The organism is Moorena sp. SIO3E8, assembly GCF_010692445.1.
In the GTDB taxonomy this organism is placed as follows: Bacteria; Cyanobacteriota; Cyanobacteriia; order Cyanobacteriales; family Coleofasciculaceae; genus Moorena; species Moorena bouillonii.
Map to the genome: position 1 here is coordinate 1 of NZ_JAAHHM010000050.1, position 48,489 is coordinate 48,489.

Annotated in this window: 40 protein-coding genes, 1 tRNA gene and 1 pseudogene; 17 read left to right on the forward strand and 25 right to left on the reverse strand. The window is 44.9% G+C overall.

Going from position 1 to position 48,489, the window contains the following annotated elements:
• Window positions 1-126: 126 nt before the first annotated feature.
• Window positions 127-1,008: pseudogene (locus F6K46_RS20600) on the forward strand (IS630 family transposase); the annotation flags it as partial.
• An 81-nt stretch (window positions 1,009-1,089) separates the two neighbouring features.
• Here the strand turns inward: F6K46_RS20600 and F6K46_RS20605 are convergent.
• From F6K46_RS20605 to trmB, 9 genes are all read right to left on the reverse strand, one after another.
• Window positions 1,090-2,037 carry an Rpn family recombination-promoting nuclease/putative transposase gene (locus F6K46_RS20605; RefSeq protein ID WP_293066431.1) on the reverse strand — a complete coding sequence of 316 codons (948 nt, stop codon included), beginning with the start codon at window positions 2,035-2,037 and terminating at the stop codon, window positions 1,090-1,092.
• A gap of 341 nt (window positions 2,038-2,378) precedes the next feature.
• Window positions 2,379-4,556 (reverse strand): serine protease, encoded by a 2,178-nt coding sequence (locus tag F6K46_RS20610; protein ID WP_293066434.1) that lies wholly within the window; start codon window positions 4,554-4,556, stop codon window positions 2,379-2,381.
• A gap of 131 nt (window positions 4,557-4,687) precedes the next feature.
• The gene (locus F6K46_RS20615; RefSeq protein ID WP_293066437.1) at window positions 4,688-6,133 is read right to left on the reverse strand and encodes an ATP-binding protein; all 1,446 of its coding nucleotides are present in this window, start codon (window positions 6,131-6,133) and stop codon (window positions 4,688-4,690) included.
• A gap of 84 nt (window positions 6,134-6,217) precedes the next feature.
• On the reverse strand, window positions 6,218-6,745 hold the full coding sequence (locus tag F6K46_RS20620; protein ID WP_075905355.1) for a tetratricopeptide repeat protein: 528 nt from the start codon (window positions 6,743-6,745) through the stop codon (window positions 6,218-6,220).
• The gene (locus tag F6K46_RS20625; RefSeq protein WP_293066439.1) at window positions 6,738-7,499 is read right to left on the reverse strand and encodes a transporter substrate-binding domain-containing protein; all 762 of its coding nucleotides are present in this window, start codon (window positions 7,497-7,499) and stop codon (window positions 6,738-6,740) included. Before F6K46_RS20625 ends, F6K46_RS20620 begins: the two co-directional genes overlap by 8 nt.
• A 416-nt stretch (window positions 7,500-7,915) precedes the next feature.
• A complete protein-coding gene (gene rplT, locus F6K46_RS20630) occupies window positions 7,916-8,269 on the reverse strand; it encodes a 50S ribosomal protein L20 (protein WP_008186586.1) in 354 nt (117 codons plus the stop codon).
• Between the two features lie 65 nt (window positions 8,270-8,334).
• Complete coding sequence (gene rpmI / locus F6K46_RS20635) at window positions 8,335-8,532, reverse strand: 50S ribosomal protein L35 (protein WP_075905359.1); 198 nt, start codon at window positions 8,530-8,532, stop codon at window positions 8,335-8,337.
• Window positions 8,533-8,598: 66 nt separating this feature from the next.
• A complete protein-coding gene (locus F6K46_RS20640) occupies window positions 8,599-9,891 on the reverse strand; it encodes a hybrid sensor histidine kinase/response regulator (RefSeq protein ID WP_293066443.1) in 1,293 nt (430 codons plus the stop codon).
• Between the two features lie 126 nt (window positions 9,892-10,017).
• Window positions 10,018-10,659, reverse strand: a complete 642-nt coding sequence (trmB, locus tag F6K46_RS20645; RefSeq protein WP_293066446.1) for a tRNA (guanosine(46)-N7)-methyltransferase TrmB — start codon at window positions 10,657-10,659, stop codon at window positions 10,018-10,020.
• A gap of 360 nt (window positions 10,660-11,019) precedes the next feature.
• Here trmB and F6K46_RS20650 point away from each other — a divergent pair, with 360 nt between their 5' ends.
• The gene (locus F6K46_RS20650; RefSeq protein WP_293066449.1) at window positions 11,020-12,129 is read left to right on the forward strand and encodes a metallophosphoesterase; all 1,110 of its coding nucleotides are present in this window, start codon (window positions 11,020-11,022) and stop codon (window positions 12,127-12,129) included.
• A gap of 55 nt (window positions 12,130-12,184) precedes the next feature.
• Here F6K46_RS20650 and F6K46_RS20655 read toward each other — a convergent pair whose 3' ends face one another.
• Window positions 12,185-14,347 carry a FecR domain-containing protein gene (locus F6K46_RS20655; RefSeq protein ID WP_293117293.1) on the reverse strand — a complete coding sequence of 721 codons (2,163 nt, stop codon included), beginning with the start codon at window positions 14,345-14,347 and terminating at the stop codon, window positions 12,185-12,187.
• 592 nt (window positions 14,348-14,939) lie between these two features.
• Between F6K46_RS20655 and F6K46_RS20660 the strand changes: the two genes are divergently transcribed.
• The 6 genes from F6K46_RS20660 (at window position 14,940) to F6K46_RS20685 (ending at window position 21,116) form a co-directional block, all read left to right on the forward strand.
• The gene (locus F6K46_RS20660) at window positions 14,940-16,118 is read left to right on the forward strand and encodes a hypothetical protein (RefSeq protein WP_293062462.1); all 1,179 of its coding nucleotides are present in this window, start codon (window positions 14,940-14,942) and stop codon (window positions 16,116-16,118) included.
• Window positions 16,119-16,161: 43 nt separating this feature from the next.
• Complete coding sequence (locus F6K46_RS20665) at window positions 16,162-16,290, forward strand: hypothetical protein (RefSeq protein ID WP_293062460.1); 129 nt, start codon at window positions 16,162-16,164, stop codon at window positions 16,288-16,290.
• Window positions 16,291-16,572: 282 nt separating this feature from the next.
• Complete coding sequence (gene trxB / locus F6K46_RS20670; RefSeq protein WP_293062458.1) at window positions 16,573-17,964, forward strand: thioredoxin-disulfide reductase; 1,392 nt, start codon at window positions 16,573-16,575, stop codon at window positions 17,962-17,964.
• Window positions 17,965-18,058: 94 nt separating this feature from the next.
• A complete protein-coding gene (locus F6K46_RS20675) occupies window positions 18,059-18,943 on the forward strand; it encodes an ABC transporter permease (RefSeq protein ID WP_293019411.1) in 885 nt (294 codons plus the stop codon).
• Between the two features lie 83 nt (window positions 18,944-19,026).
• Complete coding sequence (locus tag F6K46_RS20680; protein WP_293062456.1) at window positions 19,027-19,914, forward strand: ROK family protein; 888 nt, start codon at window positions 19,027-19,029, stop codon at window positions 19,912-19,914.
• A gap of 602 nt (window positions 19,915-20,516) precedes the next feature.
• Complete coding sequence (locus F6K46_RS20685) at window positions 20,517-21,116, forward strand: Uma2 family endonuclease (protein WP_293062454.1); 600 nt, start codon at window positions 20,517-20,519, stop codon at window positions 21,114-21,116.
• A 144-nt stretch (window positions 21,117-21,260) separates the two neighbouring features.
• Here the strand turns inward: F6K46_RS20685 and F6K46_RS20690 are convergent, their stop codons facing one another.
• Window positions 21,261-21,644, reverse strand: a complete 384-nt coding sequence (locus F6K46_RS20690; RefSeq protein WP_293062452.1) for an Mth938-like domain-containing protein — start codon at window positions 21,642-21,644, stop codon at window positions 21,261-21,263.
• Window positions 21,645-21,937: 293 nt separating this feature from the next.
• Between F6K46_RS20690 and F6K46_RS20695 the strand changes: the two genes are divergently transcribed.
• The gene (locus F6K46_RS20695) at window positions 21,938-22,105 is read left to right on the forward strand and encodes a hypothetical protein (protein WP_293062450.1); all 168 of its coding nucleotides are present in this window, start codon (window positions 21,938-21,940) and stop codon (window positions 22,103-22,105) included.
• 386 nt (window positions 22,106-22,491) lie between these two features.
• On the opposite strand, the gene F6K46_RS20700 is transcribed toward F6K46_RS20695, so the two are convergent.
• Complete coding sequence (locus F6K46_RS20700) at window positions 22,492-26,409, reverse strand: hypothetical protein (RefSeq protein ID WP_293062448.1); 3,918 nt, start codon at window positions 26,407-26,409, stop codon at window positions 22,492-22,494.
• A 16-nt stretch (window positions 26,410-26,425) separates the two neighbouring features.
• On the opposite strand from F6K46_RS20700, the gene F6K46_RS20705 reads away from it, so the two are divergent.
• Window positions 26,426-26,683 carry a hypothetical protein gene (locus F6K46_RS20705; protein ID WP_293062446.1) on the forward strand — a complete coding sequence of 86 codons (258 nt, stop codon included), beginning with the start codon at window positions 26,426-26,428 and terminating at the stop codon, window positions 26,681-26,683.
• Here the strand turns inward: F6K46_RS20705 and F6K46_RS20710 are convergent.
• On the reverse strand, window positions 26,629-27,978 hold the full coding sequence (locus tag F6K46_RS20710; protein ID WP_293062444.1) for an AAA family ATPase: 1,350 nt from the start codon (window positions 27,976-27,978) through the stop codon (window positions 26,629-26,631). The genes F6K46_RS20705 and F6K46_RS20710 overlap by 55 nt on opposite strands.
• A gap of 161 nt (window positions 27,979-28,139) precedes the next feature.
• Here F6K46_RS20710 and F6K46_RS20715 point away from each other — a divergent pair, with 161 nt between their 5' ends.
• On the forward strand, window positions 28,140-28,622 hold the full coding sequence (locus F6K46_RS20715) for a hypothetical protein (RefSeq protein WP_293062442.1): 483 nt from the start codon (window positions 28,140-28,142) through the stop codon (window positions 28,620-28,622).
• Entirely contained in the window at window positions 28,619-28,957 is a 339-nt protein-coding gene (locus F6K46_RS20720; RefSeq protein WP_293062440.1) for a hypothetical protein, read from the forward strand. The genes F6K46_RS20715 and F6K46_RS20720 overlap by 4 nt, the downstream gene beginning before the upstream one ends.
• Window positions 28,958-29,315: 358 nt before the next feature.
• Here F6K46_RS20720 and F6K46_RS20725 read toward each other — a convergent pair whose 3' ends face one another.
• A complete protein-coding gene (locus F6K46_RS20725) occupies window positions 29,316-33,410 on the reverse strand; it encodes a hypothetical protein (protein ID WP_293062438.1) in 4,095 nt (1,364 codons plus the stop codon).
• A 625-nt stretch (window positions 33,411-34,035) separates the two neighbouring features.
• Between F6K46_RS20725 and F6K46_RS20735 the strand changes: the two genes are divergently transcribed.
• Window positions 34,036-34,845 carry a creatininase family protein gene (locus F6K46_RS20735; RefSeq protein WP_293062436.1) on the forward strand — a complete coding sequence of 270 codons (810 nt, stop codon included), beginning with the start codon at window positions 34,036-34,038 and terminating at the stop codon, window positions 34,843-34,845.
• Here the strand turns inward: F6K46_RS20735 and F6K46_RS20740 are convergent.
• Together F6K46_RS20740 and F6K46_RS20745 are read right to left on the reverse strand one after the other, a co-directional pair.
• The gene (locus F6K46_RS20740; RefSeq protein ID WP_158069879.1) at window positions 34,818-34,970 is read right to left on the reverse strand and encodes a hypothetical protein; all 153 of its coding nucleotides are present in this window, start codon (window positions 34,968-34,970) and stop codon (window positions 34,818-34,820) included. The genes F6K46_RS20735 and F6K46_RS20740 overlap by 28 nt on opposite strands.
• 97 nt (window positions 34,971-35,067) lie before the next feature.
• Window positions 35,068-35,148, reverse strand: a tRNA-Leu gene (locus F6K46_RS20745).
• A 352-nt stretch (window positions 35,149-35,500) separates the two neighbouring features.
• Between F6K46_RS20745 and accC the strand changes: the two genes are divergently transcribed.
• Complete coding sequence (gene accC, locus F6K46_RS20750) at window positions 35,501-36,847, forward strand: acetyl-CoA carboxylase biotin carboxylase subunit (protein ID WP_070396206.1); 1,347 nt, start codon at window positions 35,501-35,503, stop codon at window positions 36,845-36,847.
• 218 nt (window positions 36,848-37,065) lie between these two features.
• Here the strand turns inward: accC and F6K46_RS20755 are convergent, their stop codons facing one another.
• Window positions 37,066-37,350 (reverse strand): YggT family protein, encoded by a 285-nt coding sequence (locus tag F6K46_RS20755; protein ID WP_008186608.1) that lies wholly within the window; start codon window positions 37,348-37,350, stop codon window positions 37,066-37,068.
• 466 nt (window positions 37,351-37,816) lie between these two features.
• On the opposite strand from F6K46_RS20755, the gene F6K46_RS20760 reads away from it, so the two are divergent.
• Together F6K46_RS20760 and F6K46_RS20765 are read left to right on the forward strand one after the other, a co-directional pair.
• A complete protein-coding gene (locus F6K46_RS20760) occupies window positions 37,817-37,936 on the forward strand; it encodes a photosystem II reaction center X protein (RefSeq protein WP_083305494.1) in 120 nt (39 codons plus the stop codon).
• A gap of 195 nt (window positions 37,937-38,131) precedes the next feature.
• Window positions 38,132-39,100 carry a Ycf66 family protein gene (locus F6K46_RS20765; protein ID WP_293062431.1) on the forward strand — a complete coding sequence of 323 codons (969 nt, stop codon included), beginning with the start codon at window positions 38,132-38,134 and terminating at the stop codon, window positions 39,098-39,100.
• Between the two features lie 269 nt (window positions 39,101-39,369).
• Here F6K46_RS20765 and F6K46_RS20770 read toward each other — a convergent pair whose 3' ends face one another.
• The 6 genes from F6K46_RS20770 to F6K46_RS20795 all read right to left on the reverse strand — a co-directional run bounded on the left by F6K46_RS20770 (window position 39,370) and on the right by F6K46_RS20795 (window position 43,412).
• On the reverse strand, window positions 39,370-40,377 hold the full coding sequence (locus F6K46_RS20770) for an iron-containing redox enzyme family protein (RefSeq protein ID WP_293062429.1): 1,008 nt from the start codon (window positions 40,375-40,377) through the stop codon (window positions 39,370-39,372).
• Between the two features lie 47 nt (window positions 40,378-40,424).
• On the reverse strand, window positions 40,425-40,562 hold the full coding sequence (locus F6K46_RS20775) for a hypothetical protein (RefSeq protein WP_293062427.1): 138 nt from the start codon (window positions 40,560-40,562) through the stop codon (window positions 40,425-40,427).
• Window positions 40,563-40,621: 59 nt separating this feature from the next.
• Window positions 40,622-41,770, reverse strand: a complete 1,149-nt coding sequence (locus F6K46_RS20780; protein ID WP_293062425.1) for a hypothetical protein — start codon at window positions 41,768-41,770, stop codon at window positions 40,622-40,624.
• A 236-nt stretch (window positions 41,771-42,006) separates the two neighbouring features.
• The gene (locus F6K46_RS20785; RefSeq protein WP_075897331.1) at window positions 42,007-42,285 is read right to left on the reverse strand and encodes a hypothetical protein; all 279 of its coding nucleotides are present in this window, start codon (window positions 42,283-42,285) and stop codon (window positions 42,007-42,009) included.
• Between the two features lie 568 nt (window positions 42,286-42,853).
• Window positions 42,854-43,120: a hypothetical protein gene (locus F6K46_RS20790; protein ID WP_293062423.1), complete on the reverse strand. Its 267-nt coding sequence runs from the start codon at window positions 43,118-43,120 to the stop codon at window positions 42,854-42,856.
• Between the two features lie 16 nt (window positions 43,121-43,136).
• Complete coding sequence (locus F6K46_RS20795) at window positions 43,137-43,412, reverse strand: hypothetical protein (protein ID WP_293062421.1); 276 nt, start codon at window positions 43,410-43,412, stop codon at window positions 43,137-43,139.
• 87 nt (window positions 43,413-43,499) lie between these two features.
• On the opposite strand from F6K46_RS20795, the gene F6K46_RS20800 reads away from it, so the two are divergent.
• A complete protein-coding gene (locus F6K46_RS20800; RefSeq protein WP_293062419.1) occupies window positions 43,500-43,676 on the forward strand; it encodes a hypothetical protein in 177 nt (58 codons plus the stop codon).
• On the opposite strand, the gene F6K46_RS20805 is transcribed toward F6K46_RS20800, so the two are convergent.
• Together F6K46_RS20805 and F6K46_RS20810 are read right to left on the reverse strand one after the other, a co-directional pair.
• Entirely contained in the window at window positions 43,622-46,843 is a 3,222-nt protein-coding gene (locus tag F6K46_RS20805) for a HEAT repeat domain-containing protein (RefSeq protein WP_293062417.1), read from the reverse strand. The two genes, F6K46_RS20800 and F6K46_RS20805, sit on opposite strands and share 55 nt — an antisense overlap.
• 991 nt (window positions 46,844-47,834) lie before the next feature.
• Window positions 47,835-48,218 carry an endonuclease domain-containing protein gene (locus F6K46_RS20810; RefSeq protein ID WP_293062415.1) on the reverse strand — a complete coding sequence of 128 codons (384 nt, stop codon included), beginning with the start codon at window positions 48,216-48,218 and terminating at the stop codon, window positions 47,835-47,837.
• Between the last annotated feature and the right edge of the window lie 271 nt (window positions 48,219-48,489).

Genomic DNA, 48,489 nt, shown 5'->3' on the forward strand with positions numbered 1-48,489 from the left:
CAGTTGCTCGTAATTTTGCGCTGAATATCTATCGCTCCAATGGCTTCTCCAATATGGCTCAAGCACAGCGATACTGCCAATTTGGACTAGACACACTCAAGCGCATTTTTAGAATGAAATAGCCCTGGAAGAATAAGTTACTTAAAACCCGAAGATAAAGTTAAAATAATTCAGTGGCTTAAAGAAAAAGACTATCTGAGATTATCAGACTTAAAAAACTATTTACTTCATGAATATCAGGTAGTTTATAAGTCTGATCAAAGTTACTATTCTTTATTCAAAGAAGCCAAAATAAGTTGGAAAAAGACTCAAAAAAATAATCCAGCAAAAAATGAAGCTTTAGTGGAAGCAAAAAAAGCGATGCAGCGCGGTCTTGGGGGTTTCCCCCATGAGCGACTGCATCAAGAAGAAGAAATTGAAAATAAATTAGAAAACTAGCACTCGGATATAAAGGCTGGAAAGCTGGCAGTGTTTATGATTGATGAATGTCATCTTCTCTGGGGAGACCTGTTAGGTTATGCTTGGGGAAGAACAGATAAAAGAATACAAGTTCCTATTAAAAATCCCAAAGATAGACAGACATATTACGGAGCCTTAGATTATCAAAATCAAGAATTTATAATGAAAGAGTATTCGGCGGGAAACACAAAAAACACTATCGATTTTATCAACTATTTACAACGCCAAAGACCAGGAAAAAGATTAGCTATATTTTGGGATGGTGCCAGTTATCATAATTCTCAAGAGTGGCGAGAATATTTAAGTAAAATTAATCAAAATTTATTAGAAGAAGACTGGCTAATAACTTGTACAAAATTTGCTCCTAATGCTCCGGAACAAAATCCCGTAGAAGATATTTGGTTACAAGGAAAAAGTTTCTTAAGAAAATTTAATCATATTTGTAGTTCTTTTAAAAGAGTAAAGTGGTTATTCAAGTTTTTTACTGATGGTCAAATATTTGATTTTCCCAAACTTTTTAAGTATGGAATTTTGCCACAACCTATTTAGGATTGCTAGAATAGGTCAGGTTGTGGGATATCAAAACTGGGCAATTCCAGGACTTCAAGGGGTATCAAGATGGGTAGGAGTTTATAAAGATTCAATCTCTTCCCGAGAAAGTTGGGTGATGTTCATAATAGTCTCCACATCTAAACCTTGTTCCCGGCAGGAACGTGCTATCGCTATTTTTTCTTCTTTTTTTCCTTGTTGGATACCTTGTTGAAGGCCTTGTTCGATCCCCTCTTGTTTTCCTTGTTGGATACCTTTTTCCATACCTCGAATTTCTGCCTGTTCCACTTGCCATCTCGTCTCAAACTCTTGGGTACTGAGTATACTGGCTTCGTCACGCTTATTTTTTAGGTAACGCTCGTAAGCTGCTCTTTCTTGTTCTGATAAATTAGTGACTCGCAGCGCCTCCTTCGCTTCTTCTATTCCTTTGGCCGAAAATTCCGTTTTGATATCGCTGTTTTTGAGAAAATAAATCCATTCATCTAAGCTAGTTTTCGCTAATTCCTTAAAATTATTTACTTTCAGCAGGTAGTATTCTGGGAAGATATCTGCTACTTTGTTGATGTTAAATTTGAACTCCTGAGTTTTGGTCGGTTGCAGGATATCCCCAAGATTAGCCCCAACAAACTCTCCGCGATAGGAATAAATATAGTCATCCCCCATCCCCAAGTTAAAGTAGACTATATTAATTGAATATACTTTCTTAATTTCACCATACTCTTGACCTTTTCCTAAGTATTCGGTGACTAACTTAGACGCACCGTAGAGCATACGGTGGAAATAATCGTGTTGAGGGTTGTTTTGTACTTCAATCAGGACGAGCTCGCCATCAGTGGTTTCAGCGAGAATATCAACTCGGTTGGTTTTATCATCGAGTGTCTCTTGATTAGCTTCGCTTTCGAGAAGGGTTTTGATGGTAATATCGAAATGCAATAACTCGCTTAAAAACCCTTCCAAAACACCAAAGTTAGCTTTATTACGCAGCAGTTTTTTGATTGCCCAATCAAAGCGAATATGTGTGTCTGGCATTGTCTTGTGCTGGTGCTACTGTTCTCGATTATCTCGATTATAGGTAAATTTTAGGCTGAGGATGCCCTGTGCCAAGAGAACGGGGAACCGAAAGAGGGGGAGACAGGGAGATATCGAAAGTCTAGGAACGATTTCATCAGCTTTTCGAGTATCCAAATCAAAATTTGGACTAAAAATATGACTCATGACAATGTCAATTACTTAACCACATTCAGTTGATTCTATTACTTCTATAGCAGTACGCATTAAGGTTAGGACAACTCTTACTTCTAATACCTTGTTAGAGTCAACTTTTGCCTTCTGCCCTCAGCATAGCTGCCTTGCCCGTAGCGCTATATCACTCAGGTTTTTTGTGCCAGGGCAAACCAGCGCCGGATTAACTCTACCTGGAAGCGATAACCTTCATCCTCTTTCTCTATTAGCTCACGCCTCAAGAGCAAGTTGAGAGTGCTATCGAGTTCATTGGGAAACTTACAGGATAAGGCTTCTCGACTTACTATCGACCCTTCCCCCTCTGCCGCAAGGAAACATAGCACTTCTAGCCCAGCAGCGTCTACTTGGTTTGTTTCGATATCAGCAAAGAATAAGCTACCACGTTCTAAAGCTTCTGGTATTGCGGCTTCAACGTCGGATAGCTTAGCCAGCCTGCGAACCGTAGGTGTTTGCTCATTCTTAAGTGCAACAATCTCAGCGCAGAGGAGTTGCACTAGAAAGGGATGACATCGGGTAAGTTCTAGCACGCGCTGAAGGGCTTCTGGCTCATAGCGTAGAGCAAAATCCTTGACAGGTTGCTCAATCAACTGGCGTGCTTCGGCTTGTTTCAGGTAACTAATATGTATCACCTGGACATTGATCAGATAGCTAGCCCAGCGCTGAAATTCCTCTAGAGTATGGGAGCCAGCCAGTAAAACTTTGAAGCGGGGACGGTGCTGGATTAAGTTCCGTAGCATACCTAAAACGTCCTCTTCCTCAAAACGTCCTTTGGCTATAGCCCTGTCTAGAGCTTCAAACTCATCTAGAGCAAATAAGACCGTATTTTTTTCAAGTGCTAGCTCGACATCATCCAGCCATTCATCAAAGCGAGTGAAGGGATCTGCCTTTAGTGCATCCCGAGTCAAAGGCAGCAGAGTTATGCCTCGTTGCCTTTTAGCTAAGTCCACCATTTTTCTGGCAATGTTGTAGAGAAGACCAGCATGGTCGGTTGCCCGTGTAGCTGGTCCTTGTAAGTCCACAAATAGAGGGACAATTGTATTGGGGAGCAGGCGTCCCAGGTTGTAAAGTAGGGAAGTTTTCCCCATGCGCCGCTGACCGTAGAGGAGCAAGGGTGGTCTGCGCTGGTCTAGCAGCAATTGCTCGATTTGAGCAGTAATGTCAGTCCGCCCAATGAAGATTGCCTGCTGTTCTGTCAGAGGAACTCCAATAATGTAGGGAGAGTCAATTTCTTGATGCAGTTCAGCTGTTTTTGCCAGTTCGCGCACATGATTGGTTAAGATTTCACGCCAACTGTTGACTATCGGACGGAAACGCTTGGCATACCTGTCACTGCTGCGGTTCAACTCTAGTGATAACCCATTTAGGCGGTCTGCAATACCCGTAAGGGCTAGACGCTGGTTATAGGAACTTTCCTGATTCAGAGCAGCATTTACATCCTGACTGATCCGACTTAAGCTGTGCAGCAGGGGACTGGCTGAACCTTCCAATTCGCTAGTGATTAGGCTACGGTGAGTATGTCTAATCGATTGAACATCTGTACAGTTTTCTAATTGTTGGGCATCCTGTTCGAGTTGCTTTACTTGATGCCTTGGTAAACCCAACTGTCTGATCCACACAAAGAAACCTATTAGCTGTTTTTGAAGTTGGCGAAGTCCCACATAGTGGACATTTCCTTCTTTAGCTAAGGTAGGCCAGGCTTTAATTAGCTGGGTAGTAGGAATCATGAAACCGGCTTTGACATCTGATCTTCTATGTTCGGCTCCCACGCACATTCCAGTGACCCCATTCAACTTCACATCCCAAATCGGTGCGCCACTAAAGCCAGGCTCAAAGTCATAACCCGCTCCTGGCGTCTCCATTTGTACCCACCCCTTGGCTTGCGCCCCCTTCATAACTCCGGAGAGCCATACGCCATGATCATGGCCCCTTGGAAACCCAAAAGAAAGGAAGCGATGCCCCCATAAATCCTCTGCCACAACTAGTCGTACAGGTCGAGCCTTATCTGGGGGAGAATTCTCTAATTTCAGTACTGCAATATCTTCTATGTCCTGATCGGCATCAACAGGTAGCCAGAAAACTACCCGAGCTATGATCCTCTTTTTTGGTCTTAGTAGGGGAAAATCGATGTAGATTGGCTGCTCAGGCAAATTTTCTGCATTAATCATTTCTGGGACTATACCTAGAGCACTCATAATCACATTGAAAGTGGTGAATACATACCTCTTAGACACTAAAAAACCAACACCGACAATGTCACTGCCAAGATCATAAATTCCCACAATAGAAGTCTCTAGTGTTGTTTTCATTCAATCACTCTCGCTTTCAATCAGAATTTTTCTTCTTGAGCCAGTTGCACTCCAATCAGCAGTAATCTGGAGTGCTGTATAAATCAATCAGTCTAGGAATTGCAGGGAACAGTTAAGTGAAGTGATGACCCCTATAATAAGTATCGAAATGGTTTTATCTGTCTTAGTCCCTCTTCTCGCCATTGATCATCGGTTTCGTTATCTTCTATGGTGAAAAGGCGTTCTCGACAGAGGATTTGCAGTAGCAGTGGCCAGCGTCCACTTTGGTTCAGAATCCATTCTCTGTCCTCAACAGGGAAGGAAATGGGGGAGCTAGCTATCAATTCCCGGGCTTCTGGCTCTTTGAGCGGTCCTAGAGTGGTGGTGTAGCCGAAAATGTTGAAAAAAGGTGAACTGTGACCGGTGTGGTGAGCTAACTCAATTGGTGATTCCGGGGTTGCTAACACAAACCCTAGATTACCTTCTGTGTAGTTGGTTGCCAAGGAGCGCAAACTCTCCCAGAACTCATCATCTAACTCTGGGCACCGTTGTAACCCTACGCCAATCTCATCCATTAGAATTACTGTAGGCCTGTTGAGGTTGTCACTGACCAAGTCCATGAAACAATCCAGGTCACAAGCAGCAGGCACTGGAATTCTCAAGCATTCTAATATGTAGGCAAGCAGTCGTTCTCTGCTTGCCATGCGCGAGTCTTGGAAGTCTATAAATATCCAGCAATAGTTTTCTGGATTCGGCAACCAGTCACTCTTTTGACCAAGACGTAACTGTTCTGACGAGGTGGTGGTTATATTTTCTAGATATTTCAGTAGAGAAGTCTTACCACTGCGCCGTTTACCAATGATGGCAGCATTTTGCAGGGGATGGTGTTTCAATAAGTTGAAAAGACGTTTTATTTCCCGCTCACGTCCGAAAAAGTTGCGAGGATGAGTGATGGGGGGACCAACGATAAAGGGTGAGGGGTTATCGACGGTTTTTAATAATGCCCTAGGCTTCTTTTTCGTAGATGCTTCAGCAGGTAAGAGTGCTGGATGGCTCTGTTCTATTATTAGTTCAGCTATTAGTGTCCGCATGCCCTCTGCTGTGGGTAGCCTTTTTAGCTGTTCTTGGATCTTTCCTATTTTTTGATGTAAGCTTTCTATCTGCTGGAGTTCTAGAACTTGAGCAGGTGTCCGCGTGAGTTTGACAATCTCGATAAAAACAGCGGTAAATTCGTACAACTCTTGACGGGGGTTAATTCCTAGTTCCCTAATCTCATCTCCCAATGTATTCCAATCGAGAAAATTCTCGGTTTCTTGAAGGATAATTGAAAAGTTATTTTCAGCTAGTGCTTGGCGGAATGCCTGTTGGATATCTTTTTGCCGGAAAAGTTCGAGGATTGGCTTAGGTTTGCCAACGCCGTACTCGACAAGGGCGTATTGGTAAACTCCAGAAAAATCGGCGGGTGGATGATCGGGATCTAGATTAAATTGCTTTAGTAATTTGATGAAAAGCTGATGGCGCTCAAGCTTATTCTTGACAACAGAAGTTCCTAAACCTGCAATAGCGCTAATTATTGGGTTAAGGTGGACTGGTGTCATAATCAGTTTCCTAGATGGCTAAATTGGTCATTTTGATCATAATCACCATAATTCATGCTTAATACTTGATAATTCTGACTTTATTCATGCTGGTGTAACCAACCGTTTTCGGAGGGATTCTGCTCGACGCTTAGCGGTAGAATTCTTGGGGTCATATTTGAGCGCTTCATCATAAGCTTCTAAGGCCTGAGCAATTAATTGCTTGCGCTCGTAAACATGACCGAGATTGTTGAGGGCTGTGACATATCCAGGCTCTTGCTTCAAAGCTTCTTTGTACTGGCGAATAGCGAGATCATACTGTTCTTTGGCACAGTAGGCAAAACCCAAAGCATTATAGACAGGAGCAAGGTTTTCTTGGTCAGCATCCGTGGCTTTCAAGGCTTTTTGAAATAGCAAGATAGCTTGACCAAAGAGCTTCTTGTCGGCATAAATACTGCCCAACTCGTAATACTCTATAACCGTTCCCCGGTCTTTTTGCAGCTTTTTCTCCAACCGAGAGAGAGTGGTTTCAATTTTACGAGTTTTGATAACTTGGAACAGCACCGCGACAGTAACACCAGCAAGTAGGACTAGCAAAACTGACAGATAAATCGTTGGCAGTGTATCATTCATAAGGTTTGACAGTTTTTCTTCTTAATGGTAATCCCCAAGCAGTTGCTCGTTGAGCTAACCAACCATCTGCTTGCCAACGTGCGATCGCATTATTCACGCGCTGCTTTAGCTTGGTGTATTGTAACCCCTTAGGCATGACCACACACAAGGCTTCACCCGAGAGCCACACTGGTAGCATCCGATACTCAGGATAGTCTTGTACCCAGCCACTTAGAATACTATTATCAGCAGCAAAAGCATCAGCTCTACCATTTTCTAAAAGCGATCGCGCTTCTTGGTAGGAATCTACTCCCACCACCCTAGATTCCGGTAAAGCAGACTGCACTACGGCAATTGTGCTAGAATGATTGAGTATGGCGATGGTTCTAGTATGGAGATCACCCAATCTGGTAATTAACGGGTCTTTAGTAATCAAACCCGTGCCATCCAGGTAGTAGGGGATACTAAAATCCACCAATCGACGGCGAGGTGCTGTGGCTGTGACTCTAGCAATTGTCAGGTCAACTTCACCGTCCAAAACCACCTTAAGTCGGTCAATATTTCCCACCTGCTGCAACACCACCGCATCAGAATCACCTAAGAGTTCTTCTGCTAGACGTCGTGCTAGGTCAATCTCCAATCCTTGTAACTTGCCATCGGCATCCCTATATCCCAAAGGGCGCAGATTATCTTTGACACCAACAATCAACTGACCCCGCTGCTCTATTTCCTCAAGTTGAGCACTCCGAACCCGTAACGGTGTCAAAAAAGACATCGCCGTCAATCCGAAGACCATACCAAATTTTAATAATTTGTGCTTAAGCATCGGTTGGGGAATCGAAATTGGGAAAAAGGTAAGCTATCGGTCGTGGTTTTTGGGATTTTCCTGAAAAAACAATACCAAATTAAATACCAAATCAAATACCGATTTAATACTAATTAAAGATACTAATTAAAGTCGGGTTGGATTGTTATTATAATCTATAATAATCAAAAGAACCAAAGGTGATTTTTACCCCCGACCAGCCTTACCCTTAAGGATTACCCATTTACCCAATAACCCGAGTTTTTCAGGTTGCTAAGCATTCAGCTATCAGCGATTGGCCTCGGCCTATGGTCACGCTACGGGAATGGCCAAAAGCTGATGGCTGACCGCAGACGCCCGTAGCGTGCGCGTAGCGCATATGATGGTTACTCAGCTTTAGCCGCTAACTCCACCACTTTGTTAAAGCTATCTGGATCCAGCACTGCCAGCTGTGCCAACATCTTGCGGTTAATTTGAATATTGGCTTTTTTCATTTGACCCATCAGCTGGCTGTAGCTAATGCCATTTTGACGTGCTGCTGCGTTAATGCGAGTAATCCACAGACGTCGAAAATCCCGCTTGCGCTTGCGGCGGTCACGATAGGCATTCCGCAGCGCTTTCATCACTTGTTGGTTAGCAATGCGGAAGAGTTTCGAGTGGGAACCTCTGAACCCCTTAGCAAGTTTGAGAATTTTTTTGCGCCGCTTACGAGCGACATTACCGCGTTTTACCCGTGTCATGGTTAATTCTAGCTCGTGTGTTTAGTTTAGTAGTAGTGTTAGCAGTTATGGTCTACTGTTAAGATTTACATATAAGGCAACATCAGGCGAACATTATCCGCATCCCGTTCGTCTACCAAGGTCAGCTTAGACAAGCGCCCCTTCCGTTCTGAGGTCTTGTGTTCTAGTAAGTGATTTTTAAACGCTTTGCGGCGTCTTATTTTACCACTGCCAGTAGCTCTAAAACGCTTGGCAGCTGCTTTGCGGCTTTTTAGTTTAGGCATTGACGGATTATAATAATGGCACAATTTATTATTGTATACCAATTGCTGCGTAATTAGGTGACCGTCTTATTCGTCTTCTGATAAATTCTTGGGCAAGGTGATGGTAAAGGTTGTTCCAACACCCACTTCACTTTCTAAGTGAATCTTACCACCGTGCAAGTCTACACAACTTTTGACAATTGATAACCCTAGTCCTGTTCCTGGGATGATACCCACATTACTGGCACGACTAAAAGACTCAAACAATTTTGCTTGGTCTTCTTGAGGGATGCCAATGCCTTGATCAATTATCTGTAAGATGACTTTCTCTTCATCTCCATTTAGCTGTACTAAAATAGTACCACCATCGGGAGAATATTTAATGGCATTGGAGATGATGTTAGTGATAATTTGTCGAAGAATTTTGGGGTCTCCTGATATTGCTTCCCAGTCTCTTACACTACTAAATACAAGGCTATGTTTAGCCCCAATGCTTGATTGAATCGGGCAGACTAACTCCTGACAAAATGTTACTAAATTTAGAATAACTGGTTTGAAGTCTAATCTATCGAATTCCGCTTGATTAATGAATAATAAATCATTGACTAGGGTCGTCATATGTTTGACCGCAGCTTGGATCCGCCAAAAATGTTTAACTTGCTGAGAATCATTCAATCGATGACGGTACTTTTCTAGGAGTTCCACAGAGGATAGAATTGTCATTAAAGGTGTACGGTACTCATGGGATATGGTAAAAATAATCCGAGATTTCAGGTCACTGACTTCTTTTTCACGATCCAGTGCTTCACGCAATTGCGATTCCAAGTTGCGTAGCTGTTCTAAGTAATCTCTTAGTTCTACGGTGCGAGCTTGGATTCTGGTTTCAAGTTCTTGATTGAGGCTTTCTAAAGCAGCTTGAGCGGAAATGCGATCGCGAATTTCCTGTTGCAGCAGTTGATTTTGCTCAATGAGTTGTGTTCGTAGCTTGTGCAGAGTCAATTGATTCTCCACACGGGCTAAAACTTCCTCAACCTGGAATGGCTTGGTGATATAGTCAGCACCACCAACAGCAAAGGCTTTGACCTTGTCCCAAGTTTCATCCAGAGCACTGATAAAGATTACTGGAATTCCCTCGGTTTTTTGATTAGATTTCAGCTGTTTACAGACGTCATAGCCATCGATCTTTGGCATTATAATGTCGAGTAAAATCAAATCCGGTGGATCACACAATGCTGATTCCAAGGCAAGTAGTCCATCGATCATGCTCCTAACCTGATAGCCTTGCTCAATCAGGATCGAAGATAGCAGCTGCAAATTGGTTGGTGTGTCATCCACAACCATAATTTCTGCCTGAGTTGCCTCAGCTTGATGGTTATTCATGCTTTAATTAGGAAGAGCGAACCATAGGGGAGAAGCAAATTGGGCAGGAGCATACAGACCAGTAGCCCGCTGATCTGATTGAATCAGAAGGCGGTTTGGCTACCAGTGTTCTTACTCCACTATTCGTTAAACATCATCACGGCGAAAGAACAACATTCGGTACACAGGTTCACCACGAGCGAGGGTGGCAATTTCCCGTTCAGTAGGCACTGGGAGGGGATTGGTTGGCAGCCAAGCAGTCTCTGGCCGGTAGAAGGCTCGATGAGCATCGAAGCGCGATCGCATTTCCACTGCCACTTCCTCCACATCCGATTGTAGAAAGACCTCTCCTCCACTGGTCAAATAAGTTCCTAGAGTATCAACCAAGGTGGGCTGCACTATACGTCGTTTGGCTTGTCGCTTCTTGAACCAAGGATCAGGAAATTGAATAGTGACGCGCTGCAAGGCACCATGGTGCCAAGAGCTCAAGAGTGAATCTATAGAACTATTAGCATTACAGAACAAAAATAGGAGATTGCTCAACCCTAAATCCACCACCTTAGTGTTGGCTTGTTTTACCAATGGTTCCCGAATTTCTAAGCCCAAAAAATTCCAGTCGGGTTGTTGTGTTGCCATCTGCAATAAAAATTCCCCTCTCCCGCAGCCAATATCCAGATGTAATGGTTTAGTAGTTTGGGCATAAACTTGATTCCAATCCGGAGCACTCACCGGCATCTGATATTGCTTGCTAAGTGGATTAACGTGTTGTCGCACTCGAACTCTAGCCAACCTTAGCACCTCCTTACTTTACTCAGGGGATGGGGGATCAGGGATTAGGGGTTATATCCCTAATCTAGTTGTAAATGTGATATCTAGGTGCGCGCCTTAAGCGGGCGAGTAAATCGCCCTTGGGTCGCACCTCAATGAAGGCAATTCCGACTCATCTGTATTTATCCTAAATGTAATCTTTAAAGTTTTTTATAGACTAAAGCCTAATTATGTCAGGCTAAATTAAAGATTATCCATTATTGTTTAGGTGAGCAGTTAAATGTAACCTAAACAAGGAGTTGTAATGGTATAACAGCAAACGTCATGAGCGATAATTTTAATAATAATTAATCTAGGGTTTAATCAAGAAAAGTTTTAGCTATGAGTTTAAATTTTCGCTTTGCCGTGGTAAGTGACCTACATATCGGGTTACCCCAAACCATCTGGGATCATCCCAATCGGTTTCATTTGGTAGAAGTTAGTATTCCAGTCCTAGAAAGGATTCTGGAGGATTTAGAGCAGAAAGCCTTGGATTTCCTCCTCCTACCAGGAGACTTAACCCAGCATGGTGAACCAGACAATCATGCCTGGTTACAAAAGCGATTGAGCCAGTTGCCTTTTCCAGTGTACGTCGTACCTGGAAATCATGATGTCCCCAATATCTTACCCAATGAACACTCGATTGGACTAAAGGAATTTCCTTACTACTATCGCCAATTTGGTTATGAAAATCCCGAGCAGTTGTACTATACCTGTGAAGTTTTGCCTGGAGTACAGCTGATTGGGTTAAATTCTAACCAGTTCGATACCGGTGGTAAACAGGTAGGGCGTCTTGATCAGCAACAGCTGATCTGGCTTGAGCAAGTGCTTTCCCAGTGCCAGGATAAATTGGTGCTGGTGATGGTGCATCACAATGTGATCGAGCATTTGCCCGATCAAGCTAACCATTCCTTGGGACATCGGTATATCTTGGAAAATGGTCCAATATTACACAATATTCTCAAAACTGCTGGGGTCAATCTACTCTTTACAGGTCACTTGCATGTACAGGATATCGCCTATCAAGAGGGAGTCTACGAAATCACCACAGGTTCATTAGTTAGCTATCCTCACCCCTACCGGATATTGCAGTTGTGTACCGATAATCAAGGAAAAAGATGGTTACACATAGAATCTCATCGAGTGGAGTCAGTCCCTGGTTGGGAAAACCTACCCCAGATATCTAGAGAATGGATGAGCGATCGCTCTTATCCATTCATGGTGAAACTCCTGACTTCTCCCCCCTTAAATTTACCGTTACCAGATGCCCAGAAACTTGCTCCGAGTCTACGCTACTTCTGGGCTAATATTGCTGATGGTGATGCTGTATTCAACTTTCCTGAGTTTCCTACCCCAGTTCGTCGCTATTTTGAGTCATTTAGCTGCCATACCAGTGATGGTAAACCTGCTCTGATTGATAATCAGACCACTCTGTTGCTGACAAAAAACTAATGACTAAGACGGCTTTTCTTGAATAAATTCAAGCAGTACAACTAACGTCATAAGTTCAGAGATTTCCTCGACGAGGAAAGCCATCCTCTACTCCTTGACCTCGACGAGGAAAGCCATCCTCTACTCCTTGACCTCGACCAGGAAAGTCATCCTCTACTCCTTGACCTGGATCGGTTAGTAGCACAGGAATTTCCGGTTCCGGTTCTGGTTCCGGTTCGGGTTCCGGCTCAGGTTCCGGCTCCGGCTCAGGCTCAGGTTCCGGCTCAGCTTCGGGTTCCGGCTCGGGCTCGGGATCAGGCTCAGGTTCGGGTTCCGGTTCTGGCTCGGGCTCAGGTTCCGGTTCTGGCTCAGGCTCGGGTTCCGGCTCAGGCTCAGGTTCTGGCTCAGGTTCTGGTTCCGGTTCTGGCTCAGGCTCGGGTTCCGGCTCGGGCTCGGGATCAGGCTCAGGTTCGGGTTCCGGTTCTGGCTCAGGCTCGGGCTCGGGATCAGGCTCAGGTTCTGGTTCCGGTTCTGGCTCAGGCTCAGGCTCGGGTTCCGGCTCAGGCTCAGGTTCTGGCTCAGGCTCAGGTTCCGGTTCCGGTTCCGGTTCCGGTTCTGGTTCTGGTTCTGGTTCCGGCTCAGGTTCCGGTTCAGGTTCCGGCTCAGGTTCAGGTTCCGGCTCAGGTTCCGGTTCAGGTTCGGGTTCTGGTTCCGGCTCGGGCTCGGGCTCAGGCTCAGGCTCAGGTTCCGGTTCTGGCTCGGGTTCCGGCTCAGGTTCCGGTTCCGGTTCCGGCTCAGGTTCCGGTTCAGGTTCCGGCTCAGGTTCCGGCTCAGGTTCCGGCTCAGGTTCCGGCTCAGGCTCAGGTTCCGGTTCCGGTTCCGGTTCCGGCCCGGGCTCAGGTTCTGGTTCTGGTTCTGGCTCAGGCTCGGGTTCTGGTTCTGGTTCTGGTTCCGGTTCCGGCTCAGGCTCAGGTTCTGGTTCTGGTTCTGGCTCAGGCTCAGGTTCTGGTTCTGGTTCTGGCTCAGGCTCGGGTTCCGGTTCTGGTTCTGGTTCCGGTTCCGGCTCGGGCTCAGGCTCGGGTTCCGGTTCTGGCTCAGGCTCGGGTTCTGGTTCTGGTTCTGGTTCCGGCTCGGGCTCAGGCTCGGGTTCCGGTTCTGGATCCGGCTCGGGTTCCGGTTCGGGCTCCGGCTCCGGTTCGGGCTCCGGCTCGGGTTCTGGTTCCGGTTCCGGTTCCGGCTCAGGTTCCGGTTCTGGCTCCGGCTCTAGTGGTTTGTCAACGTCTTCGGGATCCAGTTCAAGAGTTTCATCCTCCTGCTCAGTGTTAAGAAACTCACCCGTTTCCAAGGTAGACCTAATATCTAACTGGTTAACCTGATCAGTAATATCGGCATTGGAATTCTCAGAACCCACATCTTGATCGAAGACATCAACACTACCATCAATCACACTAAAATCAGCACTGGGAAACTCGTCCGATTCACTCCCCCGAATACGAACGAAAGTAGGATTAACTATTATGTTGTTGCCAATAATAGGATCTTGCCCGTCTAGAGCATCTGCAATTTCTCCTCGCACTAAATCCAAAGCTTTATCTGGACTATCCGCCGCTTCTGTCTGGGTCAAATTCAGCCCTTTTACTAATTCACTGGTTTCATAAAACTCTTTGAGGTCAAATTCATAAACCTGCTCAATTTGATCCTCTATCATAACCACGATCTGCCCAGCTTTTAATTCCTGACCTTGAGAACGAGTGGGATTATAGACCACAATACCGCTATTGGTCAGAGCTCCAACAATTGTTGTATCGGTCTCAGAGATATATCGGATGAATAGAGCTGACCCCCTAATCCCAGCCACGGCATTGGGTGTACGCACTCGAGTTTTACCCCGATCTGGAGGAATTAACAGCAGCAGTGTGCCATGGGATAGCTCAAAGGTACGACTGCTAGGTAAAAATCGAAAGACAGCTAACTCTCCCTGTCGGGCTAGGGAACCATCATTGAAGCGCAGTTGAGCCATGGAGGAGCGAGCTGTTACCAGTGCATCTCCTATCGTCATGGCATCAGATCGACGGGCTGGTCGAGCTGACTCATTTTTAGGAATCAATTGCACTCGGTTACGTAGCTTCTCTACCACAGCACGAGTTAAGGGAATTTCGGCACTGACTGATTTAGAAAAAATTAGTGAATTAACGCTCCATAGAGAAATGGAAAGTACTAGGACTGTCTTGCGAAACACGGGGCAACTCCAATGTTGAGAGTTATTAAATTGTGGATTTTTGATGCAAGGATAATGCCATTCCACGAAATATACCTAGGGTCTGTCTCCACCGATCCAAAATCTGGTGTAGGAGCGTTGGCGTTGCCTTCTCGAAGAGTAGGTACAAAAGTCTCCTATACGAGATTCTGTAGGCTCTAAGTCAAATCAGGATATTTTTTACTCAGAGTAATCGGAAATACAGCTTGGTCAATCCTGAAAACACCGCTGGTGGTTAGTAATTATTAGCTGGGAGAAAAATCCCCTACCTACATTGATCCATTTTGGGAAGCTGTTGCCCATTTAATTTGTCTATTTTTTAGTCAAGGATAGGTGAAAACCCCAAACTCCTTTCCCATCCTTCTCTGTGAGCCTGTTTCCTTGCCAATTCAATCTATAAATTAGATTGCTCAAAGCTTAGCAAAAACTATTTTATATAAATGAGTATTACCATGAATATTACAACGTCATGATTGAACTATAGGATTGATTTTTAAATTTTCTCAAAGATAAATTATTGTTTATTATCCTAAATGATTTTTTAGTAAATTAACGATTAGTTTTTTAATTAAATATGGTCTCAAAAACTAAAAATTATCACGACAAATATGAGGAGGATTCGGTTCCCCAGCACCAGATTAAAAAAACCTATTTAGCCACTTTGGGACATCTAATTTTATTAAGTACACTGACAATCAGTAAACCAGCTTGGTCTGGATGTCACCCCATAGACAGTATTTCCCATCAGCCAGCAGTCAGTTTAGTTTTTAGTGGTACAGAAAACCAAGCTAATACTGATCAGGTAAAACAGCATTGTACTCCTAATTTATATAAAGTTAAAATCGGGAGTAGTGGAGAAGTACTATCTTCCTTTGTTGTTAGTGAGCGCTCATCGGGTTCTAGCTCAACTAAGGTAGTTGACAGGTCACAGACATCTCAAGCTAAACCTGCTTCTGGAGATAATAGTTCAAACTCAGATTCCAACGCTAATGATGGAGACCCGGAACTGGGGGTGCTCCGTTTGCGGCTCCAAGAAAAACCACCGACTCCCCCTAAACCTACAGTATATTTACAGGGTAGAGTCAGTTATTTCAGAAGCGATAATATTTTCGCTGGAGTCGATCCAGTTGATGATGGTCTGTTGAGACCAGGACTAACCCTATTAGCTGTACCATCCCTCGGACCTGACACTAAGCTCATAACCTCAGTAAGTGGTAATATAGTGCGTTATGGAGATAGATCCCAACTTGATTATAATCAACTGAAAGTTAACCTAGGAGTTCGTCAGAAGTTATTGAAAAGAACCTATGGGGAGTTAGGATGGAGCAATCAACAGTTATTCAAGCAAGAGGGAGGCGATCGCTTCGCTCATTATAATTCTGTATATCTTAGACTCAGCCGACGGGATTGGTTAGCAAAGGACTTAGCCTTAGATACGTCCTATAAGTTAACGCTACGTTTTGCTGATCCAGACACACGCTCTAAGATTAGTAATGTTTTCAGAGCATCTTTAGCCTATTACCCCTACCCACGATTTAAAGCAGCTCTTAATTACCAACTTGCTTTATCTGACTATACAACACGGTATGATAACTATCATCAGTTAATTGGTCGTGTCAGTTATAAAATTTCTAGCAATAGTCAAATTTATTTGTATGGTGGACAAAGTTTTGGTTCTTCGTCCAATTCCAGAATTAATTTTGATGGGACAGTATTCGGTACAGGGATGAGTTTTAATCTACCTCTGTTTTGAGGTAAGCATTCAGCCGTCAGCCGTCAGCCGTCAGCCGTCAGCCTTGTGGCACAGGCTTTGGCCTTGGCCACAAGGCCACGCTACGCGAATGGCCACGCTGTGCGAACGACGCTGTGAGGTAACTCAGCATTATTCCAATGCTTACTTATTTTATTCCAAAGCTGATAGCTGATAGCTGATAGCTGAATGCTTACGTTTTGAGCAATTCAGTTTGTCAGCTAGTGGTGCGTCTCCCCATCTCTGCAAAGCGCCCCTATTCACAATTTAAATGTGTCAAAACATTAGGTAATTTGTATAGCGCTACGCGCAAGTCAGCAAGGTTCTTGCGTCAGAAGTCAACAGTAAGCTAGACTCACGTTTCGGAGTTTAGGAATATCCTAATCTTAATGCGTAGTGCTATATATGCTATAATGAATTATAATAAAAGCGTAGTCGTCATGAGTTCGTGTATCAGATGTCCAACTCCCCTGTAGAAAATCTTGTGATCATCGGTTCTGGTCCTGCAGGTTACACAGCAGCGATTTATGCCGCACGAGCTAACCTGAAACCCTTAATGTTTGAAGGCTTCCAAGCGGGAGGAATCCCTGGTGGACAGCTGATGACTACCACAGAAGTAGAAAACTTCCCTGGCTTCCCAGAGGGAATCACCGGACCTCAATTAATGGAACGGATGAAGGCTCAAGCAGAACGCTGGGGCACTGAATGCTATACCGAAGATGTGATCGTTGTAGACTTAAGTCAGCGTCCCTTTACTGTGCGCTCTGAGGAACGGGAAGTAAAAACCCATAGTATTGTGATTGCTACCGGGGCAACAGCGAAACGGTTGCATTTACCCAGGGAAGCTCAGTACTGGAGTAATGGTATCTCAGCTTGTGCCATCTGTGATGGTGCATCTCCCCTTTTCAGTGGTAAGGAAGTGGCGGTAGTCGGGGGTGGTGACTCAGCGGCAGAGGAAGCTGTATATTTGACCAAGTATGGTTCCCATGTTCATCTGCTAGTACGTCGGCATGAGATGCGAGCTAGTAAAACCATGCAAGACCGGGTGTTGAATAATCCCAAAATTACTATTCACTGGAATACTCAGCCAGTTGATGTGTTTGGAGACAATGGTTCGATGACTGGCGTAAGAGTCCAGGATACTGAAACTGGTGAGGAAAAGGATATTTCAGTTCGCGGGATGTTTTACGCTATTGGTCACACTCCTAACACCTCCTTGTTTAGAGGACAACTGGAGTTAGATCAGGTGGGTTACATTGTTACCAAATCCGGTTCGGTGGAAACCAGTGTAGACGGAGTCTATGCTGTTGGTGATGTCCAAGACCATGAGTTCCGTCAAGCCATCACTGCGGCTGGCACAGGTTGTATGGGGGCTATGTTAGCAGAACGCTGGCTATCTGCCCATAACCTAATTCATGAGTATCATCAACAACCGGCATCAGAACAGCAAACGGCTGAAAAACCTGAAGAAACTGAAGAAAAAGTAGTAGCTGAGACGGCGGAAACCTTTGATATTAATGAAACACGCCATCTGGGGGGCTATGCCTTGCGTAAACTGTTCCATGAAAGCGATCGCATAATCATGGTCAAGTATATTTCCCCCAGTTGTGGTCCTTGTAAGGTTCTCAAGCCCATGCTGGATAAAGTAGTAGATGAGTATAATGGCAAAATTCACTTTGTCGAGATCGATATTGACCAAGACAGAGAAATAGCTGAAAATGCTCAAGTGGTGGGAACACCTACCGTACAGTTATTTAAGGACAAAGAGTTCCTAGCGGAATTTAAAGGAATTAAGCAAAAGAGTCAGTATCGTCAAGCCATTGAACGCTATTTACCAACTACTGTTTAAGAGATAGGCAAAAGGCGAAAGGCAAAAGGCAAAAGGTTCACAAGATTGTTTACCTGATCAGTATGATAAATGCTATCAGTATCAAGGATGAAGGATGACCTCAACCAAACAATCATTCCCCAGCTTTTTGTCTTTTACAAGAGGGCCTAGTCTATCCATCAAACTAATGGTAGCAGGACTAGTGATTACTGGGTGCTTTATCGTAGTAGCCATTTTCGCTCCCACCTTTCAAGCTTGGGGATGGCTACAAGACCCTACCCAGTCCCTCAGTAATCCCATTCATGAAGCACCGAGCTGGAATCACTGGTTTGGTACCTCTCGCCAGGGTTATGATGTTTTCTCTCGCACCTGGTTTGGCTCTCAAGCTGCTCTAAAAGTAGTCGTTCTCGCTACCACCCTCAGCCTGATCATTGGTGTCCCTTTGGGGTTAATCAGTGGTTATCTCGGTGGCAAACTCGATCGGGTATTACTGTTTTTAATGGATACGATCTATACCTTGCCAGGACTACTGCTATCGGTGACTCTGGCCTTTGTAGTCGGTAGAGGAGTCTTCAATGCTGCGATCGCATTAAGTATTTCCTATGTTCCCCAATACTATCGCGTAGTCCGGAATCACACCACTAGCGTCAAAACTGAATTGTTCATCGAAGCCGCTCAAGCCCTGGGGGCTTCCCCTGGTAGGATATTATCGCGCTATCTATTTCTCAATGTGATTCAAAGTGTACCAGTTCTATTTACCCTCAACGCCGCTGATGCGATTTTAATCTTGGGAGGACTGGGATTTTTAGGATTAGGATTGCCAGAACAAACCCCAGAGTGGGGTCATGACTTACGTCAAGCCCTCGATGCCTTACCCACTGGGATTTGGTGGACAGCGCTCTTCCCTGGTTTAGCCATGACACTGATGGTGGTAGGATTGTCTTTAGTAGGAGAAGGATTAAGCGAGTTGATTAATCCCCGATTTCGTCAGAAGCATTGAAATTCAATAAAACCCTCTTGCCTTTTGCCTCTTGCCTTTTGCCTTTTGCCTTAAAATGACTCACGACGAATGACTCAAAACTAATGACTCAAGCCATAGGCGTTGATTTAGGTGGCACTGCGATTAAGTTGGGACGCTTCCGTGAAGATGGAACCGAACTGGAGTCTCTAACAGTAGATACACCCCAACCAGCAACACCAACAGCGGTGATCGAAGCAATAGTAGCAGCAATCTCTCGTCTCGATACCAGGGAAGAAGTAATTGGTATCGGGGTTGGATGTCCTGGCCCTGCTGATGTTGCTGGTAGAATTGCTAAAGTTGCGATTAACCTAACGGATTGGCACGATGTTCCCCTAGCCGATGAGTTAGAAGCCAAAGTCGGTTATCCCACAATTCTTGCTAATGATGCTAACTGTGCTGGTTTAGGAGAAGCTTGGTTAGGGGCTGGTCGTCGGTTTCGGAATTTGATTCTACTCACCCTAGGCACAGGGGTAGGAGGGGCAATCATTTTCGATGGTCAACTCTTCACAGGTCATCTCGGGTCTGCTGGGGAGTTGGGCTTAATTAATCTATATCCCGATGGTCCCGAGGGTAATAGTGGTAATCGGGGTTCTCTAGAGCAATACCTTTCTATTAGGGCAATCCGAAGCAACAGTGGCAAAGAACCAGCAGAACTTGGTAAATTAGCCCAGCAAGGAAACCAGGAAGCCTTAGAATTTTGGGCAGATTACGGACGCTTATTAGGGATTGGGCTAACTAGTTTTATTTATCCACTGACACCAGAAGCCATTATTATTGGTGGTGGCATCAGTGCTAGTGCCGAGTTTTTCTTGCCAACAACTCTAGCAGAAATAGAGCAACGAGTTTTGCCTTCCTCCCGTACTGGTTTAGAGTTACTTAAAGCAGAATTAGGGAATCGTGCTGGAAGGGTGGGAGCAGCACGATTGGCTTGGCAAAAATATGTGAAATGAAGAATTTAGAATTTAGAATGAAGAATTTAGAATTTAGAATGTAGGGTGTGTTAGGGGCGGGCTTGCCCTCATGTTAAACCTTGACTAGCAGTGTTGGGAGAGTCCGTCCGAAAATTGTAACGTCAATTCTTATCCACTGTTCCCTGTTCCCGTCTTGATGCAATAGCGAGTGGGGGAGACGCCCAAGACCGCGCTGCCTCCCCAAGACCGCGCTGCATCGCTGTTCCCTGTTCCCGACAACTGCCGCGAAGTCTATTGATTGCAAAAAACCATCATTCAACTCCAATTCCCCTCCCGCTAACCCTTTGGGTATAACGGGAGGGGAATTGGAGACTGAATCTGTTGCGCTTCTTGATAATCTCTGCTAAAATCAAGGTATATTAATGCGCCTTTTAGGTGCCGGTTTGTTCGCAAGCTGAAAAGCCTCTGCTAGAAGGATAAACCAATAAAAACCTTGAAAAAGTAAGCCCAATGATTTGATCGGAGGGTGTAGAGGCTGTTTGGCTCAGCCGTTAAGGGTTTTCTACTCTTAAGAATCCCTCACTATAATCTTCGATGAGCGTGATGGGAGTGTCAAGATTGCTAATCCACAGCTTTACCGGATGACTCCCGAAGAATACCTGGAGTGGGAACGGACTCAGGAGATTCGTTACGAGTATAGCGATGGGGAAGTCTTCGCCATGACCGGAGGCTCGAAACCCCACAACCGGATTGCTTTAAATCTGGCCAGTGATCTAAATACTTACCTACAAGACAGTAGCTGTGAGGTATATATGGTAGATGTGAAGGTAAAAATATCTTCAGTTTGTTCCTACCACTATCCAGATGTAGTAGTAACTTGTGATTCCAGAGATCAAGAGTCTAACCAGTTTATTCAGTACCCCTGTCTGATTGTAGAACTGCTCTCACCCTCTACAGAGGCATACGACCGGGGCAGTAAGTTTGCCAAATACCGCAAGCTAAAAACCTTGCAGGAGTATGTTCTAATCCAGTCAGAGACAATAGGAGTAGAATGTTTTAGGCGTAATCAGCAAGGGTTTTGGGTGCTTTATCCCTATGAAAAAGGGGATACGTTTCTTGATGCAATAGCGAGTGGGGGAAACCCCCAAGACCGCGCTGCATCGCTTACCCTCGAAAGTGTCAACTTTTCTGTAAGTTTAGAAGCACTGTATCGCAGAGTGACATTTGATTATAAATCCTAAATGAATTGTGATAATTTTTGTTCCCTTTTCCCTACTCCCTGTTCCCTGTTCCCTGTTCCCTTTAGTATATGACATCCCGAACACCCCGCTAAACATACTATTGCTAATTTAATTTTTTCCATCCTTGCTCAAGCTGATAACAAGTTAACAAGTCGAATGAAATATACCTCCGACTTTTATACCTTGTTCCATAAAACTGTTGAATAAATCTACAGCTAGTTTAGTATGGCCGATATAATACTCAATTCCTCTTTGACTGAGCAATTCCTCAGTTTCAGGACAGGTTTGTAGCATTAGTTGCATACCACGGGACAAAACCATAAACTCTATACCCTGTGCCAAAATTTCTTCGATATCGGCGGGTTTAATACCGGGCTGATGGCGAGTACCGGTAAGTCTCCAATCCCATTCCTTAGCACCTCCCGGCCATACTTTACAATCTTTAAATTGATAAGTTTCACCATTATTGGTTACTTCCATACGACCCCAAGAGATATGACTAATTAGACTTGTCGGAGATTTGTTCATAACTATTGCCTTTCTATTTCAGAGGTTGTCTGATACTAAGTTGCGGTCAAAGGTACAACTTTCTCTTCCGCCAATCTCCCCATCTCCCCATCTCCCCATCTCCCCATCTCCCCATCTCCCCATCTCCCCATCTCCCCATCTCCCTATCCAACTAATCTACTCTCTTTGAATGCAACTCGGTATGAGAAGTCTCATTTGCTACATCCAAGCCCCCTAAATCCCCCAATTTTGGGGGACTTTTAGAAGCAAATTGACTCTTATTCCCCCCAAACTTGGGGGGCTAGGGGGGCAAAATGGGTGCATCTCATTGTCTTGATGCAGTCGCTCATGGGGGAAACCCCCAAGACCGCGCTGCATCGCTTTTGCTGTTTGATTCGGTGGTGCGTTACGGGGCGGACTTTCCCAAAGCTGGCTACGAGCTGGAAAATGACGGCGAGCCGCCCCTAACGCACCCTACGTAATATTTTCAAATATGAGATGCACCCGTTCCCTGTTCCCTGTTCCCTGTTCCCTGTTCCCGACTTCTGCAAGAAGTCTAACCTATCGCTTCCATTCTTGTTTGGTTCTAGCAGCAATACACTAAGACAGTTTATTTAACGGTAGTTTTCTAAAAAGTTACCATCAATTTACCGATTTAATTGATAACTCATCATACTTACATTATAGGCGTTATTCTTAGTTATTCGGTCAGCTAGTAATGAGATTTTTACAAAAATTAAAATTTATATAACTGCTTAAATAAACAACAACTAGGTTGTCAAAGTACAATAGCCAAGGGAACTAATAATTCTAAATTCTACATTCTTAATTCTAAATTCTGCATTCTACATTCTTAATTCTTCATTCTTCATTCTTCCAGCAAGCGATCACAAAACGCCTTCAGTTCTGGATTGACAGAACTATTCGTTAAATAACTATGTACCAAAGCACAACCCCTAGCTAATAGTCCATCCAAAGTGTCCACCCGCCACAGCTTGATGGTATACCCGTCTATGGTAGCCAGTTGCGTCCCATCTGGGTGGAACACCAGGCGAGTCCCCTCGAATTGGGCAATTTGCCGACCTGCTAAATCCCACAGGCGCACGGTACAGTCACGTCCAGTGCTAGCCAGCAATTGACTATCCGGGCTAAATTCCAGCTGGTCAACCCAACCCTGATGCCCTTTCAATTCTTGAACTTCCCAAGTGTTGAGATGCAACAACATCACCATTCCATCCTCTGCAGCGCTAGCCAGCAACTTACTATCCTGGCTAAAAGCCAACTGCAAAACTTCACCCTTATGCCCCTTCAATTTCTGGACTTGACCAGTGTTAGTATTCCACAATCTGACAATTTTGTCAAATCCAGCGCTAGCCAAATGCTTACCATCCCGGCTAAATGCTACCTGCCTAACCGAACCCTGATGCCCCTTCAATTCCTGGAGTTGCCCAGTGTTGAAATTCCACAACATCACCATTCCGTCCAGTCCAGCGCTAGCGAGCAGCTGACCATCCCAGCTAAATTGTATCTGCCAAATCCAACCCCGATGCCCCTTCAATTCCTGGATTTGCCCAGTGTTGAGATGCCACAACCTCACCATTCCATCATCTCCAGCGCTAGCGAGCAGCTGACCATCCCAGCTAAATTGCAACTGCTTAACCACACCCTGATGACCCTTAAATTTTTGGTGCCCAGTGTTGAGATCCCACAACCTCACCATTCCGTTATCTCCAGCACTAGCTAGATACTGACTATTCCAGCTAAATGCTACCTGCCTAACCATACCCTGATGACCCTTAAATTTTTGGTGCCCAGTGTTGAGATCCCATAAACTCACGATTCCGTCATCTCGAACGCTAGCGAGCAGCTGACCATCCTGGCTAAATTTTATCTCCTTAACCCTACCCTGATGCTTCCCAAGTCTAGGCTCCTGAATCTGGTCAAGAATTTGTTGTAAAGCGAGTATTGGACTAGCAGCAGGATAGTCTTTCAAGGGAGTATTTTTCGTGACCATTGCTTGCAAAGCTTTCCCGATTTCCATAGCTCCTAGTAAGGCATCAGACGGGCTATCCTTAAATTTATCAAGATGTGTAACTCCTGCTCGTTCTAGTTTTACTAATTCTTGCTTCCTTTGCTCAAAAATATGATTTTCTTTCTCTTCTAAAAACTTTGCCAATTTTACTTCTCGGTCATTCTCATATCTCTTCCGAATTGGGTCTACTAAATAATCATGAACCAACTGATAGCCATCTTCGGCTCCTGCTTGAATCTGAAACACTAAACCCGAGCCCACTAAAATATCCAAAATAAAGGTGAGCTGGTTTGTGCTTAAGGTTAACCCAGTAGCTAATTCAATCTCCGTTCTTAAGGGTCTCAGTTGCTTGTCATCGGTCAATAAAAACAACAATTTCCAGGTAGTTTCTTGGTATTTCGGTCCACAATCCGTAACCACAGCCTCCAGATAACGCTCTACTAGTTTGGCCTTATCGCCCCCTTGCTGATACCTGTCGAAGGTGACAATTCCCTCGGTTTCTAATTGTGCTCCCACCACTTGCAATTCAATCGGACGCACTTCTCCTGTTTCTGCTGCTAAATCTTTCACCAATTGCTCAATCAGCTTTGGTTCTAAGGAAAACTTAGCTTGCTCCGTTAAGCGTTTAATAACTCCTTTGGCCTGGGATTGAGTAAAATTTCCTAAGTAATAGATAACATCCTTGCTGAGGATATCATTATTAACGACATCTAAACTAATCAGGCGGTTATTACACTCTAATAAATAATAGATATAATCTTCTCGTAAGGCCAGAATCACTTTCACGGCCTCAAGGCTTAGACAGCCCTTTATAAATTGATAAAAAACTCGCCGCTGCTGTGGCTGAGGATACTCAAAGAAAAATTCTTCAAACTGGTCAAAAATTAGAACCGTCAGTCGATTAGTGTCACCATTGTCTTGCAGCTGGTGGAGCATTTTACCCAGAATTTCCTCCCCCTCTCCCCCCTGATCTGTTCCAATTATCTTTTGAGCTAACCTATGCTCCCACCGGTTATAAACGGTCAGCAACACTGGCTCCACATCCCGAGCGGCAATAATCTCTTGCTGTAATCTCGGAATTAAACCAGACTGAAGTAGAAAACTTTTACCCACGCCGGAGGAGCCACAAATTACCGTTAGTTTGTGGTCTTTGCGAGCAATACGCTCAACTAAGTCATTAATGGCTTGCTCTCGACCAGAGACAGCAATGGGATCAGCCATTTGAGTATCCCTGATTCCTTGGTTGAGGGACAATCGACCAGGACCCACAAATGCCCGAAACCGGAACTGATACTCGATTGATTGCCGGTATGCCTTAACTGAGAAGGCTTTTTGATACTCCCCTTGGTTAAAGTAGAGCTGTCGCAATTCTGCCAGAATTTTAATATATATATCGGGATGAAAGTTAAAATTGGTTTGCTCTTTGGCAAGCTCAAGATGGTCAATCCCTTGCTGGGGTTGACGCAAATGCTTGTAGGCTCTGCCTAGGGATAAGCGATACCAACCTTGATGAAGTCCCCACGCCCAGTCCAACTGCTCCCGAGTCAGGTCACCAGGGAGTTCAACAGAATTCTTGGCATCGGTAAGGATGACCAGTGCTTGAGTTGTCAAGTCCTTGACCCGATACCATTGGGAGCGAGAGATGGCGACTTCTGCCGCTAGAAAGCCGTAATAATGGGCAAGCCAGACCGGGTTGGGATATTTTTGATGGAGGATTAAGGCTTTTTTCCCTAACTGCTCCAACTCATGCCATTGCCCTAGTCTTTGTAGAATTTCCCCCAAGGAATTGATAAACTTAGCCACTAAGTCGGGACGCTTAGCTTGCTCAAAGCAGTCATGCGATCGCACAAAATAGTCCCTAGCCCTTAGGCAATGTTGAATATCCTGATTCCGCTCTTGATCAGCATAGGTACGATATAATTGCCCCATATAGAAGAGAACACATCCATATCGGATTAGATCTTCGGGATCGAGAGAGAGGTAAACTTCCAGGAGATCTTCCCAAAGGTCTATACTTCGTTGATAATGCTCTTGAGATTGGTTGAGATCATCGGGAATTCCTCGACCTAGGATAAATTCCACACTGGCTTCTAAGTCTAGGGCTAATTCTACCTGCCGATGTTGCAAATCTTGCCAAGCTTGGCGTAAGTCAGCCAGGTGCTGGTTACTTATATTCTGTCCATGGTGAAGACCCCCAGCGGCTCCAGCGGCTAAGACTTGAGTAAACCCAAGATCAGTAACCTGTTGGATAAATTCGATTACGTTAGCGGTAGAGATTTGAAAGTCTAGGGTTAAACCGGTTCCCCAACTGGCCAAATCCCTGGCGGAGCGTAGGAATTGGGAATAGACTCGGTCATCTACCCAAAATAAAACCGGGACATGGAACTGTTTGCGAAACTCTTCCCGGACTCGATTGGCTAATCTCAGCAGTTGCTCAAGGTTCCTTACCACCTCAAAGCCATACACCATAATCCCTTGGGGCGGTTGTTGTCCCAGTTGGGATTGAATTTTGCTGTATATCGTCCTGTAGAGCTGGGTGACCTCGGGAGTTAGGCCAATCGGGAAAATCTCTACCGCACAAACCTCTGCCAGCTGTTGAATCAACTGGTCTCGCCACTGGGTATAGTTACAATGGGCGAAAATTAAGGAAAATTCCTGTTCACTGGCTCCCGTTTCCATTGCCCAAGCCAGCTGCTTCAATAGCTGTTGATGATCAGCGTGTTGGTTATGATCCTGTGCCTGACTATTAGTCATAGAGTTATGGGAATCGGTGTCATGGTGTTTCCAAATTCAACAGACCAATAATTACCAATATCAATCTCAAAGCGCATTCTTGCTAACCCAATTGCCAATTCCCGATTCCCGATTCCCGATTCCCGATTCCCGATTCCCGATTCCCGATTCCCGATTCCCGATTCCCAATTCCCAATTCCCGATTCCCTGTTCCCGATTCCCGATTCCCGATTCCCTCCCCTACAACTTCCCCGTTTCTACCAGAATCGGATTGACTGTAAACCAAGACCCTTGAGCGTCATAGTATTCATACACAAATAGACTACGCACCAGCACCCGATAATGGTCGTCACCACTTACTTCTTGGCTCTGATGCACCTGACGCAATAATTTCCACCCTTCTTCCTCAATCGCTAATCGGAGTTTATTACAGCGACTGAGAATAACCTGGTCTAACCTTGCCCGGGATAGGGGTAACTTGCCCTCCAGCATAATCCAATCCCGAATCATTGCCAGTAACTCCCGCACATGACCACCACTGCTAGAACAGAGCCTGTCGAGGGTTTCCGGTGCATCAAACACTTCCGGAATCTTCTGCAACCGTTGCGCTGGTGCTAGCTTAGGGAAAGCTCTAGCCATTACCATCGCTCTGAGCTGTGCCATTCCTTGCTCACACTCCTTACCATTCCGTTGCTTCACTGGCACCATGGGCAACACCTTCGGCTCAACCCCAAAACTATTGGTAAGCCGATTGATATCATTAGAAAATCGTAGCCCTAGGGGCATGGTATAAATCACATGACAGTTGAGTTGGCGCAACTGTTCTCCCCGGTCTACAAATAAATATTCCGGTTGTGGTGTGCCCCAAGGCTTGGGCACAATTTCCACCCGGTCAAGGTTATCCACGATTACCACTAGTCCCCGTTTTCCCTGGTGTTGGAGTTGAGCGATCGCAGGCTCAATCAACTCGGTATTAATGACATCAATAATGGTTTTGGTACGAGGTTCGATATAATCTCGCAACCGATTACGTAAGGTTGGGCTATTTTTGGCTTTCGTGGTAATCTTGGCAATCCCTGCCGATAGCGAATACTCTCCCTGTTTTTCCTTGACCCCAAACTCACCAACCTTGGGAATCTTAACCTCAACCCCAGTTACCTCCGAATCTAACAAGTTGGTAATGTCCTGTAGGAAAGCTTTAAAGCCTTGTAGTGGTAAGTTAACCTGGCTAGCTTCCAAACTTTTACTGACCTGGCGAGCAATAACTAATAAAATATCCCCCACATCCACATCATTCATCTCCAACTCTTGATCCGACTCAAAGTAAACCACATGAAAGTCTTCTGCTAGCAACTCAGCCTTGAGTCGAGATAATTCCGTAGACTTCCCACAACCAATATGTCCGGTAAATAATTGACAGGTGGGCTGGTCTTCCGAGAATAGAGTAATTTGAGCTTTCAGTTGCTCAATCAGTGCTCCCCCCCGGACAGAAGAAAAATCGATATAGAGCTTCTGGTCTTCTGCCTGGGTGAGATCCAGGGTTTTGCTTGGGTTAGTGGCTTTGTAAAACTCGGTGAAATTTAGAGTCATCCGGTGTGGGGTTTGGGGTGTGGGGTGTCAGATCATCAAGGGTTCAATACTGTTTATGTATCATAACTAATGCTGCGAGTTTTAATTTCTTTTTTGGTATAATAATAGGTTATTTTTGTCTATAGTAATCCATGGCACTAAGGGTAGGCTAGCTTAGGCAAATGCGATCGCATCAGCCTGTGAGCCTGGTGATTGAGCCTGTGAGCCTGATCAGCCAAGGTGATCCCACTAGCTTAATGAATTGGAGGATAAAATTTATGGCAAGCCTTAATCTCAAAGAAGAAGCACGTAGATTAATCGATAAATTACCAGAAGATTTTAGCTGGGCAGACCTAATACAGGAAATTCACCTCCGCCAAGATGTTAAAACTCAACCGGCTGACAGTAGAGAAGCTCGAAAGATACCTGTAGTAACAGCTATCTTCGATGGTGAGGTTTTACGCTTAGAGCGAACTGTTAATCTAGAACCTGGCAAGCGCTACGCGATTGCTATTGAGACAGAAGTGAAAACAGTTACTAGCCAAAATGCCTGGGATTTGTTAGAAGAATTTGCTGGAACAGTTGAAGCACCATCAGACTGGGCTATGGAACATGACCATTATTTGTATGGTACGCCTAAGTCTAATCTTGAGGATGAGCTATGATTGGGGAGCGGTTGTTCTTGGACACGGCTTTTATCCAAGCTTTGTTAAATAAACGCGACCAATACCATCACAAAGCACTGGAATTACTGCCTAGACTAAAAAAGGCTAAGGAGGTATGGGTTACTGAAGCTGTGCTAACAGAAGTTGGTAATGCTTTGAGTGCGGTTAATCGCGTGATAGCAGTTCAGTTTATTCAACAGTGTTACGAGACAGAAAATATGTATGTTGTTAGTGTAGATACACCACTTTTACAACGTGCCTTGCAACTATATTACGCTGGCCTTTTGGCCTTTCGGCCACGCTACGCGAACGGCCACGCTACGCGAACGTTCTGATAAAAGTTGGGGTCTAACTGACTGTATTTCCTTTGCTGTTATGAAAGAACAAGGTTTAACAGATGCTTTAACTGCGGATAAGCACTTTGTCCAAGCTGGTTATCGAGCTTTGATGCTTGATAACTAAAAAACTAATTATCAGGGAACAGAACCGATAGTAGGTAGTAGGTAATTTAGCAGGATAGTATTTGCTCATCTCGCCAAACTTCAAAGGGAACCTGAAACTAAACAACCTAATTTTATAAATTATAATTCTTAATTCTTAATTCTTAATTCTTAATTCTTAATTCTTAATTCTTAATTCTTAATTCTTAATTCTACATTCTACATTCTTAATTCTTAATTCTACATTCTACATTCACCCTTCCAGCAAACAATCACAAAACGCCTTCAGTTCCGGATTGACAGAACTATTCCTGAAATAACTACTTAGCCAAGCACAACCCCTAGCTAAGAGTCCATCTAGGGTGTCCACCGGCCACAGCTTGATGGTATCCCCGTCTATGGTAGCCAGTTGCGTCCCATCTGGGTTGAAAACCATGGGATTCCCCTCGAATTGAGCAATTTCACGACCCCTTAAATCCCACAGGCGCACCCTACGGTCATCTCCAGCGCTAGCGAGCAGCTGACCATCCCGGCTAAATGCCACCTGGCTAACCTTACCCTGATGCCCCTTCAATTCCTGGACTTGCCCAGTGTTGACATCCCACAACCTCACGATTCCGTAATCTCCAGCGCTAGCGAGCAGCTGACCATCCGGGCTAAATGCCACCTGGCTAACCTTACCCTGATGCTCCTTCAATTCTTGGACTTGTCCAGTGTTGACATCCCACAACCTCACCATTCCGTAATCTCCAGCGCTAGCGAGCAGGTGACCATCCCGGCTAAATTCCAATTGCCAAACCAAACCTTCATGCCCCTTCAATTCCTGGACTTGCCCAGTATTGAGGACCCACAATCTTACGATTCTGTCCTCTCCAGCGCTAGCGAGCAGCTGACCATCCTGGCTAAATTCCACCTGCTTAACCCAACCCCGATGCCCCTTCAATTCTTGAACTTGCCTAGTGTTGAGATCCCACAATCTCACCATTCCGTCCTCTCCAGCGCTAGCGAGCAGCTGACCATCCCGGCTCCATTCCACCTGGTCAACCCAACCCTGATGCCCCTTCAATTCTTGGACTTGTCCAGTGTTGACATCCCACAACCTCACGATTCCGTCAACTCCAGCAGTAGCGAGCAGCTGACCATCCCGGCTAAATTCCACCTGCTTAACCCAACCCTGATGCCCCTTCAATGCTTGGACTTGTCCAGTGTTGACATCCCACAACCTCACGATTCCGTCAACTCCAGCAGTAGCGAGCAGCTGATCATCCTGGCTAAATTGCATCTGCCAAACCAAACCTTTATGCCCTTTCAATTCTTGGACTTGCCCAGTGTTGACATCCCACAACCTCACGATTCCATCCTTTCCAGCGCTAGCCAGCAGCTGACCATCCCCGCTAAATTTCATCTGGTAAACTTTACCCTGATGCTGCCCAAGTCTAGGCTCCTGAATGTGGTCAAGAATCATTTGTAAAGCGAGTATTGGAGTAGCAGCGGGATAGTCTTTCAAGGGAGTATTTTTGGTGACCATTGCTTTCAATGCTTTCCCGGTCTCCATAGCTGCTACTAAGGCATCAAACGGGCTAGAGTTAAATTGATGAAGATGTGTAACTCCTGCTCGTTCTAGTTTTAGTCCTTCTTGCTGCCCTTGCTCTAAAATCCTATTTTCTTCCTCAACCTTTACCAAATATGTTTTTATATCACTCTCATATCTATTATCAATTGGGTCTACTAAATAATCATGAACCAACTGATAGCAGTATTCTGTTACTCCTTGACTCTTAAACACTAAACCAGAGTCCACTAAAATTTCTAAAATCAGGGTGAGCTGCTCTAGGGGTAAGCTTAACCCAGTAGCTAATTCAGTCTCAGTTTTTAAGGGTCTCAGCTGCTTATCATCGGTCAATAGAGACAACAATTTCCAGGTAGTTTCTCGGTGCTGTGGTCCACAATCGGTAACCACAGCCTCCAGATAACGATCTACTAGTTTGGCCTTATCGCCCCGTTGTTGATACCTCTCCAAGGTCACAATTCCCTCGGTTTCTAATTGCGCTCCCACTATCTGCAACTCAATCGGACGCACTTCTCCCGTTTCTGCTGCTAAATCTTCCACTAATTGCTCAATTAGCGCTTTTTCTAAGGAAAAATTACTCTGCTCCGTTAACCGTTGAATCAAGGCTTTTGCCTGGGGCTGATCAAAATTACCTAAGTAATAGAGAACATTCTTGCTGAGAATATCATTATTGACTACATCTAAACTAATCAGACGGTCATTACACTCTAGTAAATAAGAGATATAATCTGAACGCAATGCTAGAATAACTTGCACTGCGTCAAGGGTTAGACAATCCTTTAAAAATTGATAAAAAACTCGTCGTTGCTGTGGCTTATGATACTCAAATAAAAATTCTTCAAACTGGTCGAAAATTATAACTGTCAGTCGATTATTGTCACCATTGTGTCGCAGCTGTTCAATAATTTTGCCCAGAATTTCTTCCCTCTCTCCCTTCTTTTCCCACTCTCCAGCCTGCTGTTTTCCAATTATCCTTTGAGTCAACCTATTTTCCCACTGGGGATAAACGCTGAGCAACACCGGCTCTACATCCCGACCTGCAATACGGTCTTGCTGTAATCTAGGAATTAAACCTTCCTCAAGTAGAAAACTTTTTCCCACGCCGGAGGAGCCACAAATTACTGTTAGTTTGTGGTCTTTGCGAGCAATACGCTCAACTAAGTCATTAATCGCTTGCTCTCGACCAGAGGCAGCAATTTGATCAGCCACAATTCGCTGTTTTTCTTCTGGCGTTGCCTGAGTATCCCTGATTAGTTGCTTGAGGGAGAATCGACTAGTGCCCACAAATGCCCGAAACCGGAACTGATACTCGATTAATTGCTGGTATGCCTTAACAGAGAAGGCTCTTTGATAATCCCCTTGGTCAAGGTAGAGCTGTCGGAATTCTTTGAGAATTTCAATATATAGGTAGGGATTAACCTTAGGATTAGTTTGCTCTTTGGCAAGCTCAAGATGGGCAATCCCGTCCTGGGGTTGACCGAGATGCTTATAGGCTCTCCCTAGGGAAAAGCGATACCAACGTTGATGAAGTTCCCACGCCCACTCCAACTGCTCCCGAGTCAGGTCACCAGGGAGTTGAACAGAATCCTGGGCATCGATAAGGATATCCAGTGCTTTAGTGGCCAAGTCCTTGACCTGATGCCATTGGGAGCGAGCGATGGCGACTTCTGCCACTAGAAAGCCGTAATCATGGGCAAGCCAGACCGGGTTAGGATATTTTTGATGGAGACTTAAAGCTTTTTTCCCTAACTGCTCCAACTCATCCCATCGCCCTAGTCTTTGTAGAATTTCCCCTAAGGGATTGATAAACTTAGCGACTAAGTCTGGACGCTTCGCTTCCTCAAACAAATAATGCGATCGCAAAAAATAGTCTCTAGCCCGTAGGCAATGTTGCTTATCCTGATTCCGGTCTTGATCAGCATAGGTACGGTACAGTTGCCCCATATGGAACAGAACACATCCGGCTCGGATTAGATGTTCCGTTACCCGAGAGCCAGAAAAGGGCGAAGATAGCACGAGATCTTCCCATAGCTTTAAACTTCGTTGATAATGCTCTTGGGACTGGTTGAGACCATCGGTAATTCCTCGACCTAAGATAAATTCCAGACTCGCTTCTAAATCTGGCGCTAATGCTACCTGTCGATGTTGTAAGTCAAGCCTTGCCCGGCCTAAGTCAGCCAGCTGCTGGTTACTGAGATTCTTTCCATGGTCAAGACCCCCAGGGGCTCCAGCGGCTAAAACTTGAGTAAACCCAAGATCAGTAACCTGTTGGATAAATTTAATTACCTCAGCGGTAGAGATTTGAAACTCCAGGGGTGAAGCGGTTACCCAACTGGCCAAATCCCTGGCAGAGCGCAGGAATTGGGAATAGACTCGATCATCTACCCAAAATAGGATGGGGACATTGAACTGTTTGCGAAACTCCTCCCGGACTCCATTGGCTAATTTGAGCAGTTGCTCAAGGTCTTTGACCACCTCAAAGCCATAAACCATAATCCCTCGGGGCTGTTTTTGTCCCAGTTGGGATTGAGTCGAGGTATATATAGTCCTGTAGAGCTCGGTGACCTCCGGAGTTAGCCCAATCGGGAAAATCTCTACCGAACAAACCTCTGCCAGCTGTTGAATCAAGTGGTCTCGCCACTGCGTATAATTACAATGGGCAAAGAATAAGGAAAATTCCTCGACAGTGGCTGCCATTTCAATTACCCAAGCCAGCTGCTCCAATAGCTGTTGGTTATAAGCTTGTTGATGATTATCCTGTGGGTGACTATTAGTCATGGAGTGATCGCAATGGGTGCTCAAGTGTTTTCAAATTCAAGGGACGAAGCGATGCAGCACCGACCTGAGGGGGTTTCCCCCAACACCGGGCTGCATCGCTTTCCTAAATTGATACCAACCACCATCACTGATAGATAAGCGCGAGACTAATGATTCTTAACTAAGTTCAAGACCCTTAAATCTAGCCTTCGGGAACCCTTCCCGAACATAGACCACAAGGTCGTGATGATCGGATTACGTAACGCGCCAGTCTATTGAAAAGATCCCAAGTCCCTTTAAGCTTTAGCTTTGAGATTCCTTTTTTGTCAGTGAACTGAATCCAATGCACGATCCTTGGATAGCTTCCACCCACTGCTGTTATATCTGACGGAGCGGGAGTTTTTCTTAAAGGGTGGGAAACCCTTCTTCTCTGGGACTTATTTTTTGCCACCTATGCTTTAAACTCTAGGGTGGTCATCAATCTTACCTCCTTTTTTTATTAAACAGCTCTGAGTATATTAATTCAGGAAAAAGCAGGGATAAAAATAGACGGGGAATAAATCCGCGCTTTCAAAGTTTTTCATCCCAGCTCGCGGATAGGCTGGGTTTTCAAACTTCACTCGTTTTTAGATAACTCATTTATCCAATGCATAATTTCATTCCTCCAGAACGATTTTTCCCTTATCTGACCTGGACTGATATCGAACAGATGCCAGACAAAGAAAATGTTGTGATTATTCAGCCGGTCGCTTCCATTGAGCAGCATGGCCCCCATTTACCGCTGATTGTAGATGCGGCGATTGGGGTGGGAGTCTTGGGCAAAGCCTTAGGCTGCTTAGACCCAGAAATCCCAGCTTATGCCTTACCTCCCCTTTATTACGGCAAATCCAATGAGCATTGGCATTTTCCTGGCACCATTACCCTTAGTGCTCAAACCTTGCTAGCGGTGCTGATGGAAATGGCTGATAGTATCTATCGGTGTGGGTTTCGGAAGTTAGTACTGATGAATTCCCATGGCGGACAACCCCAAGTGATGGAAATTGCCGCACGGGATATTCACCAGAAGCACGAAGATTTTATGGTATTCCCCTTGTTTACCTGGGGCGTGCCTAACATGGCCAAGGAATTAGCCACCCAGAAAGAATTAGAATTAGGGATTCATGGGGGGGATTTAGAAACTAGTCTCATGCTCTGTCTACTCCCCGGTCAAGTGAAAATGGATCGGGCAGTAAAGGAATATCCCCAGGGATTGCCCGAGGATAGTCTATTGAGTATGGAAGGGAAATTGCCCTTTGCTTGGCTGACCAAGGGGTTGACTCAGAGTGGAGTACTCGGGGATGCTACAGCAGCAACTGAGGAAAAAGGCGATCGCTTATTAGCCTCTCTTTGTGATGGTTGGGTCAACGTGATTCGCGATATCTATCGGTTTCAGCAGCCTGATGTGACGAAGAGGTGATGGCTGGCGGGAATCGGGAATCGGGAATCGGGAATCGGGAGGGTTGGGAGGGTGGGAAGTGTGGGGAGAAAGGGAGGTGTGGCAAGAGGCAAGAGGCAAGAGGCAATGGTGCGCCCTTGTCCCATAGTGCTGCATCGCTTTTATGATACTGTTTTCGTCAATTTTTCTGCCCTGAGCGGGAGTTTACTGTTCCGAAGTTCTCCACAACTCTAGGCTGATCAATGCGGATGGCGAGACTCGAACTCGCATGGCTTTCGCCACACGCCCCTCAAGCGTGCGTGTCTACCATTCCACCACATCCGCTAATAACTCATTTAGTAGGATACCATACAACAGGACGAAGCTGCAAAGCCTAGATCAGAAAATTGCTGTCAAAATTGAAGGGAGTAGGGAGTAGGGAGTAGGGAGTAGGGAGTAGGGAGTAGGGAGTAGGGTAAAAGTTTGTTTAGTCTGGGTCTCGGACGTGGGTAGGGGGGGAATGGGGAAAAATCCTGTCTACCTCACTGGTGATGACAATTGCTATAGTTTATAAACTATGTTGCTCCCCGCGCCTCGCACACTTCCCACACTTCCCACACTTCCCACCCTCCCCACACTTCCCCATCAATCCTAGTTTTAAATCTCAACTAAAAACTCTATATAGCCAAGCTACTCTATGAAATTTTCAAAGATCTTAATTGCCAATCGTGGGGAAATTGCCTTACGGATTATCCGAACCTGTGAGGAGATGGGGATTCCCACCGTTGCAGTTCACTCCACCATTGACCAACATGCTCTTAATGTCCAACTGGCAGATGAAGCGGTTTGTATCGGGGATCCCCCCAGCAGCAAAAGTTATTTAAATATACCTAATATTATTGCTGCAGCCCTCACTCGCAACGCCACTGCCATTCATCCAGGCTATGGTTTCTTATCAGAAAATGCCCGTTTTGCTGAAATTTGTGCTGATCATCAGATTTCTTTCATCGGTCCTACTCCAGAAGCGATCCGGGCCATGGGAGATAAATCTACAGCCAAAGAAACCATGCAACGAGCGGGTGTGCCCACAGTGCCCGGAAGTGATGGATTAGTCAGCTCTGAGGAAGAAGCTCATGCGATCGCACGTCAAATTGGCTATCCTGTCATGATTAAAGCCACGGCTGGTGGTGGAGGAAGGGGTATGCGCCTGGTACAGGATGACAGCCAATTGATTAAACTCTTCCAAGCCGCTCAAGGGGAAGCCCAAGCAGCCTTTGGTAATGGCGGGGTATATATTGAAAAATTTATTCAACGCCCTCGCCATATCGAGATTCAAATTTTAGCTGATAGTCACGGCAACGCAATCCACTTGGGTGAGCGAGACTGCTCTATCCAACGGCGTCACCAAAAGCTACTGGAAGAAGCCCCTAGCCCAGTGCTTGACCCAGAATTGCGGGCAAAGATGGGTAATGCTGCGGTAATGGCCGCTAAGTCCATCAATTACGTCGGAGTTGGTACAGTAGAGTTTCTCTTAGATGCCTCTGGTGAGTTCTACTTTATGGAAATGAACACCCGAATTCAGGTAGAACACCCAGTCACCGAGATGATCACCGGTCTAGACTTGATCGCCGAACAAATTAAAATTGCTCAAGGGGAGAAACTAAGCCTTACCCAAGACCAAATTACTCTCAAAGGTCACGCCATCGAATGTCGGATTAATGCCGAAGACCCAGACCACGCTTTCCGTCCCCAACCAGGACGAATTAGTGCTTACCTACCACCAGGAGGACCAGGGGTGCGCATGGATTCCCATGTTTACCCCGATTATGAAATTCCCCCCTACTACGACTCTCTGATTGGGAAATTAATCGTTTGGGGTCCCACCCGTGATGCAGCCATTCAGCGCATGAAACGAGCCTTAAGGGAGTGTGCCATTACCGGAGTGACCACCACCCTGACTTTCCATCAAAAAATCCTAGAGACACCAGCCTTTCTTGAGGGTCAGGTCTATACCAATTTTGTCGAGAAGGAGATGATGACCTGAACGGCGGCTATGCTGAAGGCAGAGGGCAGAAGTAGGTAAGTATTCAGCTATCAGCATTCAGCCATCAGCATTCAGTGATCAGCCATTGGCCTATGGCCACTCTACTTGAGGTGCTTATGTGCTATGGGTTGGTAATTAGCGATCGCGTCTTGTTGTACTTCTAGCGTTTATACGCTCCGTCCCACCCTGACGTTTCACTTTCAGGCGTGGGGCTTGTTCTAGATCATCATCCTGAGGATTCCCTGCTGACCTAAAAGAATTTCCCGCAGCAGGCTGAAAATTCCTACCCAAATAATTGGGCTAATATCAACCCCACCAATGGGAGGCACAATTTTGCGCATTGGCACTAAAAAGGGTTCCGTTGGCCAAGCTACTAGATTAAATGGCAAACGATTTAGGTCTACCTGAGGATACCAGGTTAGAACAATGCGAAAGATAAACAAGAAGATCATTAGTCCGAGTAACGGACCAAGAGTCCAGATAGCAATCGTAGCAGCAGTCATGGGTTATTCAATCTAATCATCACAAATGTATTGCCGGTGCCACCGTCAGCGGTCAGCGGTCAGCCGTCAGTGGTCAGCCTTTAGCTGTTCCCGTAGCGCTAATCGCTGATAACTGATAGCTGATAGCTCAATGCTTACCTGCCGCCTTAGGTGGGTAGGTGGCTTACGGGTGTCGTTGTGATTCTAGTTAATTTAATGTAAAGTTTCTCAATAATAGTATCATGTTCTAGTAATCATTCAGCTATCAGTCGTCAGCCGTCAGCTAATCAACGGGTAGTAAACCAGCTGGGAGGTGCCGGTTCCCCTGGTTGAAAATCCCTGCTGCTTTTACTGATCCGACCCCGTGCATTTATTGCTCCTGCTAGCACCTCAAGTAGCCTGCGCGTAGCGCTAATCGCTGACCGCTGATACCTGATAGCTGAATGGTTAATCAAAAACAAGATTTACAAATTAACTAGGAGTTTTTATGACACCTTCATTAGCCAACTTTTTGTGGAGTTTACTTTGGGGTACTGCCATTGTGGTTATTCCTGCCACAGTGGCACTAATCATCTTTAGCCAGAGCGATAAGATCAAACGATCATAACAAAATCCCTACTATCTATGCCTTCAAGGAAATAAGGCGGAGCTTAGAGCTTTGGGAAACTGAGTGGGTTCACAACCCGCTCAATTTTTGTCTTCAGAATCTCTCCTGATCCAGGAGTAAAATGGTTGTTCTCCAGTTACAGTAGAGTGTAAGACCAATCACTCGCTACCATAAGACTGACCATAGGAGACAGCAATGGTAAATTTTGGGTTTAATTCAGCTAGCCTTTTGGGCATATTCTTGATGCTTGCCGGAGCAGGACTCTATTTCCTGCGCTCGGTCCGTCCAGAACTAGCCAGAGACCATGATATCTTTTTCACTGTGGTCGGGGTAGTTTGTGGCTTTATTCTCGTGACTCAGGGATGGCGACTCGATCCAATTTTGCAGTTGAGTCAGCTGTTGTTGAGCGGTACAGCAATATTTTTTGGTGTGGAAAGTCTGCGGTTACGGGGCGTTGCCACTAAAAAAGCTCGGGAAGATGCTGGGTTTGAAGACCGTCAGCGACCAGTTAGCCGTAACTATTACCGCGAAGAACCACAAGAGGCTAATGTTTATGATGAATACGATGAACTAGAGCCCGTAGAAGAGCGATACTCTAACCCTCGTTTGCGACCCACAGCAGATTCCAGGGAAAGGCGCACAGAGCGTTATGAAGTAGAAAGCCGCCGTTCAAGGAGTCGAGGGAGTTTAGAGGAATCGAGGCTAGAAGAGCGATCGCGTAAACGCCGCCCTCGTTCTAATGGTCAGTTTTCAGAACGACCTAGAGAGACCTGGCAGGCTAAGTTAGATAGTGATTGGGAAGACAGACCATCTCGTAGTAGACGTTCTCGTCCTTCGGAACAATCTGTGGAACGACCTGTAGAACGATCCGTAGACACTTGGGAGGCTAAGTTAGATCGGGATCTAGACAGAGATCTAGACAGAGATCTAGACAGGGATAGAGAAGACAGACCCGTTCGCCCTAGCCGTTCTCGTCGTGAATCTATAGAAAACTATGACTCAGAAAACTATGATTCACAGATAGCCTCAAGGGAAAGAAAGCGTCGTACCACCCCAAGGGAGGAAACATCCTCTAACTACTCAGACCAAAGCGATTATGTGGATTACAAACCCATCGACCTGTCTGAAGAAGAAGATGAGCCGTTAGGACCCTTTGAGTACTAATAAAACTAGCGTTCAGCAATCAGCAATCAGGTATTAGTTATCAGTTATCAGCTAAAGGCTAGGGCGTGTCTTCTTGCCTCGGAGATCCCCCTAAATCCCCCTTAAAAAAGGGGGACTTTGAGTATGGCTCCCCCTTTTTTAAGGGGGGCTGGGGGGGATCATAATCTTGCGGAAAACTTTGAAAACACGCCCTAAAGGCTGAGGGCTGACGGCTGACCGCTAACCGCTGAGAGCTGAGGGCTGAGGGCTGACCGCTGAGAGCTGACCGCTTAACCCCCTATGCTATCAAAACAGCGAGGAATTCGGTTCTGTGGATTGCCATAATAATCCAAAATTTCGTGAGTCCGTAGCACCATAGATTCCATCAGGGCAGTCATGTTCTTTTTCACCACTAATTGGTCTTCTGGTGAAACATAAGCTATGTCTGCTAACAAAACCTCGGTAATATCCTCATGGGCTCCATCGTCATTAATTTTGGCATGGAGCAAGATTGGTTGATAAAAGTCCGAAGGCAAATCTAAATCTTGACACCGCTGTTTGAATAACTGGTGGAACTCCTCACTGTGTTCTTCAAACATTAATAATGCTGCCTTGAAGCTAAGGGGATGCTGCTTCGCAAAAACTGCCAGACTTGAACAAATCGCAAACGTCATTGGTAAGGGCAGCATCCGTTGCAATTGCTGACCAGAAATTCCCACACTCTTCAAGGATTTCTCGATCAGACGGTCATGGTGCAACTCAGACCCAAAGAATTCCCGGAGGAGTTGGCGAATCTTAGGTGATTCATAATTGGCTAAAGACGGAGCTAGCAAACTCGGACACAGATGAGTAACGTGATAGGATTCCAAACTATAGCCAATCAACTGCTCTCTAGTAATCGTCTTATCTACCATCTTTACGCTGTAGGGAGACTCAGGAAAACGCATTTTCAGACGGTTTAGGAATCGGTATAACTCCCGATAGAATTGATGTCCAGTAACACCACCAGATGTCACTGATTTCTCCCGGTCTATTAGCATACCACGGCGGTCTAATTCTATTAGCAAGTCAGGAATTTGTTCTCGAATTCCTGGACACTCCTGACCCAATTCCTCTGGTGACATCCCCCCAAACTGCAACAGCTGGAACAGTTTATAAGTCTCCTCTTGCTTTTCAGGTTCTACTGTAATCGAACAGCCTTGGTTTTGATAACGAATTTCTACCCTGGTATCACTGAATTTTAAACATACTTGATTTTTAAATAGCGGCTGTTTCAATAAACTCTTAGTTAACGTCATAACTTCATTCCTAACTTAATTTAAATTGGGTGATAATGTCCTAGGTTTTAAAGAGTAGGGAGTAGGGAGTAGGGAGTAGGGAGTAGGAAAGGTGGAGAGGTGGGGAGTAGCGATCGCAAAAATTCCCACACTTCCCCCTCTCCCCACACTTCCCACACTTCCCCCTCTCCCCACCCTCCCCACACCTCCCGACTCCGGACTCCGGACTCCCGATTCCCGATTCCCGATTCCCTACTCCCTATTTCTAGAGAGCCGAAACTCGTCTGAGCAAATCACTAGTGCATGAATAGTAATTCCAAATCGCCCTGTAAAAATTGTTATACATTTCAATAAACAGGTAAATTTGATCGCCTAACCGTTGCCGAGTTTGTTGATCAACGTGGCCAATGTCTTGAAAGATGCGATGAATTAAGTTTTCTGATTCTCCAGTTATATTTCTGTTTACCAATTCTCGAATTGGGTCGATAAACCCAGACTCAACGTTAACCCGTTCACACGCAGCAAGGTAGGATGATAAATGATGGTATGCTTGACGTTTTAACACCCCTAAGGTACTCAATAAAACCAGTGGCTCGGAGTTTGCCCAATAGGCCAAAGCATTCCCAATTGCCACAGTTTCCGGTAGTGCGATCGCATCCTTTAAATCCTGATCGTTAATACCAATCCCATTCAACGCCTTCAACCAAAGCTGATCTTCCCCATATTCTTGACCATAGAGTTGGTTAATTAATTGTTGAACCTTGGTATAATTTTGGGTTCCCAGCACTGGAAAGTCCCAATTCCACCGATGGCAAGACAAATGGTAATGCTCTATCGCGAAGCCATACAAAACAGTGAGCGGTAGCTCAGATTCGTAGGGTGCGTTAGGGACCGACTCCGCCTGATTTTCACGGTCGCCAGTGTTAGGTTGCTGCCCGATTGTAACGGGCAAGATGCCCGTTCCACCCACCGGGTCAAACTTGATTGGTTTCCAAAACAGGTTTCCTTCAACAGTAGTTTGGAGTAAGTCATTGGTAAAATCCTCCAACTCCAGCAGAGTATCGATACCAGAATGAACTTTAAACGGAGTAGCATCATCCAGTAAAGCCTGCTCTTCCAAGCCTTGCAAAATTGATTTAATTACCTCCGGGTTATCAGGAGCAAAAAGCTCTTGAAGCTCCTCAATACTCCTAGTACCATCCATCATTACAAACAGTGTTTGTAACGTTTCGGCTGACAAACCGCTAGTCTCGAAACCAAAATATTGACCATCGCGATAAAAAACAATCTGATCGGGATATATATTAATGTTACAGGCTAATTTAGGGTACTTTATTGTCAGACTTTGCTTAGATTTACCATCAACTAATGGCTGGGTTTGGTCTAGATTTGAATTTGAAGTTACGCTTTCCACGGTTTTTTTACTATAGATGTTTTAAATTCGATGAGGGATAAATTCCTCGGTTTTATAGAGTAGGGAATCGGGAATCGGGAATCGGGAATCGGGAATATAGTTTATGGATAAATTTTATTGATCCACAAACCCTTAGCTTTTTACTCAGAGGCTGTTTTAAAAATATTGGATATTACTCCACAATCCTCTAATCACAAAAGCTAAGGTATCTCCTCAATCGAGATTAGAAAACTAGATTAGAGGATTGCATAGCAATAGGGGCGTACAGGGCCACATTTTGGTGGCAAGGGATAATAACAGGGGTAGGGACGAGGTAGGGGAACAGGCTTGGCAATAATAGGAGGCTTGGGCTGAGGCATGGGGCTTGGATGGGGATCAATCCTTAGATCTTCGATTTCTTTGATGTCTATCATGTCCCTGATGTCCACCGGATGTGCGATCATCCGACCACCTTCGAGTGAAGACAACTCCTCAGTGTTTATTTCCTGAAGATTTTCCAAGTTCTCAATTTTCATTGATTTTTTCTCCTTCTTGAGATAGTTGATGAATAGATGAGATTTCAATATTTCTCATCTTGGTATGCTATAATTAGTTTATGCAATTGGCTTAGAGTGTTGTCGCCAACTTGGCTTTTTAGTAACAAACAAAAAAAATTCGCTCCCTGCTAAGGCCAAGTAATGGAAATCGGGAGCATGTCAACTTTGTAATTAGGTACATAGATCCCCCCTAACCCCCCTTAAAAAAGGGGGGAACTAGATTGAAAAGTCCCCCTTATTAAGGGGGATTTAGGGGGATCTGAATCAGGGATTAACAAAATTGACATGCACCCTGGAAATCCTTAGCAAGGGAAGCGAATTAGTTACTATCTGAAAATCCCTGTATTGGGCGAAAAGCACCGAAAAATAACTGATGATTGCCAACTTTAAGGTTAAGGTCACTATGCTCCAAAACTATACTTATAAACTATACTTAGATAGTCATGGTCATAGTGTCAGTATTCAGCTATCAGCCTATAAAATAAGCTGACGGCTGACCGCTGACGGCTGAAGGCTTACAACTGACCTTTTACCCCAAAATCTAAAATTAGAGAATAACAGGACAAATCCTTAACGGAATTGCTTTGATATCTTTATAAGGTAAAGGTCTGGGATAGGGATAACAGGGTGGAGGTGGTGGTGGTGGACAATAAGGATAAATGGGACGTTTTAACTCTGTGGGAGCAATACTAATATCGGCCACATCTATTTTATCTGCGATCGGTTTATGTGCGATCGCTATCATGCCACCTTCCACAGAAGATAATTTATCTATAGTTATCTCCTGTAGATTTTCTAGGTCTCCAATTTGCATGGAAAATTCTCCTTCTTCAGCTCAACAGTTGTTGATGTTGATGTTGATGTTGATGTTGATGTTGATGTTGATGTCTGGGTGAAACATTTAATTGCTTCATTTGATTATTATTGTCCGATGTTATCTTCTCTATGTCTTGCCAATTTGGCTCGAATAGGTTAATCATTTTGGGGAGTAGGGAGTAGGGAGTAGGGAGTAGGGAGTCGGGAGTCGGGAGTCGGGAATAGGAGTTGCTATACCCTAGGTGGTTTGTGTTGGGTCTAGCTGACGCGATCGCATACACCCCCATCACACCCCTTTGAGACGATCCGACTGGTGACTGCTGCTGGCGAAAGCACTATCACATAAGGGTTTCAGCCCTGCAACAAAAACTATCCTCTTGATCCATTACACTCCCGACTCCCGACTCCCGATTCCCGATTCCCGATTCCCGATTCCCGATTCCCTACTCCCGATTCCCGATTCCCTACTCCCGATTCCCGATTCCCGATTCCCGATTCCCTACTCCCGTCCTACCACCAAATCCCACAAGGCATCAATACCACTGCCCACATAGTCTGAATCCTGGTGTTGTTCAATCCATTCAATTACAGTAGGGAGAATATGATTAGATGTTTTGCCCAATTGGCCCAAGGCATAGGCTGCCCTCCCACGCACATAAGACTGATCATCCATTAGCCCTGCTAGTAGGGTACTGACTACCGTTTCTGAGCTGTTGCCCAAATTCCCCAAGGCTTCCGCTGCCCTCACACGCACAACAGAATTATCATCCATTAGCCGTGGTAGGAGGGCGTTGACTACCGTTTCGGAGCTGTTGCCCAATTTGCCCAAGGCGTCCGCTGCACTCCAACGCGCAAAAGAATCATCATCCATTAGCCTTGCTATGAGGACACTGACTACAGTTTCGGAGCTGTTGCCCAATTCGCCCAAGGCATAGGCTGCCCACCCACGCACAGAAGACGACTTATCATCCATTAGCCGTGCTAGGAGGGCGTTTATTACAGTTTCTGAGCTATTGCCCAATTTGCCCAAGGCTTCCGCTGTACTCCCACGCACAACAGAATTATCATCCATTAGCCGTGCTAGGAGGGCGTTTATTACAGTTTCTGAGATGTTGCCCAAATTGACCAAGGCATAGGCTGCAATTGCACGCACACCATAATTATCATCCTGAACTAGTTCTAGGATGGCGTTTATTACAGTTTCTGAGCTATGGCCCAATTCGCCCAAGGCATAGGCTGCCTCTCGACGTACATCAGAATGATTATCGATTAGCCTTGCTAGGAGGGCGTTTATTACAGTTTCTGAGCTGTTGCCCAATTTACCTAAGGCTTTCGCTGCCCTATCACGTACATTAAAATCGGGATCCTGAAGCCCTGCAATGACGGCGTTGACTACAGTTTCTGAGCTGTTACCCAAATTACCCAAGTGTTCTGCGTCCCTCCAACGCACACTAACATTCTGATCCTGAAGCCCTGCTAACAATTTTGTAATTACCTGCTTCTCTTCCCCTAACTCGTGTCGATACTTCAGCAATCGTTCCTCATAAATCTGATGCGATCGCTTCTTCAACAATTCCAATACCTGTGACTCAAAATCCGTTTCATACAAACTACAAATTATCTGAAAAACCTGCTCGCGAATCTTCTCACCAACCCGATCATCACTACTCACCTCCAACTCAACTAACCGCTTCAAAATCTTTTCCACTAAGCCACTGTCAGTACTCCGTAAATTCTTCGGGTCTTCCGCCAAACAATTACCAGCAAACAACAAATCCCGATGTAACCACTGCTCATAGTTACTCTGATTAGTCAAAACCGCCCGAATTACCTTCGCCGCATTTTTTGGTTTTTGTTGCTCGATCAGCAATAGTAACACTTCGCGCCAGTGGGAGTCATGTAAATGCTCCCGAATATGATTTAAAACAATCCCAAAATCATACTCATTCTCTGCTTGATAGTTAATCTCCTGAGCACACAAATATTCCTGAAACGTCTTATGGACAAAACCATAACAATCTTGCCCCTGTTCATTCAATAAACCGGTGCGCTTGCGGATTAACTCTACAAACCGTTTCGCCTCTTGCTTGGCTTTATACAAATCCACCTGCTTCAAGGTTTTAATCTGCTCAGCCAATTGCTTAATCAAATCATCTTGATCAATAAGTGTACCACTATCCTTATCTTCAGCATTTCCCTGAGTATGAATCCAATACGCCAACCATTCCATCAATCGGCGCAAATCATCCAAGCTCAAATAGGTCAACCACTTATCACTACTTAATTCCTTATTAGCATCCCAAGAGGTTAACAAGGTTTCCACTGCTTTGTCATAAAGCTTATACCGTTCTTTGGGCAATACCGCTTGATACCGATGAATTAATGCAATTATTGTCAACAATAACGGATTCCGTGCCAATAGCTTAATCCGGTCATTATCATCCAGCGCCTTCCGTAAACTCTCCTTGCGCCTTTCAGCTTCTGCTTGGTCTTGAAAGCGACTGTTATACCAGTTATCAATAAAAGCGGAAATCTTGCTATCATCAAAGGGTTCAATTTGATAGTGGGGAAATTCCTCAGTGCGGAAAAAGTCCCGGCGATAACCAGCCGGTCTAGAGGTAATAATAGCGCGATTTCTATCAAATTGTCCTAAAAAATTCTCGATGCGCCTAACCACATCATTACGTTTAGCCTCTTCTGCTACTTCATCCAAACCATCCAGCAATATCAACGCCCTACCATCAGACAACCAATGCTCAAAAAATCCCACTGGTAACCGTTGCACTGACATCGTGTTTTCCGCAAACCCACGAGCATAGTCGATTAAATTTTTATCGAGATTTATCCCAAAATCTCGCATCCTAATTAAAATCGGTAGCCAATCCGTATCACCATCTAATCCCAAAACCTCAGCCTTGCTCTCAGCCAACATTACCGCAAAATAACTCATCAACGTGGTTTTCCCCGAGCCTGGCGCACCCAATATCACTACTCGTCTCGACTGACTTTGGCTCAATAGCTGCTGAGCCAAGAATTTCCTACCAGTCGTCTTTTCCAACAGTCCCGTTTCCAGTTTTTCCTGACTTTCTCCTGCTAACAACTCCCGCTCCCAAGCGCCAGCAGTTGATACCTCTTCCACCACATCGGGCATCACAAAAATTTGCGCTAACTTCTCCGATTTCTCTACTTCTTGCCCAGGCACAGCAATGCCAGCAAATTTAACATCATCAAACCAGTTAGCTAACTGCTCACAATAATCCTGTTTAGCTACCTGAAATTTTAGATAAGTAACCGTATGCTCAAAATAAGCATTAACAAACGTCTCTATCCAAGGCGTGAGACTATCTTGATTTAGTTTAATATTAGTCGTTTCTGCTTCTTGTAGAAATACTCTGATTAAAATCTCCCGATCAGGCTGCCCTTGATTAATTAACGGTTTCTGTAATTCTGCTAAAACTGCTGCATTAGTAAAATAGCCCCCCAAAAAATTTTTAACTCCATTCAATCCATCCGGTGGAGCGTGAAAAAATAACAGTTGCCTCGGTTCCAGTTGTTTTTCCCATTCCTTAACTGCGTCTTCGCCAGCTTTGATGGCCTTCTCTACATCACTTTTAGTCAGAGCTTGAGTTAAGCTATCCCATCCTTTTCCCGAAACAATCTCTAACAACGATTCCCCTATTTTCGGGATTGCCCAATTGGCTAACAGTGACAAGGGTTCCATAATTTATAGGTAATTATGTTCGATGCTATTAATTATAGCAATTTAGGGAGCAGGGAGCAGGGTTTTTTGCGTGGGTTTGGATCCCCCTAAATCCCCCTTAATAAGGGGGACTTTGAGGTTTAAAACCGTACCTCATAACTGCGATAAACGCTATAGTTTAATGATAGCAATTTAGGGAGCAGGGAGCAGGGTTTTTTGCGTGGGTTTGGATCCCCCTAAATCCCCCTTAATAAGGGGGACTTTGAGGTTTAAAACCGTACCTCATAACTGCGATAAACGCTATAGTTTAATGATAAGCACCTACACAGAATTAATTACCTACTCCCAATCTCTGTAACCCTTATCCTCCAAGACTTTAAGTTTTGGATAATGTGCAATTAATTTTGTGTACCTGCTTAGCAATTTAGAGACCAGGGTTTTTTGCGTGGGTTTGGATCCCCCTAAATCCCCCTTAATAAGGGGGACTTTTGAGATAGATTTCCAGGCTCCTCCCTTTGATAAGACAAGTAAATAGGATAGAAAGCCAAATGCTCGGTACGAGCCGCTAAGCAAACCCACTCCTCCAAGCTAAGACCATTACCCTAATTCCTAATACCTAAAAAAAATCTATATAGAATTTCTAGGATTTATGAGGTACGCTTTTAAACCTCAAAGCTCACGGGGTGACAACAAAGCTCAAACCTAGATAGGTATTGGGTTTTAGGTTTTAGGTGTTGGGTAAAATGAGCGCATCGGAGTCATTTGTATTTCCCAGCAATTGAACCAATTTTCACCATACAACGTCAATGATAGTTTGAATCAATCCATCCCGCAAGGGCAATTTTCACGCTTCACCTAACCCCATTAACCTAACCCCTATAAGATTTTCAATTAGCTTGTCACCCCCTGAGACCTCAAAGTCCCCCTTATTAAGGGGGATTTAGGGGGATCCCTACCTCATGGCATAGAAAATTGCTATAAAATCGTTAACTTATTGAATTTTGAAACAGTTCTAAGTTGTGTTAGGGGGAAGCTCACTGCTGATCCGAACGCACACTGCTTCAAAATTATGCAATACTTCATCATTGGTAAATCGAATTACTTTTAATCCATAACCTTCAAGAATGTGGCTTCTTTCTTTATCATAAGCTTGGCCAGCTTCTGTATAATGAGACTCTCCATCAACTTCAATCACTAATTTTAAAGCAGCGCAATAAAAGTCAACAATAAAATTCCCTATCGGTCTTTGTCGCAAGACTCTAAACTGAAAATTTTTTAAATAGTCAGACCACAGCTTTTTCTCGGCTGGTGTCATAGTTTTTCTTAATTCTTTAGCTCTGCTTACTAAATTGGAGTTATAAGGCAGATGAAATTGTTTTTGTTGGCGATCGCACATTTTACAAGAATTGAGCTTGTGGTTTTTGCCGTGGGTTTTGATCCCCCATTATCCCCCTTAATAAGGGGGACTTTTTAGATAGATTGGCGGACTTATTACAATAATCAGCCTTTCTATATAGGTTTCCGAGCTCCCCCCTTTGATAAGCTATCCATTAGGCAAAAGTAGTCGAAACAGTGATAGAGACTAGGATTTAGGCAAGGATTGGGAGAGGAGTGGTGAGAGCCATTATTAAACTAACAGGGATTTCCCAAGACTGCGGTCGCAAAAT

Excerpts from the sequence above, each read along its gene's own strand:
- rpmI (WP_075905359.1), bottom strand. The coding sequence starts at position 8,532 with ATGCCTAAACTAAAAAGCCGCAAAGCAGCTGCCAAGCGTTTTAGAGCT.
- F6K46_RS20625 (WP_293066439.1), bottom strand. The coding sequence starts at position 7,499 with ATGTCTTTTTTGACACCGTTACGGGTTCGGAGTGCTCAACTTGAGGAA.
- F6K46_RS20715 (WP_293062442.1), top strand. The coding sequence starts at position 28,140 with ATGCGATCGCATCAGCCTGTGAGCCTGGTGATTGAGCCTGTGAGCCTG.
- F6K46_RS20620 (WP_075905355.1), bottom strand. The coding sequence starts at position 6,745 with ATGAATGATACACTGCCAACGATTTATCTGTCAGTTTTGCTAGTCCTA.
- accC (WP_070396206.1), top strand. The coding sequence starts at position 35,501 with ATGAAATTTTCAAAGATCTTAATTGCCAATCGTGGGGAAATTGCCTTA.
- F6K46_RS20650 (WP_293066449.1), top strand. The coding sequence starts at position 11,020 with ATGAGTTTAAATTTTCGCTTTGCCGTGGTAAGTGACCTACATATCGGG.
- F6K46_RS20700 (WP_293062448.1), bottom strand. The coding sequence starts at position 26,409 with ATGACTAATAGTCAGGCACAGGATCATAACCAACACGCTGATCATCAA.
- F6K46_RS20735 (WP_293062436.1), top strand. The coding sequence starts at position 34,036 with ATGCATAATTTCATTCCTCCAGAACGATTTTTCCCTTATCTGACCTGG.
- F6K46_RS20660 (WP_293062462.1), top strand. The coding sequence starts at position 14,940 with ATGGTCTCAAAAACTAAAAATTATCACGACAAATATGAGGAGGATTCG.
- F6K46_RS20710 (WP_293062444.1), bottom strand. The coding sequence starts at position 27,978 with ATGACTCTAAATTTCACCGAGTTTTACAAAGCCACTAACCCAAGCAAA.
- F6K46_RS20615 (WP_293066437.1), bottom strand. The coding sequence starts at position 6,133 with ATGACACCAGTCCACCTTAACCCAATAATTAGCGCTATTGCAGGTTTA.
- F6K46_RS20810 (WP_293062415.1), bottom strand. The coding sequence starts at position 48,218 with ATGTGCGATCGCCAACAAAAACAATTTCATCTGCCTTATAACTCCAAT.
- F6K46_RS20695 (WP_293062450.1), top strand. The coding sequence starts at position 21,938 with ATGGGTGCATCTCATTGTCTTGATGCAGTCGCTCATGGGGGAAACCCC.
- F6K46_RS20790 (WP_293062423.1), bottom strand. The coding sequence starts at position 43,120 with ATGCAAATTGGAGACCTAGAAAATCTACAGGAGATAACTATAGATAAA.
- F6K46_RS20720 (WP_293062440.1), top strand. The coding sequence starts at position 28,619 with ATGATTGGGGAGCGGTTGTTCTTGGACACGGCTTTTATCCAAGCTTTG.
- F6K46_RS20680 (WP_293062456.1), top strand. The coding sequence starts at position 19,027 with ATGACTCAAGCCATAGGCGTTGATTTAGGTGGCACTGCGATTAAGTTG.
- F6K46_RS20690 (WP_293062452.1), bottom strand. The coding sequence starts at position 21,644 with ATGAACAAATCTCCGACAAGTCTAATTAGTCATATCTCTTGGGGTCGT.
- F6K46_RS20770 (WP_293062429.1), bottom strand. The coding sequence starts at position 40,377 with ATGACGTTAACTAAGAGTTTATTGAAACAGCCGCTATTTAAAAATCAA.
- F6K46_RS20610 (WP_293066434.1), bottom strand. The coding sequence starts at position 4,556 with ATGAAAACAACACTAGAGACTTCTATTGTGGGAATTTATGATCTTGGC.
- F6K46_RS20760 (WP_083305494.1), top strand. The coding sequence starts at position 37,817 with ATGACACCTTCATTAGCCAACTTTTTGTGGAGTTTACTTTGGGGTACT.
- F6K46_RS20640 (WP_293066443.1), bottom strand. The coding sequence starts at position 9,891 with ATGAATAACCATCAAGCTGAGGCAACTCAGGCAGAAATTATGGTTGTG.
- F6K46_RS20675 (WP_293019411.1), top strand. The coding sequence starts at position 18,059 with ATGACCTCAACCAAACAATCATTCCCCAGCTTTTTGTCTTTTACAAGA.
- F6K46_RS20725 (WP_293062438.1), bottom strand. The coding sequence starts at position 33,410 with ATGACTAATAGTCACCCACAGGATAATCATCAACAAGCTTATAACCAA.
- F6K46_RS20685 (WP_293062454.1), top strand. The coding sequence starts at position 20,517 with ATGACTCCCGAAGAATACCTGGAGTGGGAACGGACTCAGGAGATTCGT.
- F6K46_RS20740 (WP_158069879.1), bottom strand. The coding sequence starts at position 34,970 with ATGGGACAAGGGCGCACCATTGCCTCTTGCCTCTTGCCTCTTGCCACA.
- F6K46_RS20785 (WP_075897331.1), bottom strand. The coding sequence starts at position 42,285 with ATGAAAATTGAGAACTTGGAAAATCTTCAGGAAATAAACACTGAGGAG.
- rplT (WP_008186586.1), bottom strand. The coding sequence starts at position 8,269 with ATGACACGGGTAAAACGCGGTAATGTCGCTCGTAAGCGGCGCAAAAAA.
- F6K46_RS20765 (WP_293062431.1), top strand. The coding sequence starts at position 38,132 with ATGGTAAATTTTGGGTTTAATTCAGCTAGCCTTTTGGGCATATTCTTG.
- F6K46_RS20755 (WP_008186608.1), bottom strand. The coding sequence starts at position 37,350 with ATGACTGCTGCTACGATTGCTATCTGGACTCTTGGTCCGTTACTCGGA.
- F6K46_RS20805 (WP_293062417.1), bottom strand. The coding sequence starts at position 46,843 with ATGGAACCCTTGTCACTGTTAGCCAATTGGGCAATCCCGAAAATAGGG.
- trxB (WP_293062458.1), top strand. The coding sequence starts at position 16,573 with ATGTCCAACTCCCCTGTAGAAAATCTTGTGATCATCGGTTCTGGTCCT.
- F6K46_RS20605 (WP_293066431.1), bottom strand. The coding sequence starts at position 2,037 with ATGCCAGACACACATATTCGCTTTGATTGGGCAATCAAAAAACTGCTG.